Genomic DNA, 57,671 nt, shown 5'->3' on the forward strand with positions numbered 1-57,671 from the left:
AGTCACGCGCTCAAGCGGAACCAGCCAAGTTGGCTGTCAAGGGCATTGGCGGTTGCGGTGAGCTCGCGCATTTCGTCGCGCATCGCTTCGCTCTTGGCGCTGCTGTCGCGCGCGCCGTCGCCGATGTGCTCAAGCCGTTCGCGGATCGCGCTGCTGGCGCGGCCCTGTTCGTCGACGGTTTCGCTGATGGCCGCCATCATCGCGCCGACGCGCTCGGCCGCGGCGCCGATGCGCGCGAGCGAGCCGCTCACCGTGGCGCCGTCGTCGTGGCACTCGCTGACCCGTTCGGCAGCGGCCTGCATCGCCGTGAGCGTGTCGCGCGTGCGCGTGCGGGTGGCGTCAAGGATCTCGCGGATACGCTGGGTCGAATCGGTGGTCGACAGCGACAGTTTTCTGACTTCGTCGGCAACGACGGCGAAACCGCGTCCGGCCTCGCCAGCACGGGCGGCCTCGATCGCGGCGTTCAGCGCCAGCAGATTGGTCTGGCCGGCGATCGAATCGATGCTTGCCGCGACGGTGACGATCTGGCCGATTGCATCGGCGAGCGACTGCATCGATTGTTCGGCGTGGCCGAAATCGTGTTCGAGCAGGTCGAGCCGGGTCAGCGAGGCTTCGCCGGCCGAGCGCGCGGCCTGAATGGCTTCGAGCGTCTGCAGCGCGGCGCTGGCCGCCTGTTCGGCGCGCTCGCCGACGTGCTGCACCGCCGCCTCAAGGCTGGCGCTGCTGCCGGCGATGTCTTGCAGATGCCCGGTCTGGCGTGTGGCATCGCCGTGCACGTCGCCGGCGAGGCGGGCGACGTCGCTGGCGTCGTCCCGCGTGGTTTGCGCTGCGGCCTGCGCCTGTTTCAAGGTCAAGGCCAGCCGTTCGACGAAGCGGTTCAGCTGGCGGCCCAGCTGGCCGATTTCGTCGTCCGCCTCGTGCAGCCGGTCATTGAGGTCGCCGGTCGCCAGCCGCGCCACTGCAGCGCCCATGGTCGACAGCCGGCGGTCCAGCTTGCGGGCGAACGAGCGCTGGCTGGCGACGATCAGCAAGGCGGTCAGCCCCAGCGGCACCAAGGTCAGTAGCAGCAGGCGCGCGGCGCGGCGGTCGATCGCTGCGGTCACCGTCGCCGCTTCGTTGCGGTTGCGTAGCGAGGCGGCGTCGAGTTCGGCCAGCGTCGGTTCCAGTTCGGTGTGATAGATCGCCTCGGGAATGCCCAGCGCGTCCTGCGGGCTGGTCGCCGAAATGGCCACGGCGCTGCGGTACTGCTGCAGATAATTGCGCCAGCGCCCCGCCAGCAGCGCATCGAGCCTGGCGGCGCCGGCGTTGTCGAGCAAAGGTCGCAGCTTTTGCGCTGCGCCGGCGACGGTTCGCTCGGTGCCCGCGATGCGCGTTTCGGCGTCACCGGCCAGCGGATCTAGCCTCGAGAGCATCAGCATTTCGCCCTTCATCGTGGCGATCGCGCCCAGCGCGCCCTGGTTGTCGCGAAACTGCCCGTATTCCTGGTGCAGCCGGTGGTTCTGCCAGCTGATCCAGCCGGCCAGCACGGCCAGCGCGCAGACGGTGACGATGCTGACGAGTTTGAGCTGGGCGGCAATACGCATGGCTTTCCCTTATTTGTAAGCCTGCGAGCCTATTTGTTAATTATGAAATACTGATTAAAGCCGTCCCTGCCTTGCACTATGCCGCGCGACCCTGCTATTGCGGGCGACTTGCCTGTGCTGAGCATCGCGGCAGCTGCAGGCATCGTCAGTCTGGAGAAATCTGCAGCGCTATGGCGCCGTGTTGCGCCGCCCCAGCCACGCCAGCACCGCGGGCAGCCACGTTGGCTCAAGGTGTGCAGGCTGCACGCTGGACGCCGCCGTGCAGCGCAATTGCGCGCCGGCATCGGTCTGCAGCGTCACGACGTCGGCCTGCGTGAACACATGGTGTTCGCCGGCGCGGAGCGGCCGTTGGCGTGGCAGCATGGTTTCGGCCAGCCACAGCGGGGCCTCGATCACGGCGAGCCGGCCGCGCACGACGTGGATTACCGTGCCGCGTGCGACGACGAACTGCTGGGTTTGGGCTGGCGCGAGGCTGATATCGCGCTGGGTGGGCTGCTTCATCTCGTTGACTCCATTTGATCGACGACTCAGCGTACCGGCGAGGGGGGGGCGCTTCGAGGCATACCCATGGCATGACGGATACGGAACAGAACTCGAAATAGCCGTGTGTTGCGATACAGAAGGCGCAAATCTGTATCTGTTCCCGCCCATGGCGCGGGCTAAGATCATGGGCATGGATGCCCTCCCGCTTTACCGCCAACTGGCGGCACACTATCAACACGTGATCGACACCGGCACGCTGTCGCCCGGTAGCCGCATGCCGTCACTGCGCGCCTTGATGGACAGGCACGACGTCAGCCTGTCGACCGCGCTGCAGAGCTGTCGGCATCTGGAACGCTACGGTTATCTGGAGGCGCGGCCGAGGTCGGGTTACTTCGTGCGCCAGCCGCACAAGCCGGCGTGCGAGCCGGTCGCCGAGCCGATTGCCCGGCTGGCCGAGCCGGCGCAATACGTCGGCATCCATGAGCGGGTGTCGGCGGTGATCGCACAAGGGCGCTTGCATCCGGTGAAATTCAACCTCGCGGTCGCGGTGGCCGCGCCCGAGCTCTACCCGGTCGAGGCGCTGAAGCAGGCGGCGATTCGCGCGCTGCGCCACGATCCGACCGTGTTGACGTCGGCGGCGGTGCCCAACGGCAGCGCGGCGTTTCGCGCCGTGCTAGCGCAGCGGGCGTTGTCGGCGCGTATCGCCGTGAGCCGCGACGAAATCATCGTCACCCACGGTTGCATCGAGGCGCTCAACCTCGCACTACGGGCGGTGGCGCAGCCGGGCGACGTGATCGCGGTCGAGTCGCCGTCGTATTACGGGCTGTTGCAGATACTGGAAAGTCTGGGGATGAAGGCGCTGGAAATCCCCGCCAGCGCGCAAACGGGCATCTCGATCGAGGCGCTTGAACTCGCCGCGCAGACCTACCGCAATATCAAGGCGGTGGTCGTAGTGCCGAACTTCCAGAACCCGCTCGGCGCGGTGATGCCCGATGCCAGCAAGGCCAGACTGGTGGAATGGTGCGAAGCGCAGGCGATACCGCTGATCGAGGACGATACCTACAGCCTGCTGAGCAACGACGACACACCGCTCTCGGCCTGCAAGGCCTGGGACAAGACCGGCAACGTGCTCTACTGCGCCTCCTTGCACAAAACGCTGGCGCCGGGGATGCGGCTGGGCTGGCTGATCGCCGGCAAGTGGCAGGCGCGGGTCGAAATGCTCAAGCATGCGCAGAGCCGCGCCAACGAAGTGCTGCCACAGCTGGCCGCGGCCGATTTCATGGGGTCCAGCGCTTACGATCGTCACCTGCGGCGGCTGCGCCTGGCGCTACGCGATCAGCGCGAACAGATGGCCGAAGCGGTCGCGACCTACTTCCCGGCGGGCACCCGGCTGACGGTGCCGCAGGGCGGGCTGTGCCTGTGGATCGAGATGCCGGGCCGGGCGTCGTCCGGGCGCTTGTTCGAACAGGCGATGCTTGCGGGTATCGGCATTGCCCCGGGGGTGATGTTCTCGAATTCCGACCGCTTCGACGCCTTTTTTCGCATCTCCTGCGGCCAGCGGTACACGCGCGAACTCAATACCGCGATGCGCACGCTGGGCCGGCTGGCCGCCGAGCCCTGAACATTGACTCTGCAGAAATTGAGTCCGTATGAAACCGGTTTAGCCAAGCCATAGGTTTGTGTTTGCAGAATGACGCCCCATTCCGTGGGGGCTCGGTCTGCATCGCCGACGTGGCCACGCCGTTTCCGTGCCATATGAAAGATACGATCCGTGTCGCCGATTCCCCGATCTCAGGCCGTTCGAGAGAACAAAGGCTTACAGCGTTCGATCTGTAAGCCCCTGAGCCCGCTTGGGCTATTGGTGGCGACATACCGCCGCCGGTGTCATTGCGGTCTGAGCAGCATCAGCCCCTGATTTGTCTGCACGACGATCGCACCATCGTCTGATACTGCCAGTGCGCCGGAGAGCTTGATCCCGGCCGGCGCGCCGGTGAGTCGGCTGTTCAGATCGACCATGCCGCTAACGCTCGACCAGGCGAACGCCCGCCATTCGCCGCTGGCGGTCTGGGCCGTGCCGACGACGACGCCGGCATAATTGATCGCCGCAGCGGTCGATGTCTTGCCGCCGAGCGTACCAAGGTCGAGCATCCCACCACCCGTCTGTCTCCACAAGAACGCATGCCATGTGCCACTGGCCGTCTGCGCCCGCCCGATCACTTCGCCGGAGTTGTTAATGCCGACCGCAGTGGAGTCTTTGCCGCCGAGCGTGCCTAGGTCGGCCATGCCATCCGACGACGGCCACGCAAACGCATGGAGCTGCCCGCTGGCGGTTTGCGCCGAGCCGATGACCCGGCCGTCGCTATTTACCGCGGCGGCGGCCGAGGTCTTGCCGCCGAGTGTGCCCAGGTCGACCATCCCTTCGCTGCTCATCCACGAAAATGCCCGCTGCTGACCATCGCGATTCTGTGCGGCACCGACGATCCGGCCGGCATCGTTGATTGCTGCCGCCGACGAGCCGCTTCCGCCTAGCGTGCCAAGATCCGTCAGCCCGCCGTTGATCCAAAGGAAGGCATGTTGGCCGTCGCGGCGAACTTGCGACGTGCCGACAATCTGGCCACTGCCGTTGATTGCGTTGGCCACCGAATTGTTTCCGCCTAGCGTGCCAAGGTCGATCATGCCGTCGCCTGCGGTCCACAAGAAAGCGTGCATCTGGCCGCGGCCATTTTGTGCCGTGCCGACGACCTTGCCCGACGGGTTGATCGCATTGGCCATCGAAGACCTGCCGCCTAGCGTGCCGAGATCCTGAATGGCGCTGCCGAGCCAGGCGAATGCGCGCAGCTCGCCGGGTCTTCTGCCGTTGCCGGCCAGTGTTGCGGTGCCGGCGGCCTGGCCGCTGGCGTTGATGCCTTGCGGCGTGATCGTGCCGGCATTGCCACCGAGGCTCAACGCTGTGGCGCCGTACAGGCTCGCGACCGTTCCGGTCGAGGTAAAACTCAGGTCGTCGATCGCGAAGGACGTGCCGCCATTGTGGATTTGAATCTTGGCGATCGCGTTGCCGGAAGTGGTGACGGACAAAAATGCATTGGTTGCGTCAGAAGACAATGTCGATTGGGCAACTTGGTTGTTGGCGCTATCAAACGCGAAGATTCCGACGTTGGCCACTCCTGACAGGTAGGCAGAGACCGAGGTGACATTTCCGCTGATGCCTGCGTTGAATTGGAAATGTGCAAGTCCCTCCGAATACGCCACGTTGGTGCCTGAAACCGGGGGGAAAGTAGCGTGACCGACGGTATTGTAGGCAGTCACACCACTGATTGTAACGCCACGTGACTGATACTGATTGGTCAGCGAGGTGCCATCCGGAACGTCTTCAAAATCCAGCGTCGTCGTTGCGGTCGACGCCGTCGCCGCGACGCCTATCGCGATCGCGCCCATGAGCGCGTACAGCCGAAACCGCAAACCGATACCCCATTGCTGCGCCAAGCACCCGAGCCAAACCCACGTTAATCGTATCATCTTGCTCTCCTTTGCCTGATTCGATTTCGAGCCCAGTCCGGACGACCGGGATGTGGTTGGCTGCGTTGCGGCTCGCCGGACACTGTATCCAAGTAAGCACCGCGTCGATGGTTAGACTAGGCACTTCTGACGGCTGGTGTCGGAAGCTGCAGCGGAGCATTCCAAAGGAAAAGGGCGAACCATGATGGTTCGCCCTTCGTATCGGTGTGATTGTCTTATGACGGATTTGTGCTGACCATTTTTCAGCTCGAGAGGCACGCGTTATTCGGTCAGCACCGTCTTGGCCAGATAGCGCGGCGTGTCGATGCTGTTGCCGCGATGCACGGCGATCCGGTACGCCAGCAGCTGGAACGCTACGGCATACAGCACCGGGTCGAGCTCGCCCAGCGACGCCGGCATGCGGATGACATTCATCCGCTCGTCCGAGGCCAGCGCGGCGTCGGTGAATACGTAGATGCGCCCCTGGCGGGCGCGCACTTCCTGCAGGTTGGCGAGCATCTTCTCGGCCAGACGATTCCACGGCACGCAGGCGACCACCGGCAGGTGGCGGTCGATCACCGCCAGCGGGCCGTGCTTGAGCTCGCCGCCGGCGTGGCCTTCGGCGTTCAGGTAAGCGACCTCGCGGATCTTCTGCGCACCTTCCATCACCACCGGATAATTGCCGTGCCGGCCGATACAGAACAGCGTCTGCCCCTGGGCGATCGCCCGGGCCCAGTCGTCGATCTGCGGCTTGAGCGCCAGCACCTCCTGGGCACGTTGCGGCAGCAGCGCCAGACGGGCGCATGCGGTGCTAGCGCCTTGCGGGTCGAGGCGATGCTGTTGCCGTGCCAGACCGAGCGCCAGCTGATACAGCGCCAGCAACTGGGCGGTGAAGGTTTTGGTCGAGGTGACGGCGATTTCCGGCCCGGCATTGGTCGCCAGATGCCAGCGCGCCTGACGCATCAGCGTGCTGTCGATCACGTTCGAGATCGACAGCGTGTGCGTTTCGCCTAGCTGGGCGGCGTAACGCAGGCTGGCGACGGTGTCGGCGGTCTCGCCCGATTGCGAAATGGCGACGACCAGCGTATCCGGCAAGAGCGCGACCTCGCGGTAGCGGAATTCGCTGGCCAGTTCGACCAGCACCGGGACGCCGACGGTGGCTTCGAGCCAGTAGCGTGCCGAGAGCGCGGCGTGATGGCTGCTGCCGCTGGCGATCAGCGTAATGGCGCGAATTCCGCCAAGCGCATCGACCGCATCACCACCGAGCAGCCGGGCGAGATCGGGCAGCGCGCCGCTGTGCGACAGCGCATCGGCGAGCATGGCGGGCTGTTCGTCGATCTCCCTTTCCATGTGGTGGCCGAAGCGGTCCAGCGTTTCGTCGCTGTTCAGCGCCAGCGTTGCGGCACGGCGAACCGGCTGGCCCGCGGCATCGAAGACGTCGATCCGGCCGGGCGAGAGGCTGGCGACATCGCCATCGTGCAAACGCAGTTGTTCGCGCCGATCGGCCGGTAGCAGCTGGACGTTGTCGGTGCAGGCAACGCCGCCGAGCGAGAGCGACACGAACAGCGGAATGCGGCTGCCGGTAAACACCAAGGCGCTATTGTCGTCGCTGCTGGCAGCGCCAAAGGCATGAATGCCGACGAGTTCCTGCCGCGCCGCCAGCACCGCACGGGGCAGATCCTTGAGCGTGCGTTCGTGCCAATGGATAAGGCTGGCGATCAGCGCCGCCGGCTGCGTGCTGTCGGCCTCGTAGCCCAGGCTGCTGAGCTTGGCGGCGAGCGGCACTGCGTTTTCCAGTTGCCCGCGCATCACCACACCGATACGGCCACGGCTGACGGCCGCGGCATGACCGCCGTCGTACGACCAATCGAGCCGGGCGAGCAAGGCGTAGCCGCTGTGCTGACTCAAGGCGTCGGCCAGGGCGATCTGGGTGCCGTGCGCCTGCCACACGCTACCGCCACCGAGCGCAGACAAATGGCGGTAGCCAAGTTCGGGGTGCTGGGCCAGCAGCGGCGAGAGCGGCGAAACGGCATTGTTTTGGCTGATAAAACCGAAAATCGTGCTCATAAAAGGGCCGTGGCGATGGGGTGGGTGGGACTGTCTCAAGCCTAGTGCAAAACCGATGGCAAAGCTTAATCGCGGCTGAATATCCAGATAAAGTAGTCATTGCCCCTATAGATACAAAAACCGATACAAAAACCGGCGATCACGCGATCGACCGTTGCGGGCAGATCGCCGGTTGCGGCGAAGGACGATGAGACAAGGAGGAAGACGATGGAGCACATCAATCAGACCATGCGGGTCGACGATGAGTGGCGGCGCTGGGTCGCCGAGAACCTGATTCTCGGCAGCGAGCCGCAATCGCTGTGCGAGGTGATGGTTGCCGCCGGCATTGATGCCGCCGAGGCACGGAAGGAAATGGCGCTGGCGCAGGCCAGCCCGTACATCGCCGGTGCCACGCGGCTGAAAAACCGGCTGGCCAAGCGTGACTGGGTGTTCGATATCCAGCGCAAGCTCAACCGCCAGTTCGATCTGAAGATCGAACGCCGCCACCAGCTGGGCGGCGAGGCGTTTTATCGCGAGTACTACAGCACCGGTCGGCCGGTGATCATCACCGGCATGCTCGAGCATTGGCCGGCGATGCGGAAATGGAATCTCGACTATTTCGCCGCCGAGCACGGCGATCGCGAAGTCGAGGTGCAGTTCGGTCGTTCGCGCGATGCGCAGTACGAAATCAATTCGCCGCAATTGCGCCAGACGATGCGCTTTGGCGATTACGTCGCGCTGGTGAAAAACGCCGGCCAGACCAACGATTTCTATATGACGGCGAACAACACCTCGAAGAACCGTCAGGCCTTGGCCGGGCTGTGGCGCGACCTGTTGCCGTTGCCCGAGTACCAAAATGCGAATTCGCCCGACGACGGCTTCTTCTGGCTCGGCCCGGCCGGCACGATCACGCCGTTTCACCATGATCTGACCAATAACTTCATGGCGCAGGTGATGGGGCGCAAGCGCGTGCTGCTGATCCCGCCGGCCGAGGTCGCTCGTGTCTATAACCATAGGCACTGCTTCAGCGAAGTCGACGGCCGCGCGATCGACTTCAACCGCTTCCCGCTGATGCGCGATGTGCAGGTGCTCGAATGCATTCTCAACCCCGGTGAAATCCTCTTTCTGCCGGTCGGTTGCTGGCATTTCGTCGAAGGGCTGGATGTGTCTTGTACGGTTTCGTCGATCAATTTCCGCTGGGATAATGACTTCACCGGTTTTTACCCCGGCCAGCTCGATTACTAGCGCTGGATTTTGCCAATACACGGAGCCTGAATGAGCCACATCCTGACCCCCGAATTCCTTGCCCAGCCTTTTCCGGCGTTGTCGCGCGAGCTCGTCGAGGCCGCGCCTGGCGAGTTCCTGATCGATGAAATCCATCCCGGTGCGCCGCTGGTGATCAGCTTCGCCTTCGTCGACTGGGCCGGCAATCCCGGCTTTTACGGCTGGGGACGCACGCGCAAGCTCGCCGACATCAGCGGCCAGCCGATCAACCGCATCCTGCTGCGCGATCGGCGCAGCCAGTGGTACCAGCAGGGGGTGGCGGGGCTGGGCGACAATGTGGATGAAACCATTCGCAGCCTGCAGGTGCTGATCGATTTGATCCGCCCGTCGCGGATCACCACGCTGGGTGAATCGATGGGGGCTTATGGGGCCATTCATTACGGCGTCATGCTCGGCGCCGCGCGCATTGCCGCTTTCGGCCCGCTGTCGCACCTGCAGGTTGACGAGGCGCTGCTGTACAACGATCGCCGCTGGCTGCCGGTGATGCAGGCGCTGGCGGCCAATCCGCCCGAGGGCATGTGTGATGACCTCGCCGGCTTGCTGCGCGAACGTCATTATCGCGGCGAGCTGCATCTTGGTTTCGGCACCGATGCCGGCGGCGCCAACGCCGAGGCGGTGTGTCTGGATGCGGTGCATGCGCTCCGGCTGGCGGCGCATCCATCGGTGCAGTTGCACCCGTACCCGCAGGCGCAGCACACGGTGACCTTGTACCTGAAGGAAAACCGCCTGCTCGACGGATTCCTCGAGTGTGCCTTATTGGGCTGAAACCCAGTCTGCGATTGACGCTGGCGGGGGCTTAGGGGTATTTTGGGCGGATTTATTTCCGCCCGCGCCCCTATGCCCAAAGCTGCCAAAGCGACGGCCGCCACCCCGGTCGATTTCGAGACCGGATTGCGCGAGCTCGAAACACTGATCGCCGAGCTTGAAGCCGGCAACCTTTCTCTCGACGCCGCCCTGAACGCCTACCAGCGTGGTCAGACCTTGCTCGGCTTTTGCCAGGGCAAGCTCACCGCTGCGGAGCAGCAACTCAAGGTGCTCGAAGCCGGCCAGCTCAAACCGTTTCAAGGTGACCCAGAATGAGCCGTCTGATGGATTCCAGTACACCGTTTTCCGACTGGATGCAGGCGGTGCAAGCGCGGGTTGAAACCGTGCTCGATACCTTGTTGCCGGCAGCAGGCCAGCACCCGGCGCGTTTGCACCAGGCAATGCGCTATGCGGTGCTCGACGGTGGCAAACGCGTCCGTCCCTTGCTGACGTTTGCCGCCGGTGAGCTCGTCGGCGCCGATCCGGCCCGGCTGGATCACGCCGCCGCCGCGGTCGAACTGATCCACGCGTATTCGCTGGTTCATGACGACATGCCGCCGATGGACAACGACACCTTGCGCCGCGGCAAGCCGACCGTGCATGTGAAATACGATGAAGCCACCGCCTTGCTGGCCGGCGATGCGCTGCAAACCGCCGCCTTCGACGTGCTCACCGCCAGGCCGCTGAGCGACGATGCCGCCGTGCAACTGCAGATGATCCGCACGCTGGCGCTGGCCTCGGGCAGCCACGGCATGTGTGGCGGGCAGGGCATCGATCTGTACAGCGTCGGCGAGTCCTTGAGCCTGCCGCAACTTGAACTGATGCACATCCTCAAAACCGGTGCGCTGATCCGCGCGTCGGTGTTGCTGGGCGCCGCCTGTGGCGCGGTCTTGTCGGACGACGAAAAAGCCCGGCTCGATCATTTCGCCAAGTGCGTCGGGCTGGCGTTTCAGGTCGTCGACGACATCCTCGACGAGGAAGCCGATACCGCGACGCTGGGCAAGACCGCCGGCAAGGATGCCGCCAACCACAAGCCGACCTACGTCGCGCTCCTGGGGCTCAAGGGCGCCAAGGAGAAGGCTGCCGAACTGCTCGCCGACGCGCACAGCGCGCTTGCTCCCTTTGGTGACCGCGCCGCGCGGCTCGCCCAACTGGCCGACTTTATCGTCGACCGCCGATTCTGATATCCATGCTGCTAGACACCATTTCCTGCCCAGCCGATCTGCGCCAGTTTGAGCGCAAGCAACTTGCGCCGCTGGCGACCGAGTTGCGTGCGTTTTTGCTCGACTCGGTCAGCCATACCGGCGGCCATTTTGCCTCCAACCTTGGCGCGGTCGAGCTGACGATCGCGCTGCACTACGTGTTCAACACCCCGGAAGACCGGCTGGTATGGGACGTCGGTCATCAGAGTTATCCGCACAAAATCCTCACCGGCCGGCGTGAACGCATGGATACGATGCGCAAGCATGGTGGCCTGGCGGGTTTTCCCAAGCGCGACGAGAGCGAATACGACACCTTCGGCGTCGGGCATTCGAGCACCTCGATCGGCGCGGCGCTCGGCTTTGCCGAAGCGGCGCTGATCAAGGGCGAGAACCGCCACGCGATTGCGGTGATCGGCGATGGCGCGATGACCGCCGGGCAGGCGATCGAGGCCCTGTTCAACGCTGGCCATCGCCGCGATACCAATCTGCTGGTGATTCTCAACGATAACGAGATGTCGATCTCGCCCAATGTTGGCGCGTTCACCAATTACCTTTCCAAACTGATGTCCGGGCGTTTCTACAACGGTTTCCGCAATGCGTCCGAGAAAGTGCTCGGCGCGGTGCCGCCGCTGAAAGAACTGGCCAAAAAGGGCGAGGAACACGTCAAGGCGCTGCTGACGCCGGCGTCGTTTTTCGAGGAGCTGGGCTTCAACTACATCGGTCCGGTCGATGGTCATAACCTTGATGCGCTGGTGACGACGCTCAGCAACATCAAGGAGCTGAAAGGTCCGCAATTCCTGCATGTGGTGACCAAAAAGGGGCACGGCTACAAACTCGCCGTGGATGATCCGGTCAAGTATCACGCGGTAACACCGTTTCAGCCCTGCGACGGCATGGCCGGCAAGAGTGGCGGCAAAGTATCGTTTACGCAGGTATTTGGCGACTGGCTGTGTGATATGGCCGCCTCTGACGCCAAGCTCGTCGGCATCACCCCGGCGATGCGCGAAGGCTCGGGGCTGGTGCGTTTCGAGCAGGAGTATCCGGCACGCTATTTCGACGTCGGCATTGCCGAGCAGCACGCGGTGACCTTTGCCGCCGGTCTCGCCTGTGAAGGGCTCAAGCCGGTGGTGGCGATTTACTCGACCTTTTTGCAGCGCGCCTACGATCAGCTGATCCACGACGTTGCCTTGCAGAATCTCGACGTGACCTTCGCGATCGATCGCGCCGGCCTCGTCGGCGCCGACGGCCCGACCCATGCCGGCTCGTTCGATCTTTCCTTCCTGCGCTGCATCCCGAACATGGCCATCCTGGCGCCGGCCGACGAAAACGAATGCCGGCAGATGCTGTACTCGGCGTATCAACACGCCGGCCCGGCGGCGGTGCGTTACCCGCGCGGCAACGGCATGGGCGTGCCGGTGCAGGCCGAGATGAACGGTGTTGCATGGGGCAAGGGCGTGGTAGCGCGAACCGGCAGCAAGGTGGCGATTCTGGCATTCGGCACCTTGTTTGAAGCCGCGCTCAAGGCCGGCGAGGCACTCGATGCCACGGTCGCCAATATGCGCTTTGTCAAACCGCTCGATGACGCGTTGGTTGTCGAGCTGGCCGCCAGCCACGATCTGATCGTCACGGTCGAGGAAAACGCCATCATGGGCGGTGCCGGTAGCGCGGTAATCGAAAGCATGATGCGCCAAGGCGTGATCAAGCCGGTGTTGCAGCTTGGCCTGCCCGACGATTATGTCGAGCATGGCGAGCAAAAGCAGATGTTGGCCGATTGCGGGCTCGACGCGGTGGGGATAGCGGCGGCGATTCGACAACGGATCGGCTGATTCTTCCGCGATTATCGTCAAAGCGCCGGCTGCAATGCCGGCGTTTTTTTTCGCCTCGGCGGGCCTCTCGTCGGAATTGGGATACGACGTTAGCGGGACGCGCTATGCAATAAGATCAGCGTTCTGTTCTGCGTGGCCAGTGCTTGCGGTTCGGATCGGTGCGTATTCAATTTCCTCCGGACGCTCAGCCATGACCATGCATGCCCGTTTGCCGTCGCCGATTGCCCCTTCGATCAAATGGCGAAATATTCTCTTTGATATGCTGTTTTACGATGTCGATAAATTGACCCTGGAAGAGCAGTGCGATGTCTTGAAATTGGCGGATCACGAAGGCGGGGTTGTGGTCGTTTCGCCCGGTAAGGGTAATCGACGAGTTCGGGCTTATGCCAACGTCGACGATTGCCTCAAGGCTGACAAGAAAGCCATTCAAGCCATTGTGGTTGCTGGCGTTGGCAGTTCCGCGATCGGTACCGCCGCGCTGGCGTGCAATGTGGCCGATGCCTATGACATCGACGTTGCCGGCATCGTGTCGGGCTACGGCGTGAAGGATGTGGTCTCCGAGTCGCTGGGCGGCTGGTTTTTCTACGGTGCGAGCGATGCGCTGGGCCAGGGATTCCGGGCGTTGCTCGACTACTGGGGCAAGCTGCCGAAGCTGGATGCCTCGCTTGAGTCGGGGAGGCAGATGACGGCGTCCGCCAGCCCGGCAGTACCGCTGCCCGAGGATGTCAGCGCGCTGATTCGTATTCTGCAAGCCGCGCCACCAGGCTTGCGTTTATTGGTAGGGCACAGCAAAGGTTGCTTGTTGCTGGATTTTGCATTGGAGCGCTTTGCGCAGACACACCAGAAGCATGCCTATTTCAAGAATTTGCGTGTTGCGACATTCGGTACCGTCGTCAATTTGCCGGAAAAGTTCGAGCGTTCCTATCAATTCATTGGCGATCTGGACTGGTTTGGTGGTGTCAATTCCCGCCTTGGCATGGGCCATACCAAGATCAATCAAGGCTGGCATCACCTTAACAGCAAATACTTATTTCATATGGACGTTGAAAGCGTCCTGAAGCGATACGTTCCCATTCGCTGAATGGCGTGGATGTTGATGGCGGCATTGCGCCTACGCGGCCAGGCGCTACCGGCGTTTTGCGTATCGCCAGCACGAGCGCTTCGACGTGCCGCGAACCATTTCGAAAACATTTCGGTGCGCGTGCTGCTATCTATACTCCAAGCACCTGACGCTCGGAGACGGCCATGCCCCATGATCCGGTTGAAGCCATCCGTACGGTCGCACTGGTCGGCCACGGCAGTAGTGGTAAGACGATGTTGGCCGAGGCCCTGCTGCGGCGAAGCGGTGCGATTGCCGAAATGGGCTCGCTCGAGCGCGGCGATACCGTCTGCGATTTCGACCCGCTCGAACGCGACTACGGCCATTCGCTGGCATCGGCGCTGGTCCATTTCTCCCTCGGTGGCATCGAGGTCAAGCTGATCGACACCCCCGGGTATCATGATTTTGTCGGCCAGGCGCTGGCCGCGCTGGCTGCGGTCGATACCGCGCTGGTTGTCGTCAATGCGCAGAACGGCATCGAGCTCTCCACCAGGCGGATGATGGCCGCGGCGGCCGAGCGCGGGCTGTGCCGGATTCTGGTCGTCAACAAAATCGATGCCGAGCGCGTTGATCTGCCCGGACTGGTCGCCAGCCTGCGCGAGGCCTTCGGCAAGGAGGTGCTGCCGATCAACCTGCCGGCCGATCAGGCGAGCCGGGTGCTGGACTGTTTCTTCTCTGCCGAAGGCGATGCCGATTTTTCGTCGGTGGCCGAGGCGCATCAGGCTTTGGTCGATCAGGTGGTCGAGGTCGATGAAGACCTGATGACGCGCTATCTGGAGCAGGGCGAGGTGAGCCCCGAGGCGCTGCATGCGCCGCTGGAGGCGGCGCTGCGACAAGGTCATCTGATTCCCTTGTGTTTCGTCTCGGCGCGCAGCGGCGCCGGCGTGGCCGAGCTGCTCGACGTGCTGGCGCGGCTGGCGCCGAATCCGCGCGAAGGTAATCCGCCGCTGTTCATCAAAGGCGAAGCAGGCGCATTCGCCGCCGAGCCCGATCCGGCCAAACACGTGCTGGCGCATGTGTTCAAGGTGGTGATGGATCCGTTCGTGGGCAAGCTCGGCGTGTTCCGGGTGCACCAGGGCACGGTGAGGCGCGATGTGCAGCTCTTCGTCGGCGACGGCAAGAAGCCGTTCAAGGTCGGTCATCTGCTGCGCCTGCAGGGCAAGCGCTACGACGAGGTCGAGCACTTGCTGCCCGGCGAATTCGGCGCGGTGGCCAAGATCGACGAGATCGAGTTCGACGCGGTGCTGCACGATTCGCACGATGAAGACCACATCCGCTTGCAGCCCTGCACGTTTCCCGAGCCGATGCAGGGGCTGGCGATCACGCCGAAACGCCATGGCGACGAGCAGCGCATCGGCGATGTGCTGCATAGGCTGCAAATGGAAGACCCGTGCGTCAAGGTCGACCACGATCCGGTCACGCACGAGACGGTCTTGCGCGGTATGGGCGAGCTGCACCTGCGCTACCTGCTCGACCGCATGGCCGGAACCTATCGACTCGAAGTACAGACCAGCACGCCGCGGGTGCCATACCGCGAAACCATCACCCGGCCGGCCGAGGGCCACCACCGGCACAAGAAGCAGACCGGCGGTGCCGGTCAGTTTGGCGAGGTTTTCCTGCGCATCGAGCCGCAGCCGCGCGGCGCCGGCTTTGCCTTTGTCGATGCGATCAAGGGCGGCGTGATTCCGGGGCAGTTCATCCAGTCGGTCGAGAAGGGCGTGCGTGCGGCGCTGGCGGCCGGGCCGCTATCCGGCAGCCCGGTCGAAGACCTGAAGGTGACGGTGTACGACGGCAAAAGCCATTCGGTCGACTCCAAGGATGTGGCGTTTCAGGCGGCCGGGCGCAAGGCGATGCTCGAGGCGCTGCAGGCCGCCGCGCCGGTGGTACTCGAGCCGGTGGTGGCGATCGAAATCACCGCACCCGAAACGCGCCTTGGTGATCTGACCGCCGATCTGTCGGGGCGGCGCGGCCAGGTCAGCGGCACCGAGACCCTGTCGCAGCAACTGGTGCTGATCCGTGGCCAGGTGCCGTTGTCGGAACTCGATGGCTACGCGGGGCGGTTGAAGGCGATCACCGCCGGGCAGGGCGCTTATGCGCTGACGCTGAGCCATTACGATGCGGTGCCGCCGGAGGTGCAGCAGCGCCTTGCCGCCGGCTACAAGGCGGTGCACGATGATGATTGAGGCGCATCGGGAAAGGTGCGCCTGTGGTTCACGCCGATCCGGATCCGTGACCGCTGTTCCCTGTCACGAAGCCGCGTGGAGTCCGCAGCGCGGGCGGCATCGCAGAGCCCGCCAGCGTCCGTTCGACCTTGCTCGATGGATGGCCATAGTGCTGGCGGTAGGCATTCGGCGTCAGCCCGGTCAGTTGCCGGAACATGCGCCGCATCACCGCGTCGCTGCTGAAACCCAGATCGTCGCTGATGCTGCTGGCCGGCTTTTGCGATGCCGCCAGCCGTTCGGCGAGCTGGTGCAGTTTGACCGCGCGGATGAAGTTCGCCGCCGTATCGCCGGTTGCCGCGGCGACCTTGCGCGCCAGCGTGCGCTCGGACATCGCCAGCCGCTCGGCCAGCGCAGCGACCGACAGCGCGTGCGCGGGCAGCCGGCGAACCCAGTGGCGCAGCTTTTGCAGTAGCGCATCGCGCTGCGACAGCAGGTCGACGCGGGTAAACACCGGGTGGCGCCGCTCGGGCTGCGGCAGCACCATCAGCCGCGCCAGCGTCGCGTAGGCATCGGCGCCCAGGCTGTGCGCGACGACGTGTTCGGCAATCGCCAGATAGCCGTGCACGCCGGAGGCGGTGATGCGGGTGTCGTCGCTGACCAGCGGCGACTCCAGCTGCCAGTTCACCTTCGGATAGTGCTGTTCGAACCACGGCAGCATCCACCAGGTGCCGGTGGCCGGTTTGCCGTTGAGGCGTCCGGCTGCCGCGACGAAGGCGATGCCGTCGCAGTAGCTCCACAGTTGCAGCGAAGCGGGGCGCGCGACCAGTGCGTCTATCAGCCCGCGGTGCTGCGCCAGCGTGGCGTCGATCTGTTCGAGCGAGGTCGCCCAGAAGCCGGGCAGCAGCAGCGCGTCGATTTCGGCATCGGCGAGGCGCAGCTCGGCGTCGAGCACGAGGCCGTGGGCGCAGCGGACCGGGCCGGCGTCCAGCCCGACTAGACAGGTCGTCAGTTTTCCGCCCAGCAGGCTGGCCGCGTGCATCAGATCGGCGAAGGCCAGCAAGCCGGCCGGCATGCAGCCGGGGTAGACGAGCAGACCGATCCGCAGCGGAGAATGGGGCATGGCCGAATTTGCTCGCTTCATGTCTGATCCGGCCATGGTAGCGACTCCGGCACGCGCGCGACAATCCCTCATCATCAACCGGGGGATAACCATGAATATCGTTCAATTGCGCAATGCCACGCTGGTGATCGAGGTCGGCCCTTATCGCGTGCTGGTCGACCCGATGCTGGCGCGACGGCACGCGCTGCCGTCATTGCGCTGGCTCGACGGCCAGCATCAGCGTAACCCCATCGTCGAGTTGCCGGTGGAGGCGGACGACTGCCTGGCGACGGCCACCCACTGCCTGATCACGCACTGCCGCAAGGGGCATTTCGATCACCTCGACCGTGCCGGCGTGTGCTGGTTGCGCGAGCGGCAACTGCCGGTGATCTGCAGCCCGGACGATGCGGACTACTTACAGAAGCGGGGTCTGAACGTGCAGCCTTTGCAGGCCGGCACCAAGGCGCAACCCTTCCTCGGCGGGCAGATCCGCATGGTGCCGTGCCGCCACGGCCGTGGCGCGGTTGGGCGGCTGATGATGCACGGCGTCGGTTATCTGATCGAGTGGCCTGGCGAGCCCAGCCTCTATCTCGCCGGCGATACAATCCTGACCGACGAGGTGCGGGCGCTGGTGAGCACGCAGCAACCCGACATCAGCGTGGTGCCGGCCGGCGGCGCGCGCTTTGATCTCGGCGGCGAGATCATCATGGGCATCGCCGAAGTCACCCAGTTCAGCCGGCTGGCGCGCGGCATCGTGATCGCCAACCATCTGGAGGCGCTGAATCATTGCCCGGTAAGACGGGACGAGCTGATTCACGCGATGCGCTGCGTCGGCGTCAGCGACCGCGTGCGCATTCCGGCCGACGGCGAACGCATCGTCGTGCCGGGATGACGCCCGCGGCGGATTTCGGCGTGGGCCGGGCTCAGAAGCGTTCGTGCTGCCCCAGATAGCGCCATTGCCCCTCGGGCAGGTCGCCGAGCGAGATGCGGCCAATGCGCAGCCGCTTGACGCTGATCACGCGCAGGCCGACGGCTTCGCACAGTTCCTGAATTTGCCGCTTGCGCGTTTCGCGCAGCACGAAGCGCAGATACTGCTCGCTCTGGCGGCTGACCTTGGCCGCTTTCCAGGTGACGCCGTCGATGGTGTAGGTGCAATTGAGCATCGAGATGATCTCGTCGGTGATGTCACCGGCAAAGCGCACCAGATATTCTTTTTCGTAATCGAGATCGTCGGCGATCAGCCTCTTTGACACCCGGCCGTCCTGCGTCAGTACCAACAGGCCCGAGGCATTCAGGTCGAGCCAGCCGGCCGGGGCGAGGTGGTTGAGATGGCGCTTGAGCAGATTGATGCCCGAACGGTCACCGGCGTAATGGGTATCGGCCTTGATCAGTTGCCACGCCGGGTGAATGCCCGGCTCGCCCGGGCCGGCGAGAAAGCCGACCGGTTTGTGCACGATCAGCGTGACGCGTTCGGACTGCACCGCGCTGGCCTGACGAACGAGCTCGATCGTCTGATCGGGGCGGATGCGGCTGCCGAGGACGTCGACAACATGGCCGTCGACCCGGACCCAGCCTTGCTCGATGAATTCGTCGGCCTCGCGGCGTGAACACAGTCCGAGTTCGGTCATGCGTTTGGAAAGGCGGATGGTGTCGGTCATGGTGAAGATCGCTTGAGAATCAATCGTTCATTGTACGCGCCTTACCGGTGGCGGCGCACAGGGCTGCTGCCGTTCGGATTGCCAGTCACGCGCCGCGCCGCGCCGTCGGTGCGGCGGCTGCGTGGCGAATCCGGCATTCCCCGCACGCATGCGGGCTGTGCCAAAAAATCGTTTGTCCACGGCAAGGCCGATCACCAGAATCCTCGCTGTTCCAGATAGAAATCCTATTCAACGCAAGAGGGTGAATTGATGGCAGATCGCATTGCAATATCCCTGGTTGTTCAAGGAGGCACGGTTAATTGGACATGCCGCAAGGAGGGGCGCCAATTCAACAATGGACAGTGCACCCGTGCAGTAATGCGGTTGGCGCAATCCGGAGGAGCCGAATCGTGAAGCGTCCGATGTATATGCTGAGCCCTTCGGTCCAGCTGGGCCTGACCATTGGCGCCTTGATGTATTGCAGTTACGGCGCGGCCCACAATGCCTTCGAAAATTGGGCACTGATCGCGTTGTGCACCTTCGTGGGTTTCTTCATTCCATATTATTCAAAGCTGAGCAACAAGCTGGAAGAAGTCATTCATCTGCGCACCGCATGCGTCAGCCTTGGCCGGCTTGGCCGCTTCGCCCCACAACTTGCATTCAATGTGGGGATTTTCCTGATTCTGACGCGTGCCGGGGTTTTTCCGGTGGGCAATATCGATGCGCTCGGCGGCGTATTGGGGGTTGCGCTGGTGACGACGTGCGCATCCCAGGGAATGCAGTATTTGGCGCTTGCGCTGGCAAACCGCGAAATCGGCGACCGCAACCGGAACGTGCTGATTGCCTTGTCCATCAATATTGTGGTGACCGCGCTGGCGACGATCGGGCTGGCTTGGGCAAAGACCGCCTTTCTGGTGCTCGGGCTGAGTTTCGGTGCGCTCTTTTTCGCGCTGGGCATCCTCTCGGACTGGCGTGCCATTGCGTTCAAGCGAGGAGGCATCGGTGTCTTTTTCGGTACGTTCAATCCGATTCACAAGACCCATCTCGCGCTGATCCGGGACGCGATCGAATTGCGCGGCCTGACGAAGGTTTACCTTCACAGTACGACGATACCCAAGCTCCATGCCCAGGCATTGCAGCGCGGGGAGATCCGGATTGCCAAGTACGAGCGGGGCATGCGCATCTACGAGAAAACGCAGCGTGCCGATGTGCATGTCAACTACTTTCCGACCGGCTCCAAATTTTACGAGTATGAAACCCGCTTGGCGATGATGCGCGCAGCCGTGGCAGAGGCCGGGCTGGGGGATAAGGTGGAGGTGCTGTCATTGCCGGAGGAATACGCACGTGGCGGTTTTTATGCCGTGCTCAAGCGGGTCAAGGCGGCATCCGGCGGACTCCCGGTCCACGGCATTCATGGCAGCGATCTGGGCGGGATGTGGGTACGAGGTATTTACGATGAGTCCGGCTGGATTTATCCATATCCGGTGATCCGGCGCGACAAGGTATCGGCGACAGCAATCCGCAATGGTGCAACTGGCCTGACGACGCCGTCGGTGCAGACAATGATCGAGGCTTTGCGCAATAGCCAAGAACTGAATTCGACGTACCCATCAACCCAGTACAGCAGCTGATGAGCGCCTCATGACTATTCATCACCTTCACAAACCGTGTGCGGTATCGCCTGCAATGGATGTACCGAAGCTGACGATAAAGATCGTCGAAAGCGAAGATGAACGATTCAAGGCCATGCTTGTGCGCGCCATTGTCTATATGCACGAACAGCTGTGCCCGTACAGCGAAGAGTTTGATCTCAATGACCATACGGCGACCCAGATTGTCGGCCTGACGGATGAAGGGGAGCCCGTGCTGACTGCGCGTATCCGCTATTTCAATGGATTTGCCAAAATCGAGCGATTGGCGATCAGAAAGGAATACCGCGGGTACGGATATGCCCATCGGCTGCTTTCTTTCGTCATGAATGTGTGCCGGCAAAAGGGATTCACCCGTTTTTACCTGCACGCGCAGGCACGTTTGCAATCCTTTTACGAGGGCTACGGATTCCGCGTCGTTGGCGATGATTTTTCATTCTCCGAACATGACTATATCGAGATGGAAATGAATGAGCGGGAACACCATGTTCAGCCATCCCGGCACATCGGGCAGGCGCCCATGCATCTCAATCGCCCGGAAAACAATGCCCACCACGCCGGACCGCTCGAACACGGTCTGTTCCAGAGCCCGCCGCGTACCGTGGTCATTGAAGGAGGCAGGGCATGAAGCGGCGTTTTTTCGGCTTCGTACTGGGGCTGATGATCGGTGGCGAGACCGTTGCGGCAACGAACACGATCGATCCGGCTTATCTCGGCCTGCTGAAACGCATCGTCGATATCAATACCGAAACGCGCAATCTGGCCGGGCTCGCGCAAGCCCGGGATGTGCTGATTCCGCAATTTGAAGCACTCGGCATGAAGGTGACCCGCCATTCGCTTGCCGAGCAGGGGCGCGAGGTGCTGAGCTTTGATACACCCGGCGCCACGCCCAAGGTGCTGCTGGTCGGGCATCTGGACACGGTCTTTTCAACGACCGGCGGTTTCCAGCGCTTCAGCGATCAGGGCGATCGGCTTGCCGGCCCCGGGGTGATCGACATGAAGGGCGGCCTGGTGCTGATGCTGAACGTGCTCGGGCAACTCAAACAGGCGGGGCGGTTGCAGCAGGTTCGCGTGGTGATCAACGACGACGAGGAAATCGGCTCGCCGCATTCCAAAAAGACGCTGCGCGCGCTTGCCCGGGATATTCCGTATGGACTGGTCTTCGAGCCGGGACTCGAAGACGGCGCCGTGGTGAGCAGTCAGTCGGGCGTGCGCTGGATCAAGCTGACCACGACGGGCAAGGCGGCCCATGCGGGCCTGGAGCCCGAGAACGGCATCAATGCGTGCCTCGATCTGGCTCGGAAGATCGGCAAAATCACCGATCTGGCCCGGCCCGCCAAAGGCTTGACGATCAACCCCGGCGTGATCGAAGGCGGAAGCAAGCCGAACGTGGTGTGCGACAAGGCCAGTGTCACGTTCGATATCCGGTTCCGCGCTATCCCGGACTGGAACAGCGTGTCCGCCGCGATCGGCGAGATCGGCCAGCAAAGCGATGTCTACAACACCCGCCTGAGGCAGGGCACCCGCACCGAAGTGACGCAGCTGGCCGAGATGCCGCCGTTGCCGGAAGGCCAGACCCTGGCGCTGGCTTCCCGGCTGGAATCCGTGTCCCGCTCGATCGGCCTGCCGTTCCGGGCGCAGGCCGTGGGCTACGGCAGTGATGGCAACAATCTGGCGGAAACCGGCATGCAGTTGCTCGTCGGTGTCGGCCCCTACGGCGGCGGCATGCACGCCGATACCGAGCACATGCTGGTCAGTTCCTATCGGGATCGCCTGACCCTGATGACCCGTTTGATCACGCAACTCACCGATTCTGAAGGAGGTGAACCATGAAGGCACTTGTCGTCATCGATATCCAGCGCGAGTACATCGCACCGGGCCGGAAATTCCAGATCCAGTCGATCGGTCCGTCGCTCAAAAACGCCTACGCCATGCTGCATTTCGCCCGCTGCGAGGGCTGGCCCATCGTGCATGTGCAGCATCTGCAGGACGGCGATTTGTTCAATCGCATCGCGGACACATCGGATTTCATCGACGGATTCGTTCCGGAAAGCAGTGAAGCGCTGGCGGTCAAGGGCAATTACTCGTCGTTCTCGTCGCCGGAGTTCGAGCAGTTTGCCGCCGCGCATGCGGAGCATGAGTTCGTCGTGGTCGGGTACGGCAGCACGATGTGTTGCCTCGCCACCATCGTCGACGGCTATCACCGCGGTTACCGCTTCGCCCTGGTCGAAGACGCCTGTGCGGCCCGGGCGGCGCGCAACCACTCGGAAGCGTCGATGCATGAGCATGCGATGGCGATTCTCGAACCCTTTGCCCGTTTGACCCGCGCCGACGTGGAAATCGCCGGGCATCAGCCTCTTGCCGCTTAGACCAACCACCTCGGCGCCTGCCGTGGCCGCCAGGAGGGAAACATGGATGCACCAGAACGCATGAACACACAGACTCTAACGCCCCCAAAAACCGGCACCTCCGACGTGCGCTTGCAGGCACTGGCGGGGGCCGAGGGTGCCCCTGCCATCCTGATTGCCAGCATGCACGGGAAAGAGGCGGTGTTGGCGCCATCGCTGGCCACGCTCGGTTTTCAGGTCATGCTCCCGCTTGGCTACGATACCGATACGCTGGGGACATTTTCCGGCGACGTCCGTCGGCCCGGTACGGCCTTCGAAGCCGCGCTGGAAAAAGCACGCCGTGCCTGCGATGCGACCGGCATTGCCCGTGCCGTGGCGAGCGAGGGTTCCTACCGTCCGTGCCAGACGCTTTTTCCCGGCGCACGGAATGCCGAGCTGCTCGCCTTCGTGGACCGGGAGAGTGGTCTGGAGTTCGTCGAGTATCTGACGGACCTGCCCACGAGCTTCGTCAAGCGGCGGGTGCCGGCAGACCCCGGCTCGCCCGAAGCGCGCGCGCTGCTTGCAGAGATGGGCTGGCCGGCGATCAAGGCGCTGGTCGTTCCCGATGATCCGGGCAACGGCGTGCAGCCCGAATGGGTTTTCAAGGGGGTCGGCGACGAGCAGGCGCTTGCTCACGCGTTCGGTGTGTGCGCGGCGCATTCACAGGATGGCCAGGTGCATCTGGAAACGGACCTGCGGGCCCACATGAATCCGACCCGGATGAGCTCGGTGGCACTTGTCGGTATGCGGCTCATCGAACGCTTGCGCCTGGAAGGGTACGGAACGCCGCTGATGCAGGTTGCGTAACCCGGGCCGGCGAGGGCTGCGTATCAGTCGTGGCCCGCCTCGATGGCCGGTGGCGTCGGGCTGGACATCGTGGCCTGTAGCCATGCCACGAATGAGATGACCGATGCGTCGCGGCGCGGGCCCAGGCACAGGAAGAACGAACGCGGGCTTACCAGTCGTTCGGTCAGTGGCGCGACGAGCACGCCTTCGGCCAGCAGATTGTCCACCAGCGGCGAGCTGCCCAGCGCCACGCCGTGCCCCCGCGCCACCGCTTGAATCATCTGATCAAGCTGGCTGAAGCGGAATCCGACGTCGCCAACCGGAAGATCGGTACCGACGCCCTTGAACCAGCTCGACCATTGCAGCCAGGGCCAGGAATTCTGCGGATCGGCCAGATGCAGCAGCGTATGGTGTTTCAGGTCTTCGACGCAGCCCAGTTTTCGGCCGTTGCGTCGCAGCAGCGCCGGGCTGCAAACCGGGAACACCTCTTCTCCCGCCAGCAAAATGCTGCTGCCGGGTGGCGCCTGATCGGGGGTGCAGTAACGGATGACGAGATCCACGTCGGCGTTTTTCAGCTCGATGACCCGGTTTTCTGCCTCGATATGCAGTGCCGCATCCGGGCATCTCGCCCGGAAGCGCGCCAGCCTGGGAACGAGCCATAGGGCGGCGAAAGCGGTGGTAGTGGAAATCGTGATTCCGTGCTTCACAGGCTTTTTTTGCAGGCTTTCGACCGTATCCGACAGCTGCGCTAGCGATGCGCTCACCACGTCGAACAGCACGCGCCCTTGCTCGGTCAACGCCAGCGATTGATGCCGCCGTTCGAACAGCGCCAGCCCGATATGCTCCTCGAGCTTCCTGATCTGCCGGCTGACGGCGGATTGCGTCACGCAAATCTCTTCGCCCGCTTTCGAAAAACTCAGCTGCCGTGCTGCCGCCTCGAAACCGATCAGCAAATCCAGTGGGGGGAGTGGCCGGGGCATTCGACGTAGTCCTTCTGTTTGGTGATCGCTGCCGGAGCGACCAGTCCGCGTACCGGGTGGCTGGGTAAGGCGGGGATGCAGGACAAAACGTCCCGAGCGCGCATTGCTGCCTGTGTTCGGGCACCGGACAAGCGGCTGGGCTGACGGTCTTGGCTGCGCCCTGTACGCGGCAGCAAGGGTAGAGCAATAATTATTGCGTATGCAATATTGGAGAAATTATTGTTGGTTGAAGTGTCAGTGAGCGATGAAGAAAGACGCTTGTTGAAAGTCCAAGCTCGTCATCGTGTCGGACGGGGGAGGGGGAAACGCCCGGACCAGCCGGGCGTTTGATGCGACGATCAGCCGTGCGCTTCGGCGCTGCCTTCGAGGTAGGCGGCGCGCACTTCGGGGCTAGCGAGCAATTCCTCGCCGGTGCCGGTGAGTACGATCTCGCCGTGCTGCAGCACGTAGGCGCGGTGCGCGACCTTGAGCGCGTGGTGGGCGTTCTGCTCGACCAGCAGGATCGTCATTCCGTCGCGCGTGTTCAGCTCCTTGATGATCTTGAACACCTGCTTGATGTACAGCGGCGCGAGCCCCAGCGACGGTTCGTCGAGCAGCAAGAGCTTGGGTCGGCCCATCAGCGCACGGGCGATCGCCAGCATCTGCTGCTCGCCGCCCGACAGCGTGCCGGCGCGTTGCTGCTGGCGCTTTTCCAGGATCGGGAACATCTCGAACATGCGCGTGAGGTCGGCGTCGAAATTCGCCTTGTCGGCGAAGGTCGCGCCCATCTGCAGGTTTTCGAGCACGGTCATGCGCTGGAAGATGCGCCGGCCTTCCGGCACCAGCGCGATACCCTTGTGCGAAATCTTGTGCGTCTGCATCCGGGTGATGTCTTCGCCCTGGAACTGGATCTGACCGGTAGCCGCCGCCGGCTTGCCGAACAGCGTCATCATCAGCGTCGATTTGCCGGCGCCGTTGGCGCCGATCAGCGTGACGATCTCGCCCTTGTTGACGACGAGATCGACGCCGCGCAGCGCGTGGATCGCGCCGTAGTACGCGTGCACGCCCGAGTATTCAAGCATGGTGCTCATGCGGCCTCCTTGTCGTCGGCGTCTTCTTCGCCCAGGTACGCCTTGATGACGTTCGGGTCGTTCTGGATCTGTTGCGGCGTGCCTTCGGCGATCTTGGTGCCGAAATTGAGCACGCAGATATGGTCGGAAACGCGCATCACGACGTTCATGTCGTGTTCGATCAGGAGCACGCCCTTGCCGTGCTCGCGGCTCAAGTACAGCAGCAGCTCGTTCAGCTCGGTCGATTCGCGCGGATTGAGGCCGGCGGCCGGTTCGTCGAGGCACAGCAGCAGCGGGTCGACGCACAGCGCGCGGGCGATTTCGATCCGCCGTTGCGTGCCGTACGACAGGTCGCCGGCGGCGCTATCGGCCAGATCGAGCAGCTTGAGCTGCGTCAGCCACATCTCGGCCTTTTCCAGCGCGGCCTCGCGCGCCTGCCTGAAGCCGGCGCGGCCGAACAGGCCGGCGATCGAGAAGCGCGACGCCGATTGCAGCGCGTTGTGCTGCGCGACGATCAGGTTCTCGAGCACCGACATGTTCGGAAACAGCCGGATATTCTGGAAGGTGCGCACGACGCCGGCCTTGCGGGCGACGTGGTACGACGGCATCTCGTTCAGCAGCAGCGGGCCGTGTACCGGGTGATGCATGCGCACGCTGCCCTCGGTCGGCTTGTAAAAGCCGGTCAGGCAGTTGAAGAACGTCGTCTTGCCGGCGCCGTTCGGGCCGATGATCGACGTGATCTTGCCCTTGGGCACCACGACCGACAGATCGTCGATTGCGGTCAGCCCGCCGAAGCGCATGGTGAGGTGGTCGACCTCAAGCAGCATCTCGCTCATGCTTGCGCTCCTTTCGCCAGACGGTAGGTCGGTTCGCGATGGGCGATCAGGCCGCCCGGTCGCCACACCATGATGAGGATCATCGCCGCGCCGAACATCAGCATCCGGTATTCGGAGAAATCCCGGCCCAGCTCCGGCAGCAGCACCAGCAGCACCGAGGCGATTACCACGCCAAGCTGGCTGCCCATGCCGCCGAGCACGACGATCGCGAGGATGGTCGCCGATTCGGAGAACACGAAGCTTTCCGGCGAAATGAAGCCCTGCCGCGCGGCGAAGAACACGCCGGCGAAACCGCCGAGCATCGCGCCGATCGCGAACGCCGAAAGCTTGATGTTGGTGACGTTCATCCCGAGCGCCTTGCAGGCGACTTCGTCCTCGCGCACCGCTTCCCAGGCCAGCCCGACCGGCAGCTTGCGCAGGCGGGAAACGAACAGGTTGGTCAGCAGCGCCAGCGCCAGGATCAGGTAGTACAGGAACATCACCCGGTGTTCCGGCGAGTACTCGAGACCGAAGAACGACGCGAACGTCGCGCCGTCGCCATCGGGCTTGAACGGCAGGCCGAAGAAGGTCGGGCGCGGGATCGAGCCGATGCCGTTCGGGCCGCCGGAGAAGTCGGTCCAGTTGACCAGGATCAGCCGGATGATTTCGCCGAAGCCGAGCGTGACGATCGCCAGATAGTCGCCGCGCAGCCGCAGCGTCGGCCAGCCGAGGATGATGCCGAACGACGCCGCCAGCAGCCCGGCCACCGGCAGCGTCTGCCAGAAGCCCCAGCCGAAGTGCGTCGACAGCAGCCCGTAGGCGTAGGCGCCGACGGCGTAGAACGCGACGTAGCCGAGGTCGAGCAGGCCGGCCAGACCGACGACGACATTTAGGCCCCAGCCGAGCATCACGTAGATCAGCACGGTGGTGGCGGTATCGACGACGTAGCGGTTGCCGGAGAACGCGATCGGCAGCACCAGTGAAAAGCCGACGACGGCGTAGCCTATCCATTTGAGCCACGGCCGCGTCGCGGCGATTTCCGGTCGGGTACGTGCACGCTTGGCCTTGTTCAGCGAGACGTGGTCGAGCACGAACTGCAGCACGAGGCGGCCGACGAACATCGTGGCGACGAAGGCCAGCAGCCACGGCCAGCGCGTGGCGATCGCAAGTGCGCCGCCGGCATCGACGGTTTTCAGGCCGATCATCGGCACGCCGAGCAACAGCGACACCAGCGCGATGCCGGTTGCGTCCTTGAGCCGGCCGGCCACGTTCGGCAGGTTGTGAACAGTTGTGCTCATCAGACTTTCTCCACTTCCGGGCGACCCAGCAAGCCGCTGGGGCGGAACATCAGCACCAGGATCAGCAGCACGAAGGTGGCGACATCCTTGTATTCGGGCGACAGGTAGGCGCTCCAGAACGACTCGATCAAGCCGATGATCAGGCCGCCGAGCATCGCGCCGGGCAGCGAGCCGATGCCGCCGAGCACCGCTGCGGTGAACGCCTTGATGCCGGCGACGAAGCCGATCGAGAAATCGACGACGCCGTAATAGACGGTGACCATCACGCCGGCGACGGCCGCAAGTGCGGCACCGATGACGAAGGTGAGCGAGATCGTCCGGTCGACGTTGATGCCGAGCAAGGCGGTCATCGTGCGGTCTTGCTCGCAGGCGCGCTGCTGGCGGCCGAACGAGGTTTTGGTGATCAGGTAGGTGAACACGGCCAGCAGCACCGCGGTCACGATGATGATCATGATTTGCGTGTAGGCGAGGTGGACGGTGAAGCCGTCGCTGCTGAACAGCTCGAAGCCACCGGGCAGCAGCGCATGGATCGGCTTCACGCGCGCGCCCTGGGTGAGCTGCACCATGTTCTGCAAAAAGATCGACATCCCGATCGCCGATATCAGCGGCGCCAGCCTCGAGGCGTTGCGCAGCGGCCGGTAGGCGATCCGTTCGACCGACCAGCCATAGACCGAGGTGAACACGATCGCGACGACCAGGGTGATCAGCAGCGCGACCGGCACGGCCATGATGCCGAGCGAGCCGAGCAGCGTCAGCACGGTGACGGCGATGATCGCGCTGACCATGTAGATGTCGCCGTGCGCGAAGTTGATCATGCCGATGATGCCGTACACCATCGTGTAACCCAGCGCGATCAGGCCGTATACGGAGCCCAGCGTCAGGCCGTTGATCAGCTGTTGGATGAAGAGTCCCATGAATACTTGCTCCAGAGTATGAGGTGCGATCGAGGCGTTCCGGTCTTCATGGCCGGGGGATACCTTCTTCTATAGAACGCGGGCGGATGCCCGGTTAGGCACCTGTGGTGCGTGCGGGCCGGTGGCCTTGGGGCGGTGCCGGCCGGCCCGGGTGCCGCGCCGGATGGCCGGCGCGGACGGTCAGACCGAAACGACTTACTTCACCATTTCGTACTTGTTGCCCTTCCACTGGTAGACGACGAAGCCCGGCGCCTTCAGGTCGCCCTTGGCATCGAACGACATCTTGCCGACCACGGTGTTGAACGTGCCGCCGGCCAGCGCTTTTTGCAGGTCGCCGTACTTCACGCTCTTGGCCTGGGTGGCCGCTTGCGCGAACAGCTGCATTGCGGCGTAGGCGTAGAGCGTGTAGCCGTCCGGCTCGACCTTGGCGTTGCGGAAGTGCTTGACGACGTCGGCGGCGGCCGGGATGTTGCGCGCGTCCGGCGCGAACGTGAACATCACGCTGTCGGCGTTGCCGCCGGCGGCGGTCACCAGCTCGTTGTTACTCATCGTGTCGCCGCCCATCACGGTCAGCTTCATGCCGGCCTGCTTGGCCTGGCGCAGGATCAGCGCGATTTCGGTGTGATAACCGCCGAAGGCGAGCACTTGCACGCCGGCGGCCTTCAGCTTCGAAACCAGGCCCGAGTAATCCTTTTCACCGGCGGTGATCGATTCGCGCAGCGCCGGCTTCAGGCCCTTGGCGCTCATGCCCTTGGCCATTTCGTCGGCCAGCCCCTTGCCGTAGGCGCTCTTGTCGTCGATCACGGCGACCTTCTTGCCGGCGAAATGCTTGGCGACGTAGCCGCCAGCGATGCTGCCCTGCTGGTCGTCGCGGCCCATGATGCGGAAGATGTTCTTCAGGCCGCGCTCGGTGACCTGCGGGTTGGTCGAGACGGTGGCCATCGGGATCTGCGCTTCGTTGTAGATGTCCGAAGCCGGGATCGTCGAGCTCGAACACCAGTGGCCGTGCATGAAGACGATCTTCTTGTTGACCATGGCGTTGGCGACCGAAACGGCCTGCTTCGGATCGCAGGCGTCGTCGCCGATCTCCAGCTTCAGCTTCTGGCCGAGCACTCCGCCCTTGGCGTTGATGTCGGTAACGGCCATTTCCGCGCCGCGCTTGATCTGCTCGCCGGCCGACGCGTACGCGCCGGTCATCGGGCCTGCGATCGCCACCGAGTAATCGGCGTGGGCCTGTGCGGTGAACAGGGCACCCAGGCCCAGACCGGTCATGGCAATCAGTTGCTTCATGTTCGACTTCATCGTGCCTTCTCCTAAATGGACTGTAGTCGTTGCTACAGGGGTAATGCCGCCAGCCTTTGCAGGCTGCCGAGACAAACTCAAAAATGGCTTACGGACAAACCTTTCAATCAAACCTACACCAGGCGCTGATTTGTCTGATGTAGGTGCTTTCCAGCATTCATGCCGGCTCGGCGTTCGCGGGCCGGAACCGACGAGCGGAGGGACGTGCTAGGCGATCGTCATCAGGCTGGCATTCCCTCCGGCGGCGGCGGTGTTGACGCTGACCGACTGCTCGGAAAACAGCCGGAGCAGGTCGTAGTCGTCACCGGCGTCGAGTTCGGCGCTGGCCAGCCCGAACACCGGGACGATGGGGCCGTCGCGGCGAGCGATCCGGCGGCCGAGTTCGAGCAGCGCGTCGCTGTCGCCCTCGAACAGCACCGCGCCGAGCGGGGTGCTGCCGTCGACCTCGGCGAAATCGACGCGTTCGACGTGCGCCTGCAACGGCGCCGGCAGCGCATCGATCACCGCATTTGCGGCGGGGCTGTCAGCAAAGCGGGCGATGTTGCCGCTCGCCAGCGCCGCTGCCAGCTGCGCCTGCGCGCCGGCCGTCGTCGATGCCAGACACAGCAGCGGCCCGCGCGGGCTCAGCCGGTAGCGGTTCAGCTCGCCGGTCGGGCCGGGCAGCGTCACGTCGGCACCGAGCGGCGATACCGCCAGATAGCGCTCGCAGCGGGCCGCGGCATTATCGGCACCCTGCGCGGCGAGTACATTGCGGTAATTCGCAAGTGGGCCCAACGCCGATTCGGTGGCAATGGGGAGTGCACCGGCGCCTTGCGGGCGGCGCGACAGCAGTCTCGACAGGTAGAGCGGGCCGCCGGCCTTGGGCCCGGTGCCCGACAGGCCTTCGCCACCGAAGGGCTGGACGCCGACCACGGCGCCGACGACGTTGCGGTTTACATACAGGTTGCCGGCGTGGATGCGGCGGGTGACGTGGTCTATGGTTTCGTCGATGCGGCTATGCACGCCGAAGGTCAGGCCGTAGCCGGTGCCGTTGATGGCGTCGATCAGCGCATCAAACGCATCGCGCTGGTAGCGCAGCACGTGCAGCACCGGGCCGAACACCTCGCGTTCGAGCGAGCCCAGTGTGTCAATTTCGATCAGCGTCGGCGGCACGAAGCTGCCGTGGCGCGCGTCGTCGGGTAGCGGCAACTGGCTGATTTCGAAGCCGGCGCCGCGCAGTCTGGCGATATGGCGCTCGATGTTCTGCTGCGCCTCGACGTCGATCACCGGGCCGACGTCGGTCGCCAGCCGGTCCGGATTGCCGATGGTCAGCTCGCGCATCGCGCCCTTGAGCATCGTCAGCACCTTGTCGGCGACGTCTTCCTGTAGGCAGAGCACGCGCAGCGCCGAGCAGCGCTGGCCGGCCGAATCGAAGGCCGAGTTCAGTACGTCGAACACCACCTGTTCCGGCAGCGCCGACGAATCGACGATCAGCGCGTTCTGGCCGCCGGTTTCGGCGATCAGCGGAATCGTCCGGCCTTGCGGGTCGAGCCGGTCGGCCAGTGTCCGTGAAATCAGCCGGGCGACCTCGGTCGAACCGGTGAACAGCACGCCGCGGATGCGCGCATCGGCAACCAGTGCCGCGCCGACGGTTTCGCCTCGGCCCGGCAGCAATTGCACCGCGCCGTGCGGCACGCCGGCATCAAGCAGCAGCTTCACGGCCTCGAAGGCGATCAGCGGCGTCTGTTCGGCCGGCTTGGCGATCACCGGGTTGCCGGCGGCCAGCGCCGCGGCGACCTGGCCCATGAAGATCGCCAGCGGGAAGTTCCACGGGCTGATCGCCAGCACCGGGCCGAGCGGGCGGTGGCTGTCGTTGTTGAATTCGCGCTCGATCTCGCCGGCGTAGTAGCGCAGGAAGTCGACCGCCTCGCGGACTTCGGCGACGGCGTTGGCCAGCGTCTTGCCGGCTTCGCGGACGATCAGCCCCAAGAGCGACGGCATCTGCGCCTCGAGCCGGTCGGCGGTGCGCCGCAGGATCGCCGCGCGTTCGGACACCGGCGTCGCGGCCCAGATCGGCGCGGCGGCCACGGCGTGCTGCAGCGCCGCCTCGACGTCGGCCAGGTCGGCTTCGACCACGGTGCCGATCACATCGCGACGATCGGCCGGGTTGAGCACGAACTGCGGCTTGCCGGCGCTGATGCGGTCGTCGCCAAGCAGCGGCGCGGCGCCCCATTGACTACCGGCGAGCAGCGCCGCCGACAGCGAAGCCAGCCGCTGTTCGTTGGCCAGATCGATCCCGGCCGAGTTGTCGCGCTCAAGGCCGAACAGCGCGCGCGGCAGCGGGATCTTGTCGTGCGGCGCGCCGACCGGGCTGACCGCGCCGGCGGCTTCGAGCGGATCGGTGATCAGGCTGTCGATCGAGATTTTTTCGTCGGCGATCTGGTTGACGAAGGACGTGTTGGCGCCGTTTTCCAGCAGCCGGCGTACCAGATAGGCCAGCAGCGTTTCATGCGTGCCGACCGGCGCATAAACCCGGCATGGCCGGCTGAGCTTGCCGTCCGCGACGGCACCGGTGACTTCCTCGTACAGCGGTTCGCCCATGCCGTGCAGGCACTGGAACTCGTACTGGCCCGGATAGTAGTTGGCGCCGGCGAGGTGGTAGATCGTCGCCAGCGTCTGCGCGTTGTGGGTGGCGAATTGCGGATAGATCGCATCGGGCGCGGCCAGCAGCTTCTTGGCGCAGGCCAGGTAGGAGACGTCGGTGTAGATCTTGCGGGTGTAGACCGGATAGCCCTCGAGGCCGTCGAGCTGGGCGCGCTTGATCTCGCTGTCCCAGTAAGCGCCCTTGACCAGTCGCACCATCACGCGGTGGCGGCTGCGGCGGGCCAGGTCGACGATGAAGTCGATCACATAGGGGCAGCGCTTCTGGTAGGCCTGGACGACGAAACCGATGCCGTTCCAGCCGGCGAGATCGGCGTCGAAGCACAGCGCTTCGAGCAGATCGAGCGACAGCTCCAGACGGTCGGCCTCTTCGGCGTCGATGTTCAGGCCGATGTCGTAACGGCGCGCCAGCAGCGCCAGCGCCTTCACGCGCGGCAGCAGCTCGCTCATCACCCGTTCCTGCTGTGCGCGGCTGTAGCGCGGGTGCAGCGCCGAAAGCTTGATCGAGATGCCCGGGCCTTCGTAAATGCCGCGACCATGCGCGGCCTTGCCGATCGCGTGGATCGATTGTTCGTACGAGGCGTAATAACGCTGCGCGTCTTCCTCGGTGATCGCCGCCTCGCCGAGCATGTCGTACGAATAGCGAAAGCCCTTGGCCTCGAACTTGCGGCTGTTGGCCAGCGCATCGGCAATCGTTTCGCCGGTGACGAACTGTTCGCCCATCAGCCGCATCGCCATGTCGACGCCCTTGCGGATCAGCGGTTCGCCGCCCTGGCCGATCAGCCGGGTCAGCGCGTTGGAAAGGCCTGCCTCGCTGTTGGTCGCGGTGAGCTTGCCGGTGAGCATCAGCCCCCAAGTCGCGGCGTTGACGAACAGCGACGGCGAATTGCCCAGATGCGAATGCCAGTCGCCCTTGCTGATCTTGTCGCGGATCAGCGCGTCGCGCGTCGCCTTGTCCGGAATGCGCAGCAGCGCTTCGGCCAGACACATCAGCGCCACGCCTTCCTGGCTCGACAGCGAGAACTCGTGGATCAGCCCCTCGACGCCGCCGCGCTTGCGCTTGCTGCGCAGCTTGGCGACGAGATTGTGCGCCAGCGCCTGCACCTGTTCGCCCATCCGGGCGTTCGGTAACCGCGCCTGTTCGATCAGCAGCGGCACGCATTCGGTTTCGGGCCGGCGCCACGCGGCGGTGATCGCCGCGCGCAGCACCGACTGCGGCGCGATGCTCTGGGCGAACTCGAGGAAGGGGACTGGCGCGGCATCGGCGGCGGGTTGCGCCTCGTCGATTTCGGCGGTGTTACCTGTGAACTCGGCCGGCCGCGTGCCCTGTTCGACGCGTTCCAGATAGGCGTAGATCGCCTGCTTGATCAGCCAATGCGGTGTGCGCTCCAGTGTTTGTGCGGCATCGCGAATCCGCGCCCGCAATGCGTCGTCTACCTTGATCCCCAGCGTGGTATTAGCCATGGCCCGTTGCTTACAAGTCGAATGTGAAGCTCATAGTACGATCTAGTGCAAGCGGTACAACTACGGAAAATCCCCAAGGGTTGCACCATTGCGCCAGGCAGAAAAGTGATGCAATGCAAGGCATTGAAGAAAACGGTGCATTCGGGTTGCACCTGCGGAAGGCTTGATTTGACTACATCACTACATCTTTTGGGTCGAGGGTGGCGCCGGGCTTGTAAGGGTTAATGCACCGAATAGGTGCATTTTCCGGCGCGTTCCGGCCGCGGCAAAGGACGGTACGAAGCGTTGCCGGGCAGATGAACGGTTGGTTGGTGAGGCCGACATGCGGTCGATTCGCATTCGCGCAACGTTTGGCGCGGAAATCCACGGCCCGGCCCGGCTTAGGGTCGATGAGGCCGAAAAAAACGCCCGCACACGGCGGGCGTATCAAAGCGCACGGAAAGTGGATTACTTCTGGCCGAGCGCGTCGAGTGCGAGGTTCAGCTTCAGGACATTGACGCGCGCTTCGCCGAACACGCCCCATTGGCGGCCAGCGGTATTGGCAGCGACCAGCGCTTCAACTTGCGGAATCGACAGGTTGCGGGCCTTGGCGACGCGGCCGATCTGGTAGGCGGCGGCTTCCGGGCTGATGTCCGGGTCGAGGCCGCTGGCCGAGGCGGTGACCAGGTCGACCGGTACCGGCGCGGCGTTGCCCGGATCGGCGGCCTTGAGTGTGGCGACGCGGGCTTTCGCTGCATCGACCAGCGCCGGGTTGGTCGGGCCGAGGTTGCTGCCGCTCGATGCGCCGCCGTTGTACGCCATCGGGCCGGTGGCCGATGGGCGGCCCCAGAAATACTTGGGCTCGGTGAAGTTCTGGCCGATCAGTTCGGAGCCGATCGCCTTGCCATCTTTGACGATGACGCTGCCATTGGCCTGATGCGGAAACGCGACTTGCGCTGCGCCGGTGACCAGAGCCGGGTAGATCACGCCGGTGAGCGCGGTGAGCAGCACGAAGATCGTGATCGCGGGGCGAAGTTGGGTGTTCATGATGGTGTCCTTGTATCCAGTCAGCCAATCAGGCCAGGTTCAGTGCGACGAGCAGCAGATCGATCAGCTTGATGCCGACGAACGGGACGATCAGGCCGCCGAGGCCGTAAACCAGCATGTTGTTGCGCAGCAGCTGGGCCGCCGATTGCGCGCGGTAGGGCACGCCCTTCAGCGCCAGCGGGATCAGGAAAACGATGATGATCGCGTTGAAGATCACCGCCGACAGGATCGCCGACGCCGGGCTGTGCAGGCCCATGACGTTGAGCGCGCCCAGTTGCGGGTAGGTGGTGGCGAAGGCGGCCGGGATGATGGCGAAGTACTTGGCGATATCGTTGGCCACCGAGAAGGTGGTCAGCGAGCCGCGGGTCATCAGCATCTGCTTGCCGATCTCGACGATCTCGATCAGCTTGGTCGGGTTGCTGTCGAGGTCGACCATATTGCCGGCCTCTTTGGCGGCCTGCGTGCCGGTGTTCATCGCCACCGCCACGTCGGCCTGCGCCAGCGCCGGTGCGTCGTTGGTGCCGTCGCCGGTCATCGCCACCAGACGACCTTCGGCCTGGTGATCGCGGATCAGCTTGAGCTTGTCTTCGGGCGTGGCTTCGGCGAGGAAGTCGTCGACACCGGCTTCGGCGGCAATCGCGGCGGCGGTCAACGGGTTGTCGCCGGTGATCATCACCGTCTTGATGCCCATGCTGCGCAGCTCGGCGAAGCGCTCCTTGATGCCACCCTTGACGATGTCTTTCAGCTCGACCACGCCGAGCACCTTGGTGCCGTCGGTGACGACCAGCGGCGTGGCGCCACGGCGGGCGACGTCGTCGGCGGCCTTGGTCACGGCATCGGGGAAGGTGCCGCCGATCTCGGCCACATGGCGGCGCACCGCGTCGAGCGCGCCCTTGCGGATCTGCCGGCCGTCGTAGTCGACACCGCTCATCCGTGTCTGCGCGGTAAACGGCACGAACTGGGCGCTGTGGGCGGCGAGTTCGCGGCCGCGCAGCGCAAAGCGCTGTTTGGCGAGCACGACGATAGAGCGGCCTTCCGGTGTTTCATCGGCCAGCGACGCCAGTTGTGCGGCGTCGGCCAGTTGCTGCTCGGTGACGCCCGGTGCGGCGATGAAGCTGGCGGCCTGACGGTTGCCGAGCGTGATGGTGCCGGTCTTGTCGAGCAGCAGCACGTCGACGTCGCCGGCGGCTTCAACCGCACGGCCCGAGGTGGCGATCACATTGGCCTGCATCATCCGGCTCATGCCGGCGACGCCGATGGCCGACAGCAGCGCGCCGATGGTGGTCGGGATCAGGCAAACCAGCAGGGCGATCAGCGCGGTGATGGTGATCGGCGTGCCGGCGCCGGCGACCGAAACGCTGTAGTGCGAGAACGGCAGCAAGGTGACGGTGACGACGAGGAAGACGATGGTCAGCGCGACCAGCAAAATCGTCAGCGCGATCTCGTTCGGCGTCTTCTGGCGCTTGGCACCCTCGACCATGGCGATCATCCGGTCGAGGAAAGCCTCGCCCGGGTTGACCGACACGCGCACGACGATCCAGTCCGACAGCACGCGGGTGCCGCCGGTGACGGCCGAAAAGTCGCCGCCCGATTCGCGGATCACCGGGGCCGATTCGCCGGTGATCGCCGATTCGTCGACCGAGGCGACGCCATCGACGACTTCGCCGTCGGCCGGGATCGTGTCGCCGGCTTCGATCAGGATGAAATCGCCTTTGCGCAGGCTGGGGCTGTCGATCAGCTCATAACCGCCGCGCTGGGCGCTCTTGAGCTTCTTGGCGACAACGTTCTTCTTGGTGTTGCGCAGCGCCGCGGCTTGCGCCTTGCTGCGGCCCTCGGCCAGTGCTTCGGCGAAGTTGGCGAACAGCACGGTAAACCACAGCCAAGCGGCGATGGCGCCGATAAAGCCAGCCGGCGCTTCACCGGTGCCGAACAAGGCCTGGCCAAACAGCACGGTGGTGAGGATGCTGCCGACGTAAACGACGAACATCACCGGGTTGCGCCATTGCACCTGCGGCGCCAGCTTCTTGAATGCGTCGACGATCGCCGGCGTGAGCAGCTTGGCATCGAACAGCGGCAGCTTGCGCACGCCGACGTTCACGTGTTCGTCCGAGCCGGCTTCGACCTGATCCGGAATCGGTGTTTCAAATCTTTTGGTCATTTCTCTATTCCCCTAGGGGTTTGATCGCGGCTTTGCCAGCCGCGCCAAGCGGGCCAGATTCGGCCGTGAGTGCGAAGCCGGGCCGCAGGCAGTACAAACAGCTACGGCAAGGCCCGGCGACAAAGCTCACGGTTGGATCTGGTTCGCGTTCATTTGCAGGTGTTCGACAATCGGACCCAATGCCAGGCCCGGGATGTAATTGAGCGCGCCAACCAGTAGCACCGCGCCGACCAACAGCACCACAAACAGCGGGCCGTGCGTCGGCAGCGTGCCGGCGGTCACCGCGAGGCGCTGCTTGGTGGCGAGCGAACCCGCCATCGCCAGTACCGGCACGATGATCGCGAAGCGGCCGAACCACATCGCCAGACCGAGCATCACGTTGTAGAACGGCGTGTTGGCCGACAGCCCGGCAAAGGCGGAGCCGTTGTTGTTGGCCGCGCTCGAAAACGCGTAGAGGATTTCCGAGAAGCCGTGCGCTTGCGGATTCAGCACGCCGGCCTTGCCCGCGCTCACCATTACCGCGATGGCCGTGCCCGAGAGCACGAGAATCGGTGTGGCGAGGATGGCGATCGCGGTCATCTTCATCTCGAACGATTCGATCTTCTTGCCAAGGTATTCCGGTGTGCGCCCGACCATCAGCCCGGCGATGAACACCGCGAGGATCGCGTACACCAGCATGCCGTACAGGCCCGAGCCGACGCCGCCGAACACCACTTCACCGAGCTGCATCAGCGCCATCGGCACCATGCCACCGAGCGGGGTGAACGAATCGTGCATCGCATTGACCGCACCGCACGATGCCGCGGTGGTGATCGTCGCAAACAGGCTGGACGCGACGATGCCGAAGCGTGTCTCCTTGCCTTCCATATTGATGCTGCTGACCGCGCCGGCATGTTGCAGCGCCGGGTTGCCCGCGAGTTCGGCCCAGACGATGGCGCCGTAGGCGACAACGAAGATCAGCGTCATCGCCGCGAGCACCGCTACGCCCTGGCGCTTGTCACTGACCATACGGCCGAAGGCGAAGCACAGCGCGGTCGGGATCAGGAAGATCGCCAGCATCTGCAGGAAGTTGCTGAACGGCGTCGGGTTCTCATACGGGTGCGCCGAGTTGGCGTTGAAGAAACCGCCACCATTGGTGCCGAGCATCTTGATCGCTTCTTGCGAGGCGACCGGACCCATCGGCAGCACTTGCGTGCCGGTGGTCACATCGGCCATGACGGCGTTGCCCTTGTCGTCCTTGATCGCCACGCCTTGCGCGTCGAGCTTGGGTTGCTGGAAGGTGGTGACCTGCACCGTGTGCGCTTCGGCATACGGGCTGAAGTTCTGGATCACGCCCTGGCCAACGAGCAGCAGCGCCAGTACCAAGGACAGCGGCACCAGCAGATACAGCGTCACGCGGGTCAGGTCGGCCCAGACGTTGCCGATCACATTGGCGCTCTTGCGCGCAAAGCCACGAATCAAGGCGATCACTACGGCGATGCCGGTCGCGGCCGAGAGGAAGTTTTGCACCGCCAGCGCGAGCATCTGGGTCAGATAGCTCATCGTCGCCTCGCCGCCGTAACCCTGCCAGTTGGTATTGGCAACGAAGGAGATCGCGGTGTTGAACGACGAATCCGGGCTGACCGCGCCGAAACCTTGCGGATTGAACGGCAGCACGCCCTGCAGACGTTGCAGCGCATAAACGGCGATCAGGCCGACCAGATTGAACAGCACCAGCCCGATCGCATACGATTTCCAGCCGGTCTCCGTCTCGGCCTTGACCCCGGCGATGCGGTAACAAAGCCGCTCGAACGGCGCGAGCAGCCGGCTCAAGCCGACGTGCTCGCCGCGCACGATGCGCGTGAGATAGCTCGATAGCGGCCAGGCAAGGATAAACAGCACCGCGAGGTAGATCGCGAGCTGCGCAAAAGCATTGATGTTCATGTCAGAAACGCTCCGGATTGAAGAGGGCGTAGACGAGGTAGGCGAGCAGCGCGATCGCTGCGCCGCCTGCAAGTAGCGGGATCAGGTTCATGGCGCTCTCCGTGCGATGTGACACACCTGTATCAATAGAAAGATCACGCCGGCGATCAGGCCGGTGAGAGCGAGGTAGACGAAATCCATGTGGGTTCTCCCTTGGCAAAAGCTCAGCTGTCTGGCGCGGCGATGGCCGATACGCACGGGGCAACTGTTCACTGCGAACTTTAGGGAGAACAACGTAAAGGCCCCGGTAAAACGCGGGGGCGTGGTGTAAAAAACGTATAAAAACGGCGGAGGGGCGCCGGAAGAGGGTGGTGCGATTTATTTGACGTTGTGTCTAACAATCTGGGGTTTGTTTCATTTGTGGATTTTCCATCTTGAACTTGTTGGCCGATCTGAGGGGTTTTGCTTAAACTTGAGCATCCATACCGCAATGATTGTGGACATAAAGTCCAATTTCTATCCGAGCCGCCAAGGTGAACCCGCATGCTTTCCCATCCCGCCCGTAAATACCGTGCCTTTCAATCCGTCGCCTTGCCCGATCGCAGCTGGCCAGACCGGGTGATCACCGCGCCGCCGATCTGGATGAGCACCGACCTGCGCGACGGCAACCAGTCGCTGATCGAGCCGATGAGCGTCGAGAAGAAACTGCGGATGTTCGAGACGCTGGTGGCAGCGGGTTTCAAGGAAATCGAGGTGGCGTTTCCGTCGGCGTCGCAAACGGATTTCGATTTCGTTCGCAAGCTGATTACCGAAGGGCGGATTCCCGACGACGTCACCATCGAAGTGCTGACGCAGGCGCGCGAGGATCTGATCACCCGCACCTTCGAATCGGTCGCCGGTGCGCGGCGGGTGATCGTGCATATGTATAACGCGATCGCGCCGAACTTCCGTCGCATCGTGTTCAATACCGACCGCGCCGGCGTGAAGGCGATTGCGCTCGCCGGCACCGCGCTGGTGAAACAGCTCGCCAGCGCCCGGCCGGAGACCGAATGGGTGTACCAGTACTCGCCCGAGGTGTTCTCCGGTGCCGAGATCGATTTCGCCAAGGAAATCTGCGATGCGGTGGCCGATGTCTGGCAGCCGACGCCGCAACACAAGATGATCATCAATCTGCCGGCGACGGTGGAAATGAGCACGCCGAACACCTACGCCGACCAGATCGAATGGATGAGCCGGCATCTGGCGCGGCGCGACAGCATTGTGCTGAGCGTGCACCCGCACAACGACCGTGGCTGCGCGGTGGCGGCGGCCGAACTGGCGGTGATGGCCGGCGCCGATCGGGTCGAGGGTTGTCTGTTCGGCAGCGGCGAGCGCACCGGCAATGTCGATCTGGTGACGCTGGCGCTCAACCTCTACAGCCAGGGTGTGCATCCGGGGCTGGATTTCTCCGACATCGACGCGATCCGCCGCACCGCCGAATACTGCACCCAGTTGCCGGTGCATCCGCGCCACCCCTACGCCGGCGATCTGGTGTTCACCGCGTTCTCGGGCTCGCACCAGGATGCGATCAAGAAGGGCCTCGCCCAGCAGCAGGCCGACGACTACTGGGAGGTGCCGTATCTGCCGCTCGATCCGGCCGATCTCAGCCGCAGCTACGACGCGGTGATTCGCGTCAACAGCCAGTCGGGCAAGGGCGGGGTGAGTTACCTCTTGCAGCAGGAACACGGCTTCGATCTGCCGCGCCGGCTGCAGATCGAATTCAGTCGCGCCATCCAGCGCGAATCGGATACGACCGGCCGCGAAGTCACCGCCGGTGATATCTACGCACTGTTCCGCCGCGAATACCTCGATCGCCACGCGCCGTGGACTTACGTGCGTCACAGCCTGGAAGAAACCGGTGGCGATCCGTCGTCAAACGGGGCGACGATCGAGGTCGAGCTTGAACATGCAGGCGAGCGCCGTATCGTCATCGGCGCCGGCAACGGCCCGATCGCGGCTTTTGTCAGCGCCTTCTCGGCCGGGGCAGGGCTGAATGTGGCGGTGAACGATTACCACGAACACGCGCTGAAAGGCGGTGCCGATGCCGAAGCGGCCTGCTACATCGAGCTGGCGGTGAACGGCGATGCGGCCGGTTTCGGTGTCGGCCGTGATCGCAATATCGTCGCTGCGGCGATCAAGGCGGTGCTGTCGGGCGTGAACCGGGCGGTGGCGGCCGAAGGGGTTGCGGCCTAGGTGGAGGCGCTGGTTTAAGGGCGCCCAGTCAGCGTTGCGCTAGCCCGGAATGCGGAAAGCCCGGGAGTCCACCGGGCTTTTATTGCTGCAATCGATGTATGGCGCAGACCGTGGGGCGATCGAGCCCGCAAGGTCTGCGCCGCCAGCCTTTACTTGGCGGCCTTGACGGTCACGTAGCTGTTGATCAGGTTCCGGTAGTCCGGAATGTGATTGGAGAACAGCGCGCCCAGACCTTCAACATCGTTGCGCCAGTCGCGATGCAATTCGCACGCCACGCCGAACCAGCTCATCAGCTGTGCACCGGCGGCGGACATCCGGTCCCACGCCGCATTGCGGGTGATCTCGTTGAAAGTGCCCGAGGCATCGGTCACCACGAACACTTCATAACCTTCACCGAGGGCCGACAGTGCCGGGAAGGCGACGCAGACTTCGGTGACCACGCCGGCGATGATCAGCTGCTTCTTGCCGGTCGCCTTGATCGCCTTGACGAAGTCTTCGTTGTCCCAGGCATTGATCTGGCCGGGGCGGGCAATGTACGGCGCGTCGGGGAAAATCTGCTTCAGTTCCGGCACCAGCGGGCCGTTCGGGCCGTCCTCGAAGCTGGTGGTCAGGATGGTCGGCAGATTGAAGTACTTGGCCAGATCGGCCAGCGCCAGCACGTTGTTCTTGAATTTGTCCGGATCGATATCGCGCACCAGCGACAGCAGGCCGGCCTGATGGTCGACCAGCAGAACGGCGGCCTGGTCTTTGTCGAGTCGTGTGTATGCAGTGGTCATGATGTTGATTCCTTGTTGGGTTTACTTACGCAGCGAATCCGGCGTTTCGTTCTTGGTCACCACTTCCTGCGCCTTGGCGTAGCTTTCGATCAGCAACTGGTAGTTCGGGAACACGGCGCTATAGACCTCGGCCCACTGCGCGGCATCCGGGCGTGCCCAGGTTTTCTGGATTTCCGAGCAGACCCCGGCGGTATCGATCGGTACCACGCCGGCCTGAACAACCCGCGCCAGCGTGATTTCCTGCGCCATCTTCGAGTACGTGCCCGACGCGTCGATGACGGCGAAGACCTTGTAGCCTTCGTACACGGCGCTGATGCTCGGGAAGGCCATGCAGACGCTGGTGATCGTGCCGGCGATGATCAGCGTGTTGCGGCCGGTTTCCTTCACCGCCGCAACGAACTCCGGGTTGTCCCAGGCGTTGATCTCGCCGCGACGCGCGACATACTTGGCGTGCGGCGCGAACTGGTGGACTTCCGGAATCAGCGGGCCGTTCGGGCCTTGCGGTACCGAGGCGGTGGTGATCACCGGCATCTTCGCGAGCGTCGCGACCTTGGCCAGCGTCGTGACATTGGCGCGCAGCTCGGGCATCGGCATGTCCTTGACCGTCTGGAACAGGCCGCTCTGGTGGTCGATCAACAGCATGACGGCGTCGTTGGGGTCGATCACCGGCTTCTGGCCGTTGAAATTGGCGACGTTATTGGGTGTGGTCATCGTGATTCTCCTGCTGGGTGGTAAGGGTTTGCTGCCCTGCATGGGCCCGATCGGACGGGCCGGGTTGCCGGACGTCGGCGCTTGCTGGCGCCGACGTCCGGCAGATCGGATTTAGTGCATCTGGCCAAAGCGGCCGCCGTTGAAGTCACCCACCGCCTGGGCGATTTCTTCCTGCGTGTTCATCACGAACGGGCCGTAACCGACCACCGGTTCGTCGATGGGCTCGCCGCTGAGCAAGAGCACGGTGGCGTCGCTGTTGGCTTCGAGGCTGATATCCAGCCCTTGCCGATCCAGCAGCACCATCTCGGCCTCGCGCACCACCTGCTCGCCGTTCACTTGCACCGTGCCGCGCAGCACGATCAGCGCCGTGGTCCGGCCTTCCTGCACTTGCAGCTCGGTGTAGCTGCCCTGCTTCAGACGCAGATCCCACACGTCCATCGGCGTAAAGGTGCGCGCCGGGCCGCGATGGCCCAGATAATCACCGGCGATCACGCGGATGCGTCCTGCGTCGCCCGGCAGCGGCAGCGATGGAATATCGCTGTCGAGCACGGTCTGGTAACCCGGCTCGGCCATCTTGTCCTTGGCCGGCAGGTTGACCCACAGCTGCACCATTTCCAGCGTGCCGCCGCTGCGGCTGAACGCTTCCGAGTGGAATTCCTCGTGCAGGATGCCGGACGCCGCCGTCATCCATTGCACGTCACCGGGGCCGATCAAGCCGCCCGCGCCGGTCGAATCGCGGTGTTCCAGCTCACCCTGATAAACGATGGTGACCGTCTCGAAGCCGCGATGCGGGTGCTGGCCGACGCCGCGATGCCGCTCGCTCGGGGTGAACTGTGCCGGGCCGGCGTAGTCGAGCATCAGGAAGGGGCTCGTGTGCTGGCCCAGCGTGTTGTAGGAGAACAGCGTGCGTACCGGGAAACCATCGCCCACCCAGTGCGAACGCGGGCTGCTGTAAACGCCAAGAATCTTTTTCATCGCTTGCTCCTGCTGCCGGTTCGGCTCGGTTCGTATGACCAGAAGCTTATTTCAACGATGAAATCGCCGGTAGCTAGCGTATTCTTTCCTCAGTGTTCTATTTTTGGAACGATGGAGGGGCCGTGTCGCAAGACCTCAACGATCTGTTTTTTTTCGCCCAGGTGGTCGATCACCAGGGGTTCGCGCCGGCCGGGCGCGCGCTGGGCGTGCCCAAGTCCAAGCTGAGCCGGCGCGTGGCCGTGCTTGAAGAGCGGCTCGGCGTGCGCTTGATCCAGCGCTCGACCCGACGCTTCTCGGTCACCGAGATCGGCCAGAATTACTACAACCATTGCAAGGCGATGCTGGTCGAAGCCGAAGCGGCGCAGCAGGCAATCGACCTGATGCGCTCTGAGCCGCAAGGCGTGGTGCGGATGGCGTGCCCGGTGGCGCTGCTGCATACGCGGATCGGCGCGATGGTCGGCGAGTTCATGGCCGAGAATCCCAAGGTCAGCGTGCATCTGGAGGCGACCAATCGTCGTGTCGACGTGATCGGCGAAGGGCTGGATATCGCCATCCGCGTGCGCGTGCCGCCGTTGAAAAACAGTGATCTGGTGATGAAGGTGCTGGGAGAGCGAACCTGGTGTACGGTGGCGAGCCCGGCGCTGCTGGCGAAATGCACGGCGCCGCTGGTACCGGCGGACCTGTGCGCCTTGCCGACGCTTGACTGGGGGCCGGCGCAGCAGGAGCACGTCTGGCATCTGGAAGGGCCGGGTGGCGCAAAGGCCGCCGTGCATCACACGCCGAGGCTGGTGACCGACGACATGATCGCGCTGCGTCATGCGGCGATTGCCGGCGCGGGCATCGTGCAACTGCCATTCATGATGGTGCGGGACGAGATCACCGCCGGCCTGCTGGTGGCGCTGCTGCCGGAATGGGCGCCCAAGGGTGGCATCATCCACGCGGTATTTCCGTCGCGGCGCGGCCTGCTGCCGTCGGTCCGCAAGCTGATCGATTTCCTGGCGATGCGCTTTGCTCAGATCGAGGAACAGTAGGCCCGTCTGAATCCCAAGCGCGTGAATGATGCAGTTCATGCCAAGCGGTTTTCGTCCTAAAGTAGTGGCTTCATCCAGAGGAGTTTCGTCCGATGCGCCATTGATGCCCGTGGTTTTCCACGGAAACGCTTTTTCCGTTCACGGCATTCATGAGGTATCCCCATGACGAATTCGTCTGTGCTGACGCTAGCCTGCGTCGGTTTCAATCTGCCCGATGGCCGCGCGCTGTTGACCGGGCTCTCCTACACCTTCGACGCAAGAACGACCGGTCTGGTCGGCCGCAACGGCATCGGCAAAAGCGTGCTGGCGCGCCTGCTCGCCGGGCAACTGGTCCCGGGCACCGGGACGATCCGCGCACCGGTGGTGCATTACCTGCCGCAACAGCTTGATCCGGCCCACTATCGCGACGTGGCCGAACTGGCCGGCATTGCGCCGGTGCTGTCGGCGTTGCAGCGCATCGAGGCCGGCAGTTGCGACGAGGCCGATTTCGCCCTCGTCGGCGATCGCTGGGATATCCGTTCACGGCTGGCGGCGCGTTTGAACGACGCCGGCCTTGGCCATTTGCACGCGGATACGCCGGCGGCGAGTCTGAGCGGCGGCGAATGCACCCGCGTTGCGCTGATCGGCGCGTTGTTGTCCGATGCCGATTTCCTGATCCTCGACGAACCGAGCAATCACCTCGATGCCCGCCAGCGCCGGCTGTTGCACGCCGAACTGGCCCGCTGGCCGCGCGGGCTGCTGGTGATCAGCCACGATCGCGATCTGCTGCGGCAGATGGCGTGCATCGTCGAGCTGAGCGAGGCCGGTCTGACGCGTTACGGCGGCAACTACGATTTCTACACGGCGGCCAAGGCGCAGGAGCAGGATGCCGCCGTCGCCCGGCTCGAGCATGCGCGCACGGCGCAGCGTCGCGGCGAGGCGGATCTGCAGCTGCAGGCGCAAAAGCAGGCGCAACGCGTCGCGCGCGGCAACCGTTCGGCGCGGGACAGCAATCAGGCCAAAATCCTGCTCGGCATGCAGCAGCAACGCTGCGAGCAAAGCAGCGGACGGCTGCAACAGCAAGGCCTTGCCCGGCGCGATGCGCTGGCCGGCGATGTTGCGGCGGCACGCGGCCAGGTGCAGCCCGCCGCCGAGTTGCTGTTGATGCCGCCGGATGCCGGGCTGACCAGCCAGAAACAGCTGCTGGCGCTGGATGCGCTGCGGCTGCCTTTTGGCGATGCGACGCCGATCGATCTGCACCTGAGCGGCCCGCGCAGGCTGGCGCTGGTCGGTGCCAACGGCTGCGGCAAATCGACCTTGCTCAAGGTGCTGGCGGGGCAGCTGGCGCCGGCGGGGGGCGATTGCCGCGTGCATCTGCCACCGGTTTATCTGGATCAGCACGCCGGTATTCTGTGCCCGGACTCGAGTGTGCTGGCGCAGCTGCAACGGCATAACCCGGCGCTGGGCGAAGGCGAGGCGCGAACGCGGCTGGCCCTGCTGGGGCTGGATACGGCGCGGGCGCTGCAGCCGGCCGGGCTGCTCAGCGGCGGCGAGCGCCTGAAAGCGGCGCTGGCGTGCGTGCTGTACGCCGAGCGCCCGGCGCAACTGCTTTTACTCGACGAGCCGACCAATCATCTCGATCTGGCCGGCATCGCCGCGCTCGAACGCATGCTGCGACAGTACCGGGGCGCGCTGCTGGTGGTGTCGCACGACGAGGATTTCCTGGGCGCGCTGTCGCTCGACGGCCGCGTGGTGTTTGCCGCCGGCGGAGGCGTGACGCTGACCGCGGGCGACGGCGTACCGGTTTGATTCGCCGGACAGCAAGGATCGGAGTGTGGCGGTGCGCGCGCGGCGGTAGATTCGGCTCGTCGGATGAATCAGGAGCACATCATGAACGCAAAAACCGCCGCGCGCGCCGCGGCTACGCAAGCCGATCCGCGCTGGGCCGCCGTCATCGCGCGTGATCGTGCCGCCGATGGCGCGTTCTGTTACTCGGTCGCGACGACCGGCGTGTATTGCCGGCCATCATGCAGCGGGCGGCCGAAGCCGCAAAACGTCGCGTTTCACGCCAGTTGTGACGACGCCGAAGCCGCCGGCTTCCGCCCGTGCAAGCGTTGCCGGCCGCGCCGGCAGGCCGAGGCGATCGCTTGGGTCTGCGGCGAATCGGCGCTTGGCACCGTGCTCGTGGCGCAGAGCGCTACCGGCGTGTGCGCGGTGCTGATCGGCGATACGGCCGATGTGCTCATCGACGAGCTGCATTCGCGCTTTCCGCAAGCCGTGCTGCAAGCCGGGGACGAGCAGACCGTCGCGCTGCTGGCTTGCGTACTCGCCTTGCTTGGCGATCCGGGCGCGTGCCTTGAACTACCGCTCGATTTGCGCGGCACGCCATTCCAGCTTCGCGTGTGGCGGGCGCTGCTTAAGATCCCGGTCGGTGAAACGGCGAGCTACACCGACATCGCCGAACGGATCGGCGCGCCGGCAGCGGTGCGGGCGGTGGCCGGCGCGTGCGCCGCGAATGCGCTGGCGGTGCTGATTCCATGCCACCGCGTGCTGCGTCGCGACGGCGGTTTGTCCGGCTATCGCTGGGGCATCGAGCGCAAGCGGGAGCTACTGGCGATGGAAGCGGTGCGAGCATGAACGCGCCACGGCATCCACCCATCACCGACGTGGCCGGCCGTATTGCGGCGCTCGATTGGGCGCGCATCGGCGCCGACCTCGACGCGCAGGGCCACGCAATGATCGCCGGCCTGCTCGATCCGTTAGAGTGCGCGGCACTGGCCGGCCTGTATCCGCGCGGCGAGCTGTTCCGCAGCCGCGTCGTCATGGGCCGGCACGGCTTCGGGCGCGGCGAATACCAATACTTCGGCTATCCCTTGCCCGAACCCGTCGCCGGGCTGCGCACCGAGCTGTATCCGTGGCTGGTGGCGATCGCCAATCGCTGGAATGCGGCGATGGGTATCGCCACCATCTATCCCGATGAACACGCCGATTTCATCGCCCGCTGCCACGCCGCCGGCCAGTGCCGTCCGACGCCCTTGCTGCTGCAATACGGCCCCGGTGATTACAACTGCCTGCATCAGGATCTGTACGGCGAGCATGTGTTCCCGCTGCAAGTGGCGATTCTGTTGTCGGAGCCGGGGTGCGATTTTGACGGTGGCGAGTTCGTGCTGACCGAGCAGCGACCACGGATGCAATCGCGCGCCGAGGTCGTGCCGCTGCGGCAGGGCGACGCGGTGGTGTTCGCGGTGCAGCAGCGCCCGGTGCAGGGAACGCGTGGGGTTTACCGCGTCAATCTGCGTCACGGCGTCAGCCGGGTGCGCGCCGGATCGCGGCATACTGTCGGTATCATTTTCCACGACGCGTTGTGAGCTTGAGGCCATGACCCCCGATCTGTTTGCCGATACACCGCCCGGCTGGCACGAGCCGCTGGGCGAGGGCGCGATGGTGCTGCGCGGCTTTGCGCTGCCGTTCGAGGCCGCACTGCTCGCCGCGCTGGATACGGTGATCGCCGCTGCGCCGTTCCGCCATCTGATCACGCCGGGCGGTTTCAAAATGTCGGTGGCGATGAGCAACTGCGGCACGCTCGGCTGGGTCGGCGACCGGCGCGGCTACCGCTACGATCCACGCGATCCGGATTCCGGCCTGCCGTGGCCGGCGATGCCGGCCGCGTTCGCGCGGCTCGCGCTAGCCGCCGCGCAAGTGGCCGGGTTCGATGGTTTCACACCCGAAGCCTGCCTGATCAACCGCTACGACATCGGCGCGCGCTTGAGCCTGCATCAGGACAAGGACGAACTCGACTACGCCCACCCGATCGTCTCGGTCTCGCTCGGCCTGCCGGCGGTGTTCCTGTTCGGCGGCTTCGAGCGCAGCGACCCGCAGCAGCGCGTGCCGGTCGTGCACGGCGATGTCGTCGTCTGGGGAGGGCCGTCGCGGCTGCGCTATCACGGCGTGCTGCCGGTCAAGCCCGGCAGCCATCCGCTCTTGGGCGAGCGCCGGATCAATCTGACTTTCCGCAAAGTGCGCTGAAGGCTGCGACGAGCAGCGGGAATGGTGCGCTGGCATTGCGGCGCGATCGGCGTAGATTGGTGCTGCTATTGCCAAGGATTTTTGATGACGCCGCACGCCCAGACCATCCGCTTTTTCCGCGAGCGCATTCCGTCGTTCGAATGCGAGCCGGGCTGCCACGACTGCTGCGGGCCGGTAACGACATCAAGCGAGGAAATGGCCCGGCTGCCACGCAAATCCGCCGCCGAGCGCGACGCGGCGCTGGCCGAACTCTCGTGCCCGCACCTCGGCCCCAAGGGCTGCCAGGTTTACACCGAGCGGCCGATCATCTGCCGGCTGTTCGGCACCACACCAAGGCTGGCGTGCCCGCGCGGGCGCAGGCCGGAGATGATGGTTGATCCGGTAGTCGAACAACAGATTTATGAATTCTTTGCCGAGGTGAGGCATGTGTTGGTCTGAGCTGAGCTGGATCAGGTGATTTAGCGACTTCGGCGCTACACGCGGAAAAACGATTACTCGTGAGCCCCAATTCTGGCGCTCGAGATCACGTTGCTGTTCGGGTTAAATTACTGAAATGCTCATCATGGTCAGCGGCGATGGCAGCTTTGTGAGGAGATGGCTGCCATTCAAGACTTTCAAGGGAACGGCTGGTTTTCGGCCAAAGCGGACGTTCACTAGTCAGGGCATAACGGTCCGCTTTCGGCCAGAACCAGCCGACCGCATTCGACCGCTGCGCGGCACGCTGATGTGATGCATGGCGGCATGACAAATGAACACTACGAGGAGATGAGATGGCGCAACAGGAACTCGAACTGAGATGGAGCGGCCATGCTTCACTGGTGACACCTGGCGAACAGATCCTGTACATCGTCGGCAATGGATTCGACCTGCACCATGGCATCCCGTCTTCATACGCGGCGTTCGGCCGGTACCTGGAGGAAGTCGACGCCGAAACCTACGGTCAATTGGAGCGCTATTTTTCTGTCGACGACGATTTCTGGTGGCAGTTCGAGGCGCAGCTTGCACACCTGGATACCGACTCGCTTCTTGACGATGCCGCGGCGTACTTGCCCTCTTACAGCGCCGAAGATTGGAGCGACGCAGGGCACCATGATTACGAGTACGAGCTGGATCGGGTGGTTGCCGCGATCTCGTCTACGCTGCGCCTTCGGTTCAGCGAATGGGTACGTCAGCTTGTCATTCCCTCGCCAACGCTGCTGATCGGCAAACTGCTCCCGCTGCGTCGGGATGCGCGCTACCTCACGTTCAATTACACCGAAACGCTGCAGCGTGTGTACGGCATTCCCAACACGAGCGTGATTCACATCCATGGCGCGGCAGCGTACGCGAACGACCAACTGGTACTAGGACACGGCTGGGAGCGTACCGCGATCGACTCGTTCAATCACGGCATCGATCCCGAGTCGGCTGACGTCCGAGTCATGGGCGGCAACGAAATCATAGATCGCTACTTCACCGAGACGTTCAAACCGACGGCGCGCGTTATCGAGTCGCATCAGCCCTTCTTCCAAAGCCTGTCGGGCATAAAGAAGATAATCATCATGGGGCACTCGCTGTCGAGCGTCGATCTCCCGTATCTGCTGGAGCTGCGCCGGCATCTGGGTAATGGTGACGTCCAGTGGCAGGTGAGTTTCCACGAATCTCCGGAGGAAGCCGAAGCTGGCGTGGATAGCATGGGCGTTGAGGTCAAAGGGGTCCGTTTCGTGCCACTGACCGAGCCGGCTCAGTGGGCGTGCCCATGATGGCGCCGCGTATCACGCCGCCGACGCGGCGTCCCTACGTCCCCATCGGCGGTGGGGTTGAGAATGATTCCGACATCGCCACCGCGCTCGTCTGGCTCGCCACCTCATCTGGTGATGCTGCAGCCTTCGTTGCCCGGTTGAGCGCCGCGCAACAGCGCTACCGCGAGGTCACGGCCAGTGACGCCGCCCGCGGCAAGGATCCGTCATGGTCCGCTCTTGGTCCGGACATCGTGGCTGCCTACCTGGCCCAAGGAAAGTCGCTGCTTGATGACCGCCGCTCGTATGACTTCGCGCTCGTGTCCCACGTCGCGCCTTGGCTCAAGCAGCTCGGAGCGAACCTGCCAGCCCTAGCGCGGGTTGTAGGTGCGCCGGGTCGGGCACTGCGCATGCTTCGTAACGGCCAAGTACTTCCCGACTCGGCGCTATTCGAGCTGGTCATGGCCAGCAATTACGCTGCGGAAGGCTTTGACGTTACCTTCATCGAGGAAGGGCAGGGAAAGACCCCTGACCTGCGGCTGTTCCACGGCGAATCTGGCAGTGAATTGTTCGTGGAGCTGAAGCGCCTGCAACGGGGGGACTACGAGATCAAGGAGCGGAGCAGACACGCGGAGATCTTCCGTCAGCTCGAGCCGCTCCTGCACGAGCAAGGTCTGTCTATCGATGTCGATGTGACCTACGAAAAGGAACTGGCCGACGTGCCCGTCGACTATCTCCTCCAGCGGGTGAAGCGCGCGAAGGCGAGCCCGATCCTCCTCTCAGGTGGCTATCCGTGGAAGGATGAGTTCGGTAGCGGCCTAATTCGCGACGCCAACGTGGCGGCCGTACGTCGCGACACGCGCGATAGCTATCTTTACTTCGGGACAAAGATGGCGCGGCTGCTCTCGGGACGCGTCGTGTCAGAGAACAATTACCACCTCGCCGCACGGGCCTCGGCCAATCCCGAGGATCCTCGGTACGTCGACCAAATGAAGTTCGGATCCGTAGTGACCTGGCAGTGCATCGCGCCGAAGGCGATCGAGCGCAAGGCCAAATATGTGCGCAGTAAGTTGTCGGAAGCAGACAAGCAGATTGCCGGGCATGGCCGGGGCATCATCCACATCGCGATGGATGCCGAACTCCACAGCGAGGCCTCTGATCTGCGACGGCAACGCAACCTGGACGCGCTGAGCACGTTCCAGATGAACTCGCAGGCCGGCATCGTCTACTTGCACTACTTGGTCCCACGGGTGTCTGAGGACCACTCCTGGCTCACAGACGAAACGGTCGACGTATTCAGCCGGTTCGAGCGCCCGCCTCCGTCGTTTCCCGCCTTCCCCTGCGCGACTACGCTGGACAACGATAAACCCGCATGGCGGCAGCGCGTCCACCCATCCAACGCATAGAGGATCAACGCCAACTTCGGCCGACAGCTTCCTGTCGTCGACTCCGGTGGTGGCGATGTCCGCTCAGGATCGAAAGCTGTCTTTCCTTTGGAGCTCGCCCATCGTCTGCTTAGGCCTAGAAGCAGACGTTTGGTCTGTCCCCATGCAGAAGGACAGAGGATTAAGCGCTAAGCGCTGAATGCTGCCGTTCAAACTCGACCGGTGCCAGGTAATCCAGCGTCGAATGGCGGCGGCGATGATTGTAAAATCGGATGTAGTCGAATATATCCGCGCGGGCCTCGTCGTGACTCCGGTAGCGGGTCAAGTAAACCCGCTCCGCCTTCAACGACCGGAAGAAGCTTTCCATCGCAGCGTTGTCCCAGCAATTGCCCGCTCGTGAATGGCTCGGCACCATGCCGTGCCGTTTCAGCAACATCTGGTAATCAAACGCACAATACTGGCTGCCTCGGTCCGAATGCAGTAGCACCTCCCGCACCGGTTTCCGTCTGGCAACGGCCATCGTCAACGCAGCATGCACCAGTTCTTGCTGCATTCGATGGTGCATTGCCCAGCCGACCACGGCGCGGGAATACAAGTCCAGCACCACAGCCAGATACAGCCAGCCCTCGTCAGTACGGATGTAAGTCATGTCCGACACCCAGCGTTGATTCATCCCGGATGCGTCGAATTGCCGTTCCAGCCGATTTGGTGCCACCGGAAGCAGGTGTTGGCTGACCGGGACAGGTCGCCACCGTTTACGGGAACGTACCTTCAGCCCGCCTTGGCGCATCAGGCGGCCAACACGGTGGCGGCCACAGGCGAAGCCTTGTGCGACCAGTTCCGCATGTATCCGACGATGCCCATAGATGCCGTTGACTTCGGCATGGACCAGACGGATTTCCCGTAACAGCACGCGATTAGCCATCTCTCGCATCGAAGGCGGCCGGTTGCGCCAAGCGTAGTAGCTGCTCCGTGAGACGCGGAACAACTGGCACATGACGGCAACAGGATAACGCTCAGCAAGCGCCTGAATGGCGCGGTACTTCACTTCGTGGGCTGCGAGAAGATGGCGAGCGCTTTTTTTAGGACGTCACGCTCCATGGTGACGCGTGCTAGATCATCGCGCAGACGCTTGAGTTCGGCTGCTTCGCCCAGTTGCTTGCCATGACCAGGAAAGGCATCCATGCCCTTGAGCAGAAACTGGCGTTTCCATTTGCCCAGCAGGCCTTCGGTGATGCCGAAGGCCTGCGCCACGTGACGTAGCGGCGTGCCAGCCAGGATTTGCTCAACAGCTTCCCGCTTGAAGGACTCGGGAAAGGTACGGCGGATTTGGGTCATGAACACTCCTTGGTGGCGATTATCCACCTTAAGTTAGTGTCCTTCCGTATAGGGACAGACCAGTTAGCTGAGCCGTCTGCGAGCGGCAGCTCTTGGTCGAAAGCGATGAGGGAAATGGCGACGGCCAAACACCGCGACGCAAACGTCGAATGTTTGGCCGCCGTGTGGTGATGCTCAACCCTTGAACTGCACCAGCCGCTTGGCCACTTCCTCAAACCGCCAATCCGGTAGTGCCGGCAAAGCATCCTCGAACGGCGGGAACGCTTCGACGCTTACCAGCGGCGCGAAGTATTCGCGGTCGGCATCGGTGAGCCGGTAGCCCTCGGCATCGAGATAATCGTGCGGCAGCGTTTGATCAAGGCCGTTTCCTGATTGGTTCGATAGAAAACGGGGAGCATCGCTCCCCGTTTTCTATGGCCGGCAGAGTGAGAAACCCCGCTTAGCGAATCGGCGTCGCCGGTACCGGCTGGTCGATATAGAACAGGCCGTGGAAGGAATTGAAGATCGGCGTGTTGACGTCCTGGTAGTTGAACGGCCGCGCGGCGATCGTCGATGCCCACTCGGGCGCGTGCTTGCGCTGTTTCAGGTCGATGAACGCCATCGGCAGCCCGGCGGCGCGCCATTCGGCCTCGATCAGCCCCGGCGCCGGCGGCGGGATATCGCTGAGCGTGCTGTTGTCCATATTGCGCACGCTGCCGGTATGGCCGACGAAGCCCGCCAGGTAGCTGTCCTTCTGGCCGAAGTGCTGGACGACGAAATCGCCGAGCGTCATGCCCCAGAATGCACCGGCGTGGTAGTTGTGCGCCCATACCACCAGCTTCTTGCCGGCATAGAACTTGTCGGCGAGCCAGGCGATGTTTTGCGCGGCCTGCTGGTCGCGCGCGGCCCAGTAGGGCACATCGCCGTTGCTGATTTGCCACTGGTCGCTGGCACCGGCACGGATGCTGGCGACTTGCAGGCGCCAGAAGCCCGGTGAATCGAACATCCGGCCGCTAGCGGCGACGCTGTCGTCGAGTTCTGTGATGAGCTGCGCACTCAGGCTGGTGAAGGCCTGCTTGTCGTCGGCGGTCGGCTGATTGCTTGGGTCGGCGACGGCGACTATTTGTGCGGCGCGCAAGTAGGCCGGCCAGCGCGGATCGGCGAGCGACGGCGATTGGCGGGCGGCAAGGAAGCGTTGCAGTCCCGGCAGCAGGTTGCTGACCGATTCGATGCCGCCGTGCGGCGTATCGTAGCTGGCGAGGATCAGCGGCTTGTGGCTGCTGCGCTGGCTGTCGACGTATTCGAGCACGCCACGGCCTTCCCTGGTGCGCGAATACATGTAGAAAATCCGCTCCGGTGCCTGCTCGGCGATCTTGCCGCCGGACTGCGCGTAATCCCACAGCGCGGTGCCATCGACCATGCCGCTTTCGATCAGCAGAACATCGAAGCCCTTCTTCTTGTGCAGGTATTGCACCAGCCGGTTTTTCAGCTCGAACACATTGCCTTCGCCGTGGGTCTGCTCGCCAATCAGCACGATGCGGGCGTTGCCGATGGCCTTACCGAACGCGGTGAGATCGGCGTAATCGGGGTAGGCCGGGCTGGTGCTGATGATCTGGGTGTTGTTGGCTTCGAGCCACTGGCCCGGCGTCATCCTGGTGGCGGCGTGGCTGGCGGTATGCAGGCCCAGCGCAAACAAGGCGATGCAAAGCGTATTGCGCAAATTCATGTTCTTTTCCTGAAAAGGTTTGAGAAGCACATGAATTATTCGTTCGGCATATTTTTCTGCCGGCCAATTGTTTTGCCTGGCTTGCCGTGTTCGGAAAGCCAGGCAGGCGGGGCGCAGATGCGGCGCGGTTCGCGTGCTTTATGCGTACAACTGCTTGATCATCTGCTCGATCGGTACATCCTCGATCACCAGATCGTGGATGCCGAACGCGCCGTCGGCCCAGCGGACGAAGGCCGGCAGGCTGGTTTGCTCATGGTCGAGTTCGAGCACCGCACGCGTGTCGCCGATACGCTCGAGCACGGTGACGCCGGGGTAGCCGAGTTCGCCGATCGCCGCACGCGTGGCAAGGCGGACGCGCTTGGTCCGGCCGAACGCCTGTTGCAAGGCGGCCATGTCGCCGTCGAAGGCGATGCTGCCGTGGTTGACGACGATGACGCGTTGCGCCAGCTGTTCGATGTCGTCGAGGTCGTGCGTCGTCAGGATGAAGGTCGTCCCGAGTGCGTTCATCTCGCGGATGAAACCGCGGATTTTCTCCTTGGCAATGACGTCGAGGCCGATGGTCGGCTCGTCGAGGAAGACGACCTTGGGTTCGTGCAGCATCGCCATGATGAATTCGCACTTCATCCGCTCGCCGAGCGAGAGCTGCCGCGTCGGCTTGCGGATTTGCTCGGCGACGTCGAGCAGCGTCACCAGCCGGTTGAGCGTGTGCGCGAAGCGCGCCGGATCGATCCGGTAAATCGCCCGGTTCATCTGGAAGGCATCGAGCGGCGGGATGTCCCACAAGAGCTGCGACTTCTGGCCGAACACCGCGCCGATCTGCGCCACGTAGCGCTTGCGGTCCTGCCACGGTGTCATGCCGAGCACGGTGGCATCGCCGGAACTCGGGTAGAGCACGCCGGTGAGCATTTTCAGCGTTGTCGATTTGCCGGCGCCGTTGGGGCCGAGGAAGCCGACGATTTCGCCGGCGCCGATCGCGAATGAAATCTCGCGCACTGCGGTGATCTGCCGCGTCTTGCGCCAGACGATGCTCTTGAGCGTTTCGGCAAAGGTCGATCCGCGTTCGAAAGTCGTGTAGTGCTTGCTCAGGCCGCGTACCGAGATGACCGGATCGGCGCGGGTTTCGAGATTTTTGGAGCGGTCCATTCAGCCTCCGGCGCTGCTGTAGCGCGCCAGCGTTGCTCGCCACAGCGTCAGCGCGGCGATGATGAAGAGGGCGCTGCACGCGAGCGCGAGCGGCCAGGCGGCGTCGAGCCGGCCGAGCAGCGCCGATGCAGGCAGGTAGCCGAGCACCGACACAGGAATCACCCAAGTGAGCCAGCCGAGCGCGCTGCGGCTGAAAATGCCGTGCGGGTAGAGCGCGAACGCCGACACGGCGTCGAAGATTTCGTGCAGCCGGCTGTTGCCGACCCAGACGAAGCTCAGACAGGTCATCACCAGCGCGAAGCCGAACAGCGTTGCGACCGCGAGCGCCAGCAACAGCAGGAACGGCGCGGGATGGACGCTGGCCGGACCGAGTTGCGAGAGCGCGTAGCCGAACAGCACGGCGCCGCCGGCGAGTTTGCCGAGATCCTCGATCTCGAAGCTGTAGCCCATCAGCAGCAACAGCGTTGAACGCGGTTTGAGCAGCAGCATGTCGAGCGTGCCTTCGCGGACGTGCTCGGTCGCGGTCCAGATCATGCCGAAGCACAGTGGAAAGGCGATGCCCTTGGCGAGCAGGAAGCTGGCCTGCAACAGCAGCGCCTCGTTCTGGCTCCAGCCGGCGAAACCGGCGCCGTGGCGGTAGACGATGATCGTCGTCAGCGGCACGACGAGGTCGGCGAGCAGCATGATGACCATGCTCAGGACGAGGTCGGTACGGTCGGTGATCCGTGCGGCGATCGCACCGCGTGCCAGTGTCAGGTAAACGGAGAGACCGTCGCGCATCTCACACCCCAGCCGCGGTAAAGCGGCGCAGGCCGGCGCGCCACAGCAGCACTGATACGCCCCACATCGCCAGCGCCATCAGCGCTTGGCAGCCGACAATGGCCGGAATCGACAACTGGTAGCCGCCGAGCCGGTAATCGCCCAGCAGCACTTGGATCGGCACATAGGTGATGAACTGGAACGGCAGGTAGAACAGTACTTGCTGCACGGCATCGGGAAACAGCGCCAGCGGCAGGAAGACGCCGGCGCAGAGGTCGCGCAGAAAGCCGATCAGCCGCCGCAAGCCGTTGGTACGCGTGAGCCAGAACGCCAGCGTGCCGACGCAGTAATTGACGAGGAACATGATGACGAAGCCGAGCGCCAGCGACAGCACGAACCACAGCGGCCGCGCCGGAACCAGCCGGATCGAGAACACGCCCCACAGGATCAGGTAGATCGGCAGCGCCTCCATCCAGAAACCGAGGCAGCGGTGGCCGAGCTTTTGCGAGAACGCGAACGCGCGGTGCGAGATCGGACGCAGCAGAAAGGTCAGGAACTTGCCGCTGCGGATCAGCATCTGCAGGTTCCAGTCGGCAAAATCGAACACCAGAATGCCGACGATCAGTACCGCCGCGTAATAGCGCATCAGCGCGTCGCGGTCGTAGCCGGCGATGCTCTGGCCGTCGCCGAGCAGCGCCTGCCAGATCACCACCTGCACCAGGAAGAACGTCGGCCCGACCAGCAGCGAGAGCAGCATGTGCGAGCGGTACGCTGCCCATTCCTGATAGGTGGCGTAGGCGATC

At 63.9% G+C, this 57,671-nt stretch carries 49 protein-coding genes (1 of these 49 running past the window's edge); 23 read left to right on the forward strand and 26 right to left on the reverse strand.

The genetic code is table 11. The features are described from left to right. Positions 1 to 2 precede the first annotated feature (2 nt). Complete coding sequence (locus JLC71_RS02185) at positions 3 to 1,583, reverse strand: methyl-accepting chemotaxis protein (RefSeq protein WP_200917051.1); 1,581 nt, start codon at positions 1,581 to 1,583, stop codon at positions 3 to 5. A 168-nt stretch (positions 1,584 to 1,751) separates the two neighbouring features. Then, positions 1,752 to 2,084: a hypothetical protein gene (locus tag JLC71_RS02190; RefSeq protein ID WP_200917052.1), complete on the reverse strand. Its 333-nt coding sequence runs from the start codon at positions 2,082 to 2,084 to the stop codon at positions 1,752 to 1,754. Between the two features lie 172 nt (positions 2,085 to 2,256). Between JLC71_RS02190 and JLC71_RS02195 the strand changes: the two genes are divergently transcribed. Further along, a complete protein-coding gene (locus tag JLC71_RS02195; RefSeq protein ID WP_200917053.1) occupies positions 2,257 to 3,687 on the forward strand; it encodes an aminotransferase-like domain-containing protein in 1,431 nt (476 codons plus the stop codon). A gap of 263 nt (positions 3,688 to 3,950) precedes the next feature. On the opposite strand, the gene JLC71_RS02200 is transcribed toward JLC71_RS02195, so the two are convergent. Then, positions 3,951 to 5,549: a hypothetical protein gene (locus JLC71_RS02200; protein WP_200917054.1), complete on the reverse strand. Its 1,599-nt coding sequence runs from the start codon at positions 5,547 to 5,549 to the stop codon at positions 3,951 to 3,953. A gap of 294 nt (positions 5,550 to 5,843) precedes the next feature. Then, complete coding sequence (gene glmS, locus JLC71_RS02205) at positions 5,844 to 7,628, reverse strand: glutamine--fructose-6-phosphate transaminase (isomerizing) (RefSeq protein WP_200917055.1); 1,785 nt, start codon at positions 7,626 to 7,628, stop codon at positions 5,844 to 5,846. A gap of 207 nt (positions 7,629 to 7,835) precedes the next feature. On the opposite strand from glmS, the gene JLC71_RS02210 reads away from it, so the two are divergent. From JLC71_RS02210 to fusA, 7 genes are all read left to right on the forward strand, one after another. Next, complete coding sequence (locus JLC71_RS02210; RefSeq protein WP_200917056.1) at positions 7,836 to 8,852, forward strand: cupin-like domain-containing protein; 1,017 nt, start codon at positions 7,836 to 7,838, stop codon at positions 8,850 to 8,852. Positions 8,853 to 8,882: 30 nt separating this feature from the next. Next, on the forward strand, positions 8,883 to 9,656 hold the full coding sequence (locus tag JLC71_RS02215) for a hypothetical protein (protein ID WP_200917057.1): 774 nt from the start codon (positions 8,883 to 8,885) through the stop codon (positions 9,654 to 9,656). Positions 9,657 to 9,728: 72 nt separating this feature from the next. Next, entirely contained in the window at positions 9,729 to 9,971 is a 243-nt protein-coding gene (gene xseB, locus JLC71_RS02220; RefSeq protein ID WP_200917058.1) for an exodeoxyribonuclease VII small subunit, read from the forward strand. A gap of 8 nt (positions 9,972 to 9,979) precedes the next feature. After that, positions 9,980 to 10,879, forward strand: a complete 900-nt coding sequence (locus JLC71_RS02225; RefSeq protein WP_200918232.1) for a polyprenyl synthetase family protein — start codon at positions 9,980 to 9,982, stop codon at positions 10,877 to 10,879. 5 nt (positions 10,880 to 10,884) lie between these two features. Further along, the gene (gene dxs, locus JLC71_RS02230; protein ID WP_236250950.1) at positions 10,885 to 12,723 is read left to right on the forward strand and encodes a 1-deoxy-D-xylulose-5-phosphate synthase; all 1,839 of its coding nucleotides are present in this window, start codon (positions 10,885 to 10,887) and stop codon (positions 12,721 to 12,723) included. A 190-nt stretch (positions 12,724 to 12,913) separates the two neighbouring features. After that, positions 12,914 to 13,804 (forward strand): hypothetical protein, encoded by an 891-nt coding sequence (locus JLC71_RS02235; RefSeq protein ID WP_200917059.1) that lies wholly within the window; start codon positions 12,914 to 12,916, stop codon positions 13,802 to 13,804. 164 nt (positions 13,805 to 13,968) lie between these two features. Then, positions 13,969 to 16,005 (forward strand): elongation factor G, encoded by a 2,037-nt coding sequence (fusA, locus tag JLC71_RS02240; protein ID WP_200917060.1) that lies wholly within the window; start codon positions 13,969 to 13,971, stop codon positions 16,003 to 16,005. A 28-nt stretch (positions 16,006 to 16,033) separates the two neighbouring features. Here fusA and JLC71_RS02245 read toward each other — a convergent pair whose 3' ends face one another. After that, complete coding sequence (locus JLC71_RS02245) at positions 16,034 to 17,104, reverse strand: GlxA family transcriptional regulator (protein ID WP_200917061.1); 1,071 nt, start codon at positions 17,102 to 17,104, stop codon at positions 16,034 to 16,036. A gap of 91 nt (positions 17,105 to 17,195) precedes the next feature. On the opposite strand from JLC71_RS02245, the gene JLC71_RS02250 reads away from it, so the two are divergent. Beyond that, positions 17,196 to 17,975, forward strand: coding sequence for an MBL fold metallo-hydrolase (locus JLC71_RS02250; protein WP_200917062.1), 780 nt, complete (start codon positions 17,196 to 17,198; stop codon positions 17,973 to 17,975). Positions 17,976 to 18,006: 31 nt separating this feature from the next. Here the strand turns inward: JLC71_RS02250 and JLC71_RS02255 are convergent, their stop codons facing one another. Continuing rightward, the gene (locus tag JLC71_RS02255; protein WP_200917063.1) at positions 18,007 to 18,741 is read right to left on the reverse strand and encodes a pseudouridine synthase; all 735 of its coding nucleotides are present in this window, start codon (positions 18,739 to 18,741) and stop codon (positions 18,007 to 18,009) included. A gap of 389 nt (positions 18,742 to 19,130) precedes the next feature. On the opposite strand from JLC71_RS02255, the gene JLC71_RS02260 reads away from it, so the two are divergent. From JLC71_RS02260 to JLC71_RS02280, 5 genes are read left to right on the forward strand one after another with little or no spacing between them, the layout of a single operon-like run. Continuing rightward, positions 19,131 to 20,351, forward strand: coding sequence for a nucleotidyl transferase family protein (locus tag JLC71_RS02260; protein WP_200917064.1), 1,221 nt, complete (start codon positions 19,131 to 19,133; stop codon positions 20,349 to 20,351). Positions 20,352 to 20,361: 10 nt separating this feature from the next. Then, positions 20,362 to 20,997, forward strand: a complete 636-nt coding sequence (locus JLC71_RS02265; protein ID WP_200917065.1) for a GNAT family N-acetyltransferase — start codon at positions 20,362 to 20,364, stop codon at positions 20,995 to 20,997. Beyond that, the gene (locus tag JLC71_RS02270) at positions 20,994 to 22,202 is read left to right on the forward strand and encodes a M20/M25/M40 family metallo-hydrolase (protein WP_200917066.1); all 1,209 of its coding nucleotides are present in this window, start codon (positions 20,994 to 20,996) and stop codon (positions 22,200 to 22,202) included. Before JLC71_RS02265 ends, JLC71_RS02270 begins: the two co-directional genes overlap by 4 nt. Next, complete coding sequence (locus JLC71_RS02275; protein WP_200917067.1) at positions 22,199 to 22,738, forward strand: cysteine hydrolase family protein; 540 nt, start codon at positions 22,199 to 22,201, stop codon at positions 22,736 to 22,738. Before JLC71_RS02270 ends, JLC71_RS02275 begins: the two co-directional genes overlap by 4 nt. Positions 22,739 to 22,780: 42 nt before the next feature. Next, positions 22,781 to 23,563 carry a DUF6671 family protein gene (locus JLC71_RS02280; protein ID WP_200917068.1) on the forward strand — a complete coding sequence of 261 codons (783 nt, stop codon included), beginning with the start codon at positions 22,781 to 22,783 and terminating at the stop codon, positions 23,561 to 23,563. Between the two features lie 23 nt (positions 23,564 to 23,586). Here the strand turns inward: JLC71_RS02280 and JLC71_RS02285 are convergent, their stop codons facing one another. The 11 genes from JLC71_RS02285 to kdpF form a co-directional block, all read right to left on the reverse strand. Further along, entirely contained in the window at positions 23,587 to 24,522 is a 936-nt protein-coding gene (locus JLC71_RS02285; RefSeq protein ID WP_200917069.1) for a LysR substrate-binding domain-containing protein, read from the reverse strand. 338 nt (positions 24,523 to 24,860) lie between these two features. Continuing rightward, positions 24,861 to 25,592, reverse strand: a complete 732-nt coding sequence (locus JLC71_RS02290) for an ABC transporter ATP-binding protein (protein WP_236250951.1) — start codon at positions 25,590 to 25,592, stop codon at positions 24,861 to 24,863. After that, the gene (locus tag JLC71_RS02295; protein ID WP_200917070.1) at positions 25,589 to 26,407 is read right to left on the reverse strand and encodes an ABC transporter ATP-binding protein; all 819 of its coding nucleotides are present in this window, start codon (positions 26,405 to 26,407) and stop codon (positions 25,589 to 25,591) included. Before JLC71_RS02295 ends, JLC71_RS02290 begins: the two co-directional genes overlap by 4 nt. Further along, positions 26,404 to 27,684, reverse strand: coding sequence for a high-affinity branched-chain amino acid ABC transporter permease LivM (gene livM / locus JLC71_RS02300; RefSeq protein WP_200917071.1), 1,281 nt, complete (start codon positions 27,682 to 27,684; stop codon positions 26,404 to 26,406). Before livM ends, JLC71_RS02295 begins: the two co-directional genes overlap by 4 nt. After that, positions 27,684 to 28,598, reverse strand: a complete 915-nt coding sequence (locus JLC71_RS02305; protein ID WP_200917072.1) for an ABC transporter permease subunit — start codon at positions 28,596 to 28,598, stop codon at positions 27,684 to 27,686. Before JLC71_RS02305 ends, livM begins: the two co-directional genes overlap by 1 nt. Positions 28,599 to 28,793: 195 nt before the next feature. After that, positions 28,794 to 29,900: a branched-chain amino acid ABC transporter substrate-binding protein gene (locus tag JLC71_RS02310; protein WP_200917073.1), complete on the reverse strand. Its 1,107-nt coding sequence runs from the start codon at positions 29,898 to 29,900 to the stop codon at positions 28,794 to 28,796. A 207-nt stretch (positions 29,901 to 30,107) separates the two neighbouring features. After that, positions 30,108 to 34,004, reverse strand: coding sequence for a trifunctional transcriptional regulator/proline dehydrogenase/L-glutamate gamma-semialdehyde dehydrogenase (gene putA / locus JLC71_RS02315; RefSeq protein WP_200917074.1), 3,897 nt, complete (start codon positions 34,002 to 34,004; stop codon positions 30,108 to 30,110). A gap of 447 nt (positions 34,005 to 34,451) precedes the next feature. Beyond that, on the reverse strand, positions 34,452 to 35,030 hold the full coding sequence (kdpC, locus tag JLC71_RS02320) for a potassium-transporting ATPase subunit KdpC (RefSeq protein ID WP_200917075.1): 579 nt from the start codon (positions 35,028 to 35,030) through the stop codon (positions 34,452 to 34,454). Positions 35,031 to 35,058: 28 nt separating this feature from the next. After that, complete coding sequence (kdpB, locus tag JLC71_RS02325; protein WP_200917076.1) at positions 35,059 to 37,188, reverse strand: potassium-transporting ATPase subunit KdpB; 2,130 nt, start codon at positions 37,186 to 37,188, stop codon at positions 35,059 to 35,061. A 126-nt stretch (positions 37,189 to 37,314) separates the two neighbouring features. Continuing rightward, positions 37,315 to 39,111 carry a potassium-transporting ATPase subunit KdpA gene (kdpA, locus tag JLC71_RS02330; protein WP_200917077.1) on the reverse strand — a complete coding sequence of 599 codons (1,797 nt, stop codon included), beginning with the start codon at positions 39,109 to 39,111 and terminating at the stop codon, positions 37,315 to 37,317. 1 nt (position 39,112) lies between these two features. Continuing rightward, positions 39,113 to 39,202, reverse strand: coding sequence for a K(+)-transporting ATPase subunit F (kdpF, locus tag JLC71_RS02335; protein ID WP_200917078.1), 90 nt, complete (start codon positions 39,200 to 39,202; stop codon positions 39,113 to 39,115). Positions 39,203 to 39,633: 431 nt separating this feature from the next. Between kdpF and leuA the strand changes: the two genes are divergently transcribed. Continuing rightward, the gene (gene leuA, locus JLC71_RS02340) at positions 39,634 to 41,322 is read left to right on the forward strand and encodes a 2-isopropylmalate synthase (RefSeq protein WP_200917079.1); all 1,689 of its coding nucleotides are present in this window, start codon (positions 39,634 to 39,636) and stop codon (positions 41,320 to 41,322) included. 149 nt (positions 41,323 to 41,471) lie between these two features. Here the strand turns inward: leuA and ycaC are convergent, their stop codons facing one another. From ycaC to JLC71_RS02355, 3 genes are all read right to left on the reverse strand, one after another. Continuing rightward, positions 41,472 to 42,098, reverse strand: a complete 627-nt coding sequence (gene ycaC / locus JLC71_RS02345) for an isochorismate family cysteine hydrolase YcaC (protein ID WP_200917080.1) — start codon at positions 42,096 to 42,098, stop codon at positions 41,472 to 41,474. Positions 42,099 to 42,119: 21 nt separating this feature from the next. Next, positions 42,120 to 42,809 carry an isochorismatase family protein gene (locus tag JLC71_RS02350; protein ID WP_200917081.1) on the reverse strand — a complete coding sequence of 230 codons (690 nt, stop codon included), beginning with the start codon at positions 42,807 to 42,809 and terminating at the stop codon, positions 42,120 to 42,122. Positions 42,810 to 42,920: 111 nt separating this feature from the next. After that, positions 42,921 to 43,784 carry a pirin family protein gene (locus JLC71_RS02355; RefSeq protein ID WP_200917082.1) on the reverse strand — a complete coding sequence of 288 codons (864 nt, stop codon included), beginning with the start codon at positions 43,782 to 43,784 and terminating at the stop codon, positions 42,921 to 42,923. A 122-nt stretch (positions 43,785 to 43,906) separates the two neighbouring features. Here JLC71_RS02355 and JLC71_RS02360 point away from each other — a divergent pair, with 122 nt between their 5' ends. The 8 genes from JLC71_RS02360 (at position 43,907) to JLC71_RS02395 (ending at position 51,944) form a co-directional block, all read left to right on the forward strand. Further along, a complete protein-coding gene (locus JLC71_RS02360) occupies positions 43,907 to 44,815 on the forward strand; it encodes a LysR family transcriptional regulator (RefSeq protein ID WP_200917083.1) in 909 nt (302 codons plus the stop codon). Between the two features lie 162 nt (positions 44,816 to 44,977). After that, positions 44,978 to 46,603: an ABC-F family ATP-binding cassette domain-containing protein gene (locus JLC71_RS02365; protein ID WP_200917084.1), complete on the forward strand. Its 1,626-nt coding sequence runs from the start codon at positions 44,978 to 44,980 to the stop codon at positions 46,601 to 46,603. A gap of 81 nt (positions 46,604 to 46,684) precedes the next feature. After that, on the forward strand, positions 46,685 to 47,431 hold the full coding sequence (locus tag JLC71_RS02370) for a methylated-DNA--[protein]-cysteine S-methyltransferase (protein ID WP_200917085.1): 747 nt from the start codon (positions 46,685 to 46,687) through the stop codon (positions 47,429 to 47,431). Beyond that, positions 47,428 to 48,162: a 2OG-Fe(II) oxygenase gene (locus JLC71_RS02375; protein WP_200917086.1), complete on the forward strand. Its 735-nt coding sequence runs from the start codon at positions 47,428 to 47,430 to the stop codon at positions 48,160 to 48,162. Before JLC71_RS02370 ends, JLC71_RS02375 begins: the two co-directional genes overlap by 4 nt. Positions 48,163 to 48,172: 10 nt before the next feature. Continuing rightward, complete coding sequence (gene alkB, locus JLC71_RS02380) at positions 48,173 to 48,820, forward strand: DNA oxidative demethylase AlkB (RefSeq protein ID WP_200917087.1); 648 nt, start codon at positions 48,173 to 48,175, stop codon at positions 48,818 to 48,820. An 84-nt stretch (positions 48,821 to 48,904) separates the two neighbouring features. Then, on the forward strand, positions 48,905 to 49,258 hold the full coding sequence (locus JLC71_RS02385) for a YkgJ family cysteine cluster protein (RefSeq protein ID WP_200917088.1): 354 nt from the start codon (positions 48,905 to 48,907) through the stop codon (positions 49,256 to 49,258). A gap of 332 nt (positions 49,259 to 49,590) precedes the next feature. Then, positions 49,591 to 50,562 (forward strand): bacteriophage abortive infection AbiH family protein, encoded by a 972-nt coding sequence (locus JLC71_RS02390; protein ID WP_200917089.1) that lies wholly within the window; start codon positions 49,591 to 49,593, stop codon positions 50,560 to 50,562. Continuing rightward, positions 50,559 to 51,944 (forward strand): hypothetical protein, encoded by a 1,386-nt coding sequence (locus tag JLC71_RS02395; RefSeq protein ID WP_200917090.1) that lies wholly within the window; start codon positions 50,559 to 50,561, stop codon positions 51,942 to 51,944. The genes JLC71_RS02390 and JLC71_RS02395 overlap by 4 nt, the downstream gene beginning before the upstream one ends. A gap of 160 nt (positions 51,945 to 52,104) precedes the next feature. Here JLC71_RS02395 and JLC71_RS02400 read toward each other — a convergent pair whose 3' ends face one another. The 6 genes from JLC71_RS02400 to JLC71_RS02425 all read right to left on the reverse strand — a co-directional run. Beyond that, positions 52,105 to 52,971 (reverse strand): IS3 family transposase, encoded by an 867-nt coding sequence (locus JLC71_RS02400; RefSeq protein ID WP_200914866.1) that lies wholly within the window; start codon positions 52,969 to 52,971, stop codon positions 52,105 to 52,107. After that, the gene (locus tag JLC71_RS02405; protein WP_200914865.1) at positions 52,968 to 53,261 is read right to left on the reverse strand and encodes a transposase; all 294 of its coding nucleotides are present in this window, start codon (positions 53,259 to 53,261) and stop codon (positions 52,968 to 52,970) included. Before JLC71_RS02405 ends, JLC71_RS02400 begins: the two co-directional genes overlap by 4 nt. Before the next feature lie 439 nt (positions 53,262 to 53,700). After that, positions 53,701 to 54,966 (reverse strand): erythromycin esterase family protein, encoded by a 1,266-nt coding sequence (locus JLC71_RS02410; protein ID WP_200917091.1) that lies wholly within the window; start codon positions 54,964 to 54,966, stop codon positions 53,701 to 53,703. A gap of 138 nt (positions 54,967 to 55,104) precedes the next feature. Beyond that, positions 55,105 to 56,109, reverse strand: a complete 1,005-nt coding sequence (locus tag JLC71_RS02415) for an ABC transporter ATP-binding protein (RefSeq protein ID WP_200917092.1) — start codon at positions 56,107 to 56,109, stop codon at positions 55,105 to 55,107. Then, entirely contained in the window at positions 56,110 to 56,889 is a 780-nt protein-coding gene (locus tag JLC71_RS02420; RefSeq protein WP_200917093.1) for an ABC transporter permease, read from the reverse strand. A 1-nt stretch (position 56,890) separates the two neighbouring features. Beyond that, a protein-coding gene (locus JLC71_RS02425) for an ABC transporter permease (protein WP_200917094.1) crosses the window boundary here: on the reverse strand, positions 56,891 to 57,671 show its 3' portion. It continues 65 nt past the right edge of the window; the window shows 781 of its 846 coding nt (coding positions 66-846); the start codon falls outside the window, past its right edge; its stop codon occupies positions 56,891 to 56,893.

It is taken from the genome of Jeongeupia sp. HS-3, assembly GCF_015140455.1.
GTDB lineage: Bacteria > Pseudomonadota > Gammaproteobacteria > Burkholderiales > Chitinibacteraceae > Jeongeupia.

Bases quoted from the DNA above. Each gene is read 5' to 3' on its own strand.
- JLC71_RS02350 (WP_200917081.1), bottom strand. From the start codon at position 42,809: ATGACCACACCCAATAACGTCGCCAATTTCAACGGCCAGAAGCCGGTG.
- JLC71_RS02405 (WP_200914865.1), bottom strand. From the start codon at position 53,261: ATGACCCAAATCCGCCGTACCTTTCCCGAGTCCTTCAAGCGGGAAGCT.
- alkB (WP_200917087.1), top strand. From the start codon at position 48,173: ATGACCCCCGATCTGTTTGCCGATACACCGCCCGGCTGGCACGAGCCG.
- JLC71_RS02390 (WP_200917089.1), top strand. From the start codon at position 49,591: ATGGCGCAACAGGAACTCGAACTGAGATGGAGCGGCCATGCTTCACTG.
- JLC71_RS02415 (WP_200917092.1), bottom strand. From the start codon at position 56,109: ATGGACCGCTCCAAAAATCTCGAAACCCGCGCCGATCCGGTCATCTCG.
- JLC71_RS02420 (WP_200917093.1), bottom strand. From the start codon at position 56,889: ATGCGCGACGGTCTCTCCGTTTACCTGACACTGGCACGCGGTGCGATC.
- JLC71_RS02395 (WP_200917090.1), top strand. From the start codon at position 50,559: ATGATGGCGCCGCGTATCACGCCGCCGACGCGGCGTCCCTACGTCCCC.
- xseB (WP_200917058.1), top strand. From the start codon at position 9,729: ATGCCCAAAGCTGCCAAAGCGACGGCCGCCACCCCGGTCGATTTCGAG.
- kdpA (WP_200917077.1), bottom strand. From the start codon at position 39,111: ATGAACATCAATGCTTTTGCGCAGCTCGCGATCTACCTCGCGGTGCTG.
- JLC71_RS02235 (WP_200917059.1), top strand. From the start codon at position 12,914: ATGACCATGCATGCCCGTTTGCCGTCGCCGATTGCCCCTTCGATCAAA.
- JLC71_RS02190 (WP_200917052.1), bottom strand. From the start codon at position 2,084: ATGAAGCAGCCCACCCAGCGCGATATCAGCCTCGCGCCAGCCCAAACC.
- kdpC (WP_200917075.1), bottom strand. From the start codon at position 35,030: ATGAACACCCAACTTCGCCCCGCGATCACGATCTTCGTGCTGCTCACC.
- JLC71_RS02410 (WP_200917091.1), bottom strand. From the start codon at position 54,966: ATGAATTTGCGCAATACGCTTTGCATCGCCTTGTTTGCGCTGGGCCTG.
- JLC71_RS02375 (WP_200917086.1), top strand. From the start codon at position 47,428: ATGAACGCGCCACGGCATCCACCCATCACCGACGTGGCCGGCCGTATT.
- putA (WP_200917074.1), bottom strand. From the start codon at position 34,004: ATGGCTAATACCACGCTGGGGATCAAGGTAGACGACGCATTGCGGGCG.
- JLC71_RS02295 (WP_200917070.1), bottom strand. From the start codon at position 26,407: ATGAGCGAGATGCTGCTTGAGGTCGACCACCTCACCATGCGCTTCGGC.
- JLC71_RS02275 (WP_200917067.1), top strand. From the start codon at position 22,199: ATGAAGGCACTTGTCGTCATCGATATCCAGCGCGAGTACATCGCACCG.
- JLC71_RS02310 (WP_200917073.1), bottom strand. From the start codon at position 29,900: ATGAAGTCGAACATGAAGCAACTGATTGCCATGACCGGTCTGGGCCTG.
- JLC71_RS02185 (WP_200917051.1), bottom strand. From the start codon at position 1,583: ATGCGTATTGCCGCCCAGCTCAAACTCGTCAGCATCGTCACCGTCTGC.
- JLC71_RS02255 (WP_200917063.1), bottom strand. From the start codon at position 18,741: ATGACCGACACCATCCGCCTTTCCAAACGCATGACCGAACTCGGACTG.
- JLC71_RS02245 (WP_200917061.1), bottom strand. From the start codon at position 17,104: ATGCCCCATTCTCCGCTGCGGATCGGTCTGCTCGTCTACCCCGGCTGC.
- JLC71_RS02305 (WP_200917072.1), bottom strand. From the start codon at position 28,598: ATGGGACTCTTCATCCAACAGCTGATCAACGGCCTGACGCTGGGCTCC.
- leuA (WP_200917079.1), top strand. From the start codon at position 39,634: ATGCTTTCCCATCCCGCCCGTAAATACCGTGCCTTTCAATCCGTCGCC.
- dxs (WP_236250950.1), top strand. From the start codon at position 10,885: ATGCTGCTAGACACCATTTCCTGCCCAGCCGATCTGCGCCAGTTTGAG.
- JLC71_RS02355 (WP_200917082.1), bottom strand. From the start codon at position 43,784: ATGAAAAAGATTCTTGGCGTTTACAGCAGCCCGCGTTCGCACTGGGTG.
- JLC71_RS02385 (WP_200917088.1), top strand. From the start codon at position 48,905: ATGACGCCGCACGCCCAGACCATCCGCTTTTTCCGCGAGCGCATTCCG.
- JLC71_RS02280 (WP_200917068.1), top strand. From the start codon at position 22,781: ATGGATGCACCAGAACGCATGAACACACAGACTCTAACGCCCCCAAAA.
- JLC71_RS02365 (WP_200917084.1), top strand. From the start codon at position 44,978: ATGACGAATTCGTCTGTGCTGACGCTAGCCTGCGTCGGTTTCAATCTG.
- ycaC (WP_200917080.1), bottom strand. From the start codon at position 42,098: ATGACCACTGCATACACACGACTCGACAAAGACCAGGCCGCCGTTCTG.
- JLC71_RS02290 (WP_236250951.1), bottom strand. From the start codon at position 25,592: ATGAGCACCATGCTTGAATACTCGGGCGTGCACGCGTACTACGGCGCG.
- JLC71_RS02285 (WP_200917069.1), bottom strand. From the start codon at position 24,522: ATGCCCCGGCCACTCCCCCCACTGGATTTGCTGATCGGTTTCGAGGCG.
- JLC71_RS02270 (WP_200917066.1), top strand. From the start codon at position 20,994: ATGAAGCGGCGTTTTTTCGGCTTCGTACTGGGGCTGATGATCGGTGGC.
- glmS (WP_200917055.1), bottom strand. From the start codon at position 7,628: ATGAGCACGATTTTCGGTTTTATCAGCCAAAACAATGCCGTTTCGCCG.
- JLC71_RS02225 (WP_200918232.1), top strand. From the start codon at position 9,980: ATGGATTCCAGTACACCGTTTTCCGACTGGATGCAGGCGGTGCAAGCG.
- JLC71_RS02265 (WP_200917065.1), top strand. From the start codon at position 20,362: ATGACTATTCATCACCTTCACAAACCGTGTGCGGTATCGCCTGCAATG.
- JLC71_RS02215 (WP_200917057.1), top strand. From the start codon at position 8,883: ATGAGCCACATCCTGACCCCCGAATTCCTTGCCCAGCCTTTTCCGGCG.
- kdpF (WP_200917078.1), bottom strand. From the start codon at position 39,202: ATGAACCTGATCCCGCTACTTGCAGGCGGCGCAGCGATCGCGCTGCTC.
- JLC71_RS02370 (WP_200917085.1), top strand. From the start codon at position 46,685: ATGAACGCAAAAACCGCCGCGCGCGCCGCGGCTACGCAAGCCGATCCG.
- livM (WP_200917071.1), bottom strand. From the start codon at position 27,684: ATGAGCACAACTGTTCACAACCTGCCGAACGTGGCCGGCCGGCTCAAG.
- JLC71_RS02250 (WP_200917062.1), top strand. From the start codon at position 17,196: ATGAATATCGTTCAATTGCGCAATGCCACGCTGGTGATCGAGGTCGGC.
- JLC71_RS02210 (WP_200917056.1), top strand. From the start codon at position 7,836: ATGGAGCACATCAATCAGACCATGCGGGTCGACGATGAGTGGCGGCGC.
- kdpB (WP_200917076.1), bottom strand. From the start codon at position 37,188: ATGACCAAAAGATTTGAAACACCGATTCCGGATCAGGTCGAAGCCGGC.
- JLC71_RS02195 (WP_200917053.1), top strand. From the start codon at position 2,257: ATGGATGCCCTCCCGCTTTACCGCCAACTGGCGGCACACTATCAACAC.
- fusA (WP_200917060.1), top strand. From the start codon at position 13,969: ATGCCCCATGATCCGGTTGAAGCCATCCGTACGGTCGCACTGGTCGGC.